The sequence below is a fragment of the Hahella sp. HN01 genome (assembly GCF_018986435.1).
Taxonomy (GTDB): domain Bacteria; phylum Pseudomonadota; class Gammaproteobacteria; order Pseudomonadales; family Oleiphilaceae; genus Hahella.
In genome coordinates this window covers 288,358-337,292 of sequence record NZ_JAHMIN010000002.1, presented here as the reverse complement: position 1 = coordinate 337,292, position 48,935 = coordinate 288,358, and the positions used below count along the sequence as shown (strand labels likewise).

The window sequence follows — 48,935 nt, the reverse complement described above, 5'->3', positions numbered from 1 at the left end:
TTGCAGGTCCAGACCAATTAAGAAAGATGGCTTTAAAAATCCTTCGGAGCATGAAAAGAACGCCATCATTGATTCAAAGTTTATTTGGGCATCCAGAACTTAAATATATTATGGCTTAGTGATCGGATACTTATTTACGGGTTAGTAATTCGCAGGTACACATTGAACAGGGCCTGAATTAGCTTAACGTCTTGTTGAGCATTCTTTCCGTTTTTACCAACGGAGCTTCGTATTCTTAAAGAACTCATAATAACCTGAAAAAAATATTAATTAAAATGTCAGAAGCGTCATTTGACTTAAAAAACCGTCAAAAATAAAAAATAGCATACCCGACTCTTACAAAAAATAATGTATCTAAAATTCAATGACATGCATTAATTCGCACGTTGGTATGCATATTAGCGGAGAAAATATGCACTGCACTTACAGTTTGCCGTGTACGTGCTAATAGCTTAGCCAGACGTAGCAATGGAATCTGTTCGAGTGAGTGGCCCACTGAATATTATGAGGAATGTATGTCAGCTTGAGCGGGAAGAGGCCTTTATATAGTTACTTCGTGTTGTTACTAACAAGGCTATAAAAAATACCATCCACAACCATCGCCATCCGCTCATAGTCCAGCGTATCCCAGGTATCTTGGTCCGTATGGTAGGCGCGATTGCGGTAGAATGCGGTGTCGGTCACCATGACCGCAGGGTAGTCGTGAAACCAGTAGTTTATGTGATCGGAGAAGTCGACGCCGGCCAGGAAAGCGGGCCCGAGCATGGACTCCACGGGCAGAGGCGTGGCTTGCAGCATACCGGTTTTCAATGCGCGAACGTCGCTGTGTCCGCCCAGGTTGGAGACAACGGCGATAAAGTTAGCCTTGTCCGGGTAGAGCGCATTCAATCTGGCTAAAGGGTATCGTTGACTGCCGGCTTGCTCAGAGAAATAGCCGATCATTTCCAGACAGATCATCAATCTGACTTCCGCCCCCTTCTCCCTCAGAGACTGAGCGTGGTGATAGCTCCCCATATCATCAGTGCGAAAGTACGGCGGTTCCTCCAAGGCGTACGCGACTAATTCTACCTGGATAGGAGGCGGTTGAGCGGCGAATAGTCTGGCCAGCTCAAGCAATCCGGCGACGCCGCTGGCGTTGTCGTCTGCGCCGGGCAAGCCTTTGAACGCGTCATAATGAGCGCCAATGACGATGACTGGAGCAATGTCGTCGTCAGGACCGAACTTCGCCGATATATTTTGGTATTCGATTCCCCACACGCCATAGGGTTGCGCTTCAACTCTATCCGTATGCTGTTGAAATTGCGCCTGGATATAACCCGCGGACGCCGCCAGTTCGTCAGCGTCCTCAGAGCGGGAAGGTAACTCCTCAGAAAGCGTTCTTACATGCCGTCGCAGCGTGTCGGCGCTGGCCAGCGACTGGTAGCTCTCGGGCGACGCAACAAAGAAGACGGGAACAGTGATGTAATACCATAATGCAAACAGCGAAGCCGCCAGCGCCAACACGAAACACAACAGACGTTTCATAAACGAAATAACTTCATGCCTTGAAGAGAAACAAAAGAGTGCGAGCCCTACTCCGACTCGCGAAAATCCTGGCGGCTAATGCCATATTTTTTCATCTTGTCGTATAGAGTTTTTCGCGGCAGGCCCAGCGCAACGAGCGTATCCTTGATGCTGCCGTGATGGGCGGCCAGGGCTTCGCGGATGAGAGTCTGTTCATACAGCTCGACCTTCTCTGTCAGCGTGCGGCGACTCTGAATTTCCGGTTCGCCCAGCATATGCTCCATATCGAAGGAGCATTCCTCCCCCATAATCACGTAACGCTCCGCTAGGTTGCGCAGCTCCCGTACATTGCCCGGCCAATTGTGAGTCAGCAGGCGATGTCGTTGTTCAGGTTTTAACGGTACGATTTCCTGCTGGTAGCGAGCGGCGGCGACTAACGCAAAGTGCTCGAATAAAAGCGGCACATCTTCCAGCCGATCCTGCAGAGAGGGAATTTCCACCGCCACTGTGTTCAGCCGATAATATAAATCGCTACGAAATTCGCCCTTGTCCGCCATTTCCTTCAAGCTGATTTTAGTAGCGGCGATTACGCGCAAATCCAGTGGAATCAGCGTATTGGAGCCTAGCCTTTCCACCTTGCGTTCTTCGAGCACCCGCAGAATTTTGACTTGCAGAGACAGCGGCATACTCTCTATTTCATCCAGAAACAGCGTGCCGCCATTAGCGTGCTCAAATTTGCCGATTCGACGCTTATCTGCACCGGTGAAAGCGCCCGCTTCATGACCGAACAACTCGCTTTCAATGAGATTTTCGGGCACCGCGCCACAGTTGATGGCGACGAAGTTGTGCTCGCGCCGGTTGCTGTGCTCGTGCAGATAGCGCGCGACCAGTTCTTTGCCGACGCCGGTTTCACCAAACAACAGAATATCCGCCGGGGTGTTCATCACTTGTTGCAACACGCGGCGCAATCGCTGAATCGCAGGCGTGCGTCCCAGAATGCGCGGCCCGGGCGCGTTCTGTTCCTGCAACTCTCTACGTAAATCACGGTTCTCCAGCGTCAGGCGACGCTTGTCCATGGCGCGCCGGATGGTATCCAGCAGGCGCTCGTTGCTGAAAGGCTTTTCTATAAAGTCATAGGCGCCCTCGCGCATGGCGGAAACGGCTGTTGAGATATCGCCATGTCCGGTCACCAGAATCACCGGTAATTCGGAATCCACTTTCTGCAATGCCTGCATCAGCTGCAACCCGTCCATTCCCGGCATATTGATATCGCTGACCAGCACGCCGGGCCAGTCAGTCTGCAGGTTCCGCAACGCCTCTTCCGCACTGAGAAAAGTTTCCACCTGCAGGCCTTCCAGCTCCAATGTCTGGCCAACGGACTGCAGGATATGGCGGTCATCGTCGATGAAGTACACCATCAGTTCGGCGCCAGTTGCGCCCGCATTCTCTGACTGCAAAGTCTTACTCCTCATTGTCGCCGCCGACCGACTGCAGGACGGCTTGCGAGTCGGGAACGTTGGAGGCGTCCGCCTGAGCCAGCGGCAGCTCGACAATAAACAGCGCGCCCCCTTCCTCATTGTTGGCGGCGCGCAATTCGCCCTTCATCGACTCGATGATTCTGTATGAAATAGAAAGACCCAATCCCAGGCCTTGTCCTCTGTTTTTGGTCGTATAAAACGGCTCAAAGATGTGCTGCATTACATGCTCCGGGATGCCCGAACCGGTATCGCGAACCTGGATGCGCACTTTGCCCTTCTGGTTGACGCACTGAATGCGCAACTGCTTTTCCTGGCTGCCGGACATGGCGTGCAAAGCGTTGGTGATCAGGTTGATCAACACCTGCTCCAGTCGCACCATATCTCCCTGAACATAAATATCGTCCGCCGCAGCGTCTACGCGCCAGTTCACATGCGCCCGACGCAATTCCGGCTCAGTGATTTTCAAGGCCGCGTCGATACAACTGTTCACGTGCACTGGCCCAGACACATTGGCCTCTTTGCGGGCGAAGATTTTCAGTTGCCCGATGATGGAGGCCATGTGATCGGTCAGACCAACAATTTCCCGTAAATTCAGTTGCGCCTTTTCCGACATATGACGCTCAATAAACGCCTGCGCATTCTGCGCATAGGTGCGCAGCGCCGTCAGCGGCTGGTTAAGCTCATGATTGATGCCTGCGGATAACTGCCCCAGCAAAGCTAATTTAGCGGCTTGAATCAGCTCATCCTGAGTCAGCTTAAGCTCTTTCTCCGCCCTTTCCCGCTCTTCTACTTCCTCAAGCAGGCGCGCGTTGGCCTCGGAAAGATCACGGGTACGATGCTGTACCCGCGCCTCCAGCAGATCACGGGCGGCGCGTAGCGCTCGCTCCCGCCGCGCCCGCTCCACCAACAGCAACGCCAGCAGCACGATGATAAAAATCATCGACAGACTGAGCAGCAGAACGTTGCTGATTTCTTTCTTCACGCGCTCCATCGGCAATAAGACCTGCACCCGCCAACCGGCCTGGGGCATATCAGCGGACTTGGTCAAATAGGTTTGCGCGCTTTCGTCATGCAATCCGGCGCGGACAAATTGTGTAGCAGAGTCCAGTAGCTGATCCGACGCCTGCGTTTGCGTCAGCAACATGGGTTTTAACAGTTCCGGATCATAGCGCTGCTCTTTTTCTATCTCACGGGCTTCCGCAGCCCCTAGCGGGCGCGTCAACCGGAAACGCCATTCCGCGCGGGTGGAAATAAACACCACGCCATAATTATCCGTCACCAGCACCTCATAGGCGTTTTTCCCCCAAGGGCTGCCCCAGCGTTGTTCAACGGCGGAGAGGTCAATCTTGACCACAATGACGCCGAGGATGACATCGTCATCCGATACGGGAAAAGAGAAGTAGAAACCACGAACGCCCGAGGTCGTCCCCAGTGCGAAGTATTGCCCGGAACGCCCTTGCATAGCGTCTGAATAATAGGGCCGATAGGAAAAGTTGTGTCCGATAAAGGTTCTCGGAAGACGCCAGTTACTGGCGGCAAGGGTATCCCCACGCGCATTCAGCAAATACACATCCGCCGCGCCGCCAATGAAGTTGATTGATTCCAGATAAGCATTGGTGCGATTGGTCAGTTCAGCGTTTGTCGGGTCCTGCAACAAAGCCAGCAGGCGGGGATCTACGGCGAGGATATGGGGCAGGGATTCATACTTACTCAACAACGCCTGCAGGCTGGAAACGGAGCGCTGTAGCTCATTAGCGGCGTCCTGCTCCAGCTCCCGAACAGCTGAGGTCCGGGCCCAGTCTTCAGTGACATAAATCATGCTGCTGAAAAGCAAACATAAAACCAGAACAAAAATACCGCTACGCAAATAACGCATGCCTCCAGCTCCAGATCCGGGCGTCATCTGCTGCCTGGATGTTTGTCGCTTAATCCCGTTTTTAAATATGACCATTTATTAATAAATCTGATTAAGCATATTTACTCGCACACCCTTAATTATCGTTCGTTTCACGAAAACAGGGGAATATTATGCAGCGATTAAGGGAGCGTCCACTGAAACGCCCTGTTATAGGGCATAAATAAATTGATATTTGAGCAGAACTTACTAATTAATTATTCCGATTAGCATTTATACTTAATGGCTTTAAAACCCGATGCAGTCTAATTAAACTAACCCGGCGCTTTGAACCTTCAGTTCAAAGTCATAACAGATTATCACCACCCATAAAAAAGGGGGAAACCTCAATGAAAAAACTTCTAGTTTCAGGGATCGTTATGTCTTCGTTGCTTGCCGGTGGTTGCGCCAGCTTGACTGAGCAAGACCGTCAAGCCCTCGACGCCGCCACGACTACTGCGAACAACGCAGAGCAAGCTGTTTCCGGTGCGCAAAACACTGCTGACACAGCTCTGTCACGCGCTAACGAAGCTTACGCCAAAGCTGAAGAAGCTTTAGCTGCAGCTCTGGCTGCTCAAAAAGCGGCTAACGAAGCAAACGAACGCGCGCGTCGCATGCTGGAAAGAGCCAGCATGAAGTAATCCGGCTCTTTACGAACCGGATGACATGCTTGCGGCCAGGGACGGCTGCAGCTCTCCAATCGGCGAAGGAAGGCCACTCAATTCCGCCAGCGCCTTCGTCACCTTCTCTTCGTCCACCATCACACTGACGCCAGTCGACTGTAGCTTAAGCAGTTGATAGGTATATTCTTCCCGCAGCTTTTGTTCAGTGACGTCAGCCTCTGCATGCACTTCCATCCAGAGTTTGCCATCGTCCACGGCCAGCTTGACGGACTGATTGATGATCTTGACCGGAGTATTGTCCGGCACCAGCGACATCATCTGCTTGATATCCCAGTTATACAGACGGATACAGCCATGGCTGACGCGCATTCCAATACCCACGCCCTTATTGGTGCCATGAATCAGATAACTGTCCGCATCCAACTTGAACGCATAGGAGCCCAATGGGTTATCCGGCCCGGCGGGGATCGCTTTGGGTAATTGCTCGCCATATTCGTCCATCTGTCTTTGGCGAATGGACTCTGGCGGATACCAGGTTGGATTTTTCATGCGGGTGACGATCTTGGTGTCCATGATCGGCGTAGGGAAATCGACAGTGCCGATACCAATAGGTACGGTGTAAAGGCGCTTCTTATCAGGCTGGAAATAGTAGAGGCGGTATTCCGCCAAGTTTATCAGGATGCCATTGCGCAATCCCGGCGGGAGAATAAAGCGACCGGGAATGACAATTTCATCGCCTTCCGCAGGTAACCAGGCGTCGACGCCGGGGTTAGCGCTCACCAGTTCATTAAACCCAAAATTGTACTGCTCGCCGAGATCGACGAAGGTGTATTCTTTTTTCGCGACCAGCCGATGTTCTCTACCGACGATATCCTGCTTGGGATTCCAGGTCAGCTCCAGCGCCCCGGCCGAACCGCTTAACGCCTGGATGCTCACTGCGCCAACTAATCCAATCAGGGCTGCTTTCAGCTTCATTATTCGAATTCCTGTAACGAGACTAAATATGTTCGTTGTTTTGAGGTTGTCATCTGAGCGGCATTTTAGCACTAACCCCCGACAATCCCAGAGCGGGGAGTACCTATCTCAATCTGGTGATTACTCACGCAAACTTTCTGCTCCATTGCATATCCGCCGCATAACTTATGCGCTATATACAATAATCTATTCATTCACAATTAAAAATCCACCCGCAATTCAACGCTGCGTCAAGTCTTTTCTATTAAAACCCAAATAAATAAAGGTCACCGCCGCACTGAAACTGACGCCCCGAAAAGGTATACTTGCCCGCATTAAATAACGTTTAAATAACTCAAAAGAATAATACTCACCTGCAGTGAGGCCGTCTTTAGAGGTTGTTCACAGGAGGTATTTCCCCCATGAAGATCGTCCAGATAAGTGAATTTGGCGACCCATCCACTTTACGACTGAGCGAAGCGAAAATCCCAACACCCGCCCCCAATCAAGCACTGATCAAAGTGCGCGCCTGCGGCGTCAATCCCATTGATTATAAAACGCGCAGAGGCTTGGGTTTCGTGGCTGAGAAGGTCAAAACCCGTATGCCCTGGACGCCTGGGTACGATATCGCCGGAGAGATTGTTGAAGTGAACGGCGCGGGCCTGTCCTTTGAACCCGGCGACCGGGTTTGCGGCCTGGTAAATTTCCCTCTGCCCGCTGGCGGCTACAGTGAATACATCGCCCTGTCCACCGACAATCTGGTCAAAATTCCTGCGGAGCTTTCCTATGTGCAAGCCGCCGCATTACCTTTGGCTGGCTTAACCGCATGGCAGGGGTTGTTCGAAGTCGGCGCGCTGTGCGCAGGGCAAAAAGTGGTTATTCTGGCTGCGGCGGGCGGCGTTGGGCATCTCGCCGCGCAATTGGCGAAGAGCAAAAGCGCTCATGTCTGGGGCACTGCGTCAAAACCCCATCATGATTTTCTGAACAGCATGGGCGTCACTCCTGTGGATTACCACAATCCGCACGAGCTGGAAAAACTGCGCAATATGGACTTCGTTTTTGACGCTGTAGGCGGAGAAACGGGCTTGGCGGCATTGGATTTCCTCTCCCCCAAAGGCGCATTGGTGACCTTGCCGACCATCAGCGCCACGTCTATTTGCGACGCGGCTAAGGTCCAGGGGAAACAGGCCAGCGGCTATACCGTACATCCCGACCCGCGTCGTCTGCAGGCGTTATTGACCTCAGCCGCCAAGGAAAAGTTGCGCGTGGAAGTGCAAGCGACCTTCCCGCTGGCGCAAGCGGCGGAGGCCCATCGAATGTTGGAAGGCGGACACGTACGCGGCAAAATCGTACTGACGATGGACTAAACGCGCCAATCAGGTGTACGCGCCCAATATGCGCTGCACCTGCCCGGAATAGCCACCACCAAATAAATTGAGATGATTCAGTAAATGGTAAAGGTTGTAGATGTCGACTCTGTCGCGCCAACCTTCTTCCAACGGATAGGCCGCGTCATAGGCGGCGTAGAACTCATCTCCAAACCCGCCGAACAACATGGTCATGCCCAGCTCCGCCTCGCGCCAGCCGTAATAGCAGGCGGGATCAATCAAGACGGGAGCGCCATTTTCATCCTGATGCGCATTACCGGACCATAAATCACCATGCAGCAGCGATGGCGGCTGCTGTGGCACCAGTTCGGGAAGCTTGCGACACAAGGCTTCCAAACGCCACATGGAGCCGCTATCCAGTTTACCGCTGTCATAGGCGAGCTGCCCTTGAAACAGTAAACGCTGCTGTGCGAAGAAAACATATCCGTCGGTGTAATTATCATTGGGCTGCAAGGTGGTTCCGCAGTAGGTGGCGAATCCAAAACCAAATTCCGGCGCAACGGATTGATGTTGCTTCGCCAGCCCCTCGCCAAAGCGAGTCCAGTAGTCCGGCGCTCTTTCGTGAGGCTCCACCCATTCAAGCAGTAGATAATGCTCCGCATTGGCGATCACCACCGGAACGCGCACGCCTTTGGCTTCGCGCAGTATATCCAGTGAACGCGCCTCCACCGAAAACATTCCTACCGGCGGCGAACCATGATATTTCAGGAAGAACCGCTCTTTGTGGCTGGTGTGAATCTCCAGGGTTTGATTAATGCACCCTCCCCCCACGGACTGCGACGACTCAAGCTCGCCATATCCATTCTCCGACAGCCACGCGCTAACCTCCTGAGTGAAGTTCATAATCATTTCCATGTAAGCTGGGCGCCGTCGCCTGCGCCATTTTTTCAATATGGGATTGCATGACAGCGTGGATCTGCCAGGCCTCCTGCCAGAGCTGACGCGTCCTGATCGAGGCGTCGTCGCTGAGATCTTTTTCCAACAGGCGAGGATGATAAAGTCGGAACATCACATTCAGATTACTGAGTTTGCGCGGGAAACGGGGAATGCTGAGCATGCGCGAATCCCGCAGCCGCTGCTCCATGTTTCTGGGCAACAGCCTCCCCACGCCTAATAGCCATGGAGGGATGCGCACCGATCTGGCCCAGGACTCCGCTCCCTGATGCAGACACAGCAACAATGGCGCGCGCGACCGCAAGGAAAGCTCAATAAAGCGTGGGCTCAGGAAAGGCTGCACGTTCAGGCCATCGCCGAAGCTGCAATTCTCGCCTTCCGGCATGATAAGGCAATCCGTGTAGCGGCTGGCCCGCATCAGCCGCAGGACATCATTGAACGACAAGGCGCGATCAACCTGTGTCAGCATCGTAAAAAACTGCTTCAGCACAGGCGCCTGATAGTAACCTCGCCAGGTCAACGCAAAAGGCACACGCTCTTCACCTCCGCTGCGCAAATACGCGTGCATCAGGGCAATCGCCGCCGCCAGAGCGCCAAGCGCCGGGCCATGATTCATCGCCACCACTAATTTAGGGTGCTGTTCGAGAATGGCGGATAAATCCTCAGAGTCAGGGTGCAACGTGAGTTTCTTCACGTACGCCCATTTCATCAATTCATTCGCCAGCGCAAGTTCTTCAATCGTACGCACGGCCGGAATCTCCTCTACGCTTTGGAGCGCCAGCTTAATTATTTATTTTTAATGGGTTTCTCCGATACCTAAGAGCATAGCCAAGCCGCTCCGCTCTGTCACTGCGCCAGTATTTTTTCCGGACCTGGCAGCGGGTTTATTAAGCGGCCGGGTCGTTTTATACTCAAACGAGGTTATGACCCGTCTTTAGTGCGGGAAATAACTCCTAACGCGGAGTCTTAGCTTCATACAGCAAGACACATCCGCCCAAAATAAAAAAGCGCGTTTCCTCTGTTAACGCGAGGTTATCACCTTTCACGGCTCCAGCAAGGCGCGGCGACCACAAGTCTCCTTCCCACTTAGCTGTAACGTGAGTTTTTAAGAGGAGTGCAGTCATGTTTGATCTGCTCGACAAATATCGAGTCAACGAACTGCATGTCAGAGACGATGCAGACAGTGGGCTCAAAGCGATTATCGCTATTCACAATACCCGATTCGGTCCCGCCCTGGGCGGATGCCGTTTTATCTCTTACGATTCCACGGAGGCGGCCCTGCTGGACGCCGTTAGGCTGGCCAGAGGCATGAGCTACAAAGCTGTGCTGGCGGGCGTGGAACAGGGCGGCGGCAAGTCCGTCATCATGAAACCCAAAGGCGCTTACGATGCGGAAAAGCTTTTCCGCACATTTGGCCGCTTTATTGAATCTCTCAACGGACGCTACATCACCGCGATCGATTCCGGCACCAGCGCCCGGGAAATGGATTACATCCGCCGCGAGACCAATCACGTCACCAGCACCAGCGACGAGGACAATCCGTCTCTGTACACCGCCCGCGGAGTATTTGAAGGCATCAAAGCCGCCGTCGCTTACAAGCTCAAGCGCGACCTGGGCGGCGTAAAAGTCGCCGTACAAGGGGTCGGCAATGTCGGCTACCTTCTATGCAAGTTTCTGTATCAGGCCGGCGCCAAACTGGTCGTCACGGATATCGACTCCACCCGCATCCAACGCGTAAAGGAAGAGTTCAATGCGGAAGCGACAAGTCCTGCGGATATCTATCGCACGCCTTGCGACGTCTTTGCCCCCTGTGGCCTTGGCGGCGTCATCAATGATAAAACCTTGGAGCAGCTTCATTGCGCTATTGTTGCCGGTTCAGCGAATAACCAGCTCGGCGAAACCCGCCACGGCGACGCGCTCCACCAGCGCGGCGTTCTGTACGCGCCGGATTACGTCATCAACGCCGGAGGCCTGATTTATGCGTCGCTGCATCACAGCGGCAATAAACAGTTACTCATTGACGACAAAACAGCGCGAATCGCCAACACCTTGACAGAAATCTTTACTCAATCAGAACAACAGCGCGCGCCAACCAGTGAAATTGCTGACCAATTGGCGGAAATGCGGCTTTATCAAGGACTTTCCGAAGCTGCTTAATACGAAATAGAGCTTCGCTAAAACACAAATTCGCATAAAACGGGAAAAATACGGAGTCAATTCCCCGTCCGCCCGCTAATGACGGGGCGAACGGGGAATTTCCCAGATGGTAAATGACCGGGAACGGTCTACACTGGTTTATAAGGACGCCCCCGATTGAGCGTCAGACACTGGCGATTGCTCTCGTTCGTGTGTAGTCGACGTGTATGGGAACGTTCTTTATCTGCTGCGCTTGCGGAGCCGGATGCGGCTCCGCTTTTTTTTGCCTGAGGCTTTATAGAAACGCACAGTCTGCTTCAGAGTTATCGGCGCCGTTCCATATAACTTTAAGTTATTTATTGAGAACGCTTTGTTATCCGTTAAAACCGTAAACCGCCCGCAGGTTGCGGCTTCTGCGGTTTTCTTCAAGCAATTTCTATGCAACCATTAGCGCCCTGTAACCCTATCCCATCTTTCTTTCGCCCGCATCGGGGTAAAAATGACGTTCAAACCCAAGGAGACGCTGACCGAGCAGGTCGCCCAGCATTTGGAAGATCTCATCGTGCTCGGCCAGTTGCAGTCCGGCCAAAGAATCTTCGAGAACGCCATGTCCAAAGAGCTGGAAGTCAGCCACGGCTCCATCCGGGAAGCGCTTTTGCTGCTGGAAAAGCGCTTCCTTGTGACCAACGTGCCTCGCAAAGGCGCTTTCGTCACGGAGTTGAACGAGCACTTTGTCGATAGCCTGTATGAAACCCTGCTGCTGATATTGGGTCACACCGGCGTCAAATTGGTGCGTAGCTGGCGTCCTCATGATATGGAACGGTTGGAATCGCTATATACGCAGATGAAAAACTGCTTCGAAAAAGGCGATCTGCTGAACTTCCATAAGATCGGCGTCGAATATACACAAGCCTCTTTGGTCTATGCGGATAACTATTTCATTATCAACATGGTCAACGATCTTTGGCCGTCCGCCAAGCGCTGCAGCTTTATGGCCTTGCGTCAGGGCCCCAAAATCATAGAAGACAATCTGTCTTACATGCGCAGCTCATTGGACGCCATCCATCAACGTGACGAACACAGCCTGCAATCCATCCTGGCCTCCTATGCGGAAAGCCAGCGTCAGCAAGTTATTGAGTGTGTGAGAGCGCAGACGCGGCGGTGAGAACAGAACAGATGATCGGTCGTTTAGCGCGGCCTTATTCTTCCAGATATGGAAAAGCGTTGCCGCTGATGCTCGGATTGGCGCTACTGGCTGGCTGCGCCGGAAAAACCACGCAACCCGACGCCCCCGAACCACAGCCGGAAATGCCGGCTGTCGAAGAGGCGCAGCCCGCTCCCGAACCGGAAGCGCCAGAGCCCAAACCGCCGGCTCGTCGGAGCAAACCAAAGCAGAAAGAAACCTGCGTCTTCCGTCCGCTAAAAGGCGTCGCGGAAGTATTGGAGGTTTATCCCCGCCAGTGGCTGATGAGCTTTTATCCCGGAGATCTGAAGTTTATCTATCCGACGCCGTCGGGAACGCCGAGGCCGCAGCTAGGAGAGGAATTTCGAGCGATTCGCTATAAAAAATACAGCGGCCCCTGCCCTGAAGAATTCTACGAGCTGATGGGGCCTTTGCATTAAGCCGGGCGTTTAAAGGGCTGAAATCCTATTTGCGGGGTTCTTCCAGCTTGAGGTGACTGGTGTCGGGAGCTGGCGGCGGCGGATCTTTTTTCTTCTGTCCAAGATCGCTGCCGGTAGGAGCCAGTTGCAGGTGCGACAAATCCGGCTCAGGGAGAGGCGGAGTCTCATGATGCTCGGCCATCGCGGTCCCGACCGGGGCGATATCCCAATTCACATCTGACAGAATCTCATCCACCTTCTCACCAGCGACAGGCAGACCGCCTGTTGGCGCAGAAGACTTAACCGGCTTGACGGGCGCAGCCGCCTGCGGCGCGGGTTCGCGAACAACGGGCTGTGCTGGCGCGGATGGAGGCGCAGTTGGCGCTGGCGCAGGCTCTGAGGCCTCCGGCGCGCCCATTTCACGAATCAAACAAACGGCGCCGTTCTTATGCAGTACGGCTTTGTATTTCTGGGCGGTGACGTCATCCAGGCGATTGCGCAGCACCACAGCCTTACCGGAGAACATCTGGTCCACCTGCGCAGGCGACGCCTTAAATAACTTAGCGACATTTTCCTTGACCTGGTCCAGGGAAAAACCGTCCACCAAGCCGCCAGTAAACACCAATTCGTATTGCGCCACTCATATCTCCTTCAGTTTCTTTTTAATGGTAAACTCTACCCGTCAGCCTTGCCAGTCAATACGCTAAATTCCCCCAGGAAAACAAAGAAGGAGACTACAATGGCCCTGACCTCTTCCACCATGCTCGCACTGGGCTCCCGCGCGCCGAACTTTAATCTTAGCGATACTCAGGGACGCCACTGGTCGCTGGCGGATTTCAGCGACGATCCTGCGCTACTGGTGATGTTCATCTGTAATCACTGTCCCTATGTCATCCATCTGAAAACAGCGTTGGCGGATTTCGCCCGCGACTACGCCGCCAAGGGCCTTGGCGTCATCGCCATCAACGCCAACGACGCCAGCGCCTACCCGGCGGATTCCCCGGAAAACATGGCGCTGGAAGTGGCGCGCTACAAATATGTGTTCCCCTACGTATACGACGAGACGCAGGAAGTCGCCAAAGCCTATCACGCCGCCTGCACGCCAGATTTTTTTCTGTTCGACGCCCAACGTCGCCTGGTTTATCGGGGGCAATTCGACGATAGCCGTCCCGGCTCCGACAAGCCCATTACTGGAAAAGATTTACGTCAGGCGGTGGACGCGCTATTAAACGGCGGCGAAATTGCCTCTGATCAACGCCCGAGTATGGGCTGCAATATAAAGTGGCGCGACGCTTAACGGTTGTAACGCCTTACTCTCGACAAATTTGGAAGAAGCGACAGGATAAACAATGTGGCGGGTCATTTTTTYCCACGGCCGGGATAGCGGTCCCTGGGGCGGAAAGATTCAGTATTTGTCGGATATCGCGGGACGCATGGGCTTCTCCATCACCAGCGTGGATTATCGCGGCATGTCTGACCCTGATGAGCGAGCGGAGCATTTGCTGAAACAACTGCCCGGCGACGAACGTTTGATTCTGGTGGGCTCCAGTATGGGCGCTTATGTCTCGCTGAAAGTTTCCCGGGACCATCCCGTCGAAGGCCTGTTTTTATTGGCCCCGGCGATCGGCCTGCCCGGCTATGCAGAACCCTGGCTGGAGCCGTCTGCGCCGCATACGGAAGTTATGCATGGCTGGCGGGACCATCTGATTGAGCCGCAAAATGTGCTCAAATGGGGAAGCCAGCATCGTTGCACTCTGCATTTTGTCGATGACAACCATCGTTTACTGATCAGCCTGCCGCAAATCGGCGGCTGGTTCGAGGATTTCCTGACAGCGCGGCTGCGCGACGTCGGAAATAGGCTGCAAGCGACCTGTTATAGCGCCGCCAAAGCATACGATTAATCAGGCAGACAAATAGCTTCCTTCTATTTGTCTGAAGCGACAGCGCCTGATTATTAACATGCCAATATCATTGCCATATTAATAACCATCGGAACTTGAAGCTATGACCCTTTCCACCCAAGACGTAGCCGGCATTATTCAACACATGAACGACGACCACGCAGAGACCCTCTGTAATTACGTTCGCTACTATGGCGGCGTCCATGACGTGGTGTCCGCAGAGCTGACGGAGATCACCAGCCACGAGCTTTATCTGCAGGTGATCGCTCACAGTCTCTCCTGCAAACTGTCCGTCCCCTTGATTCGCTCGATTCATTCAACGGATGAGGCGCGACAAGTTCTGGTGGAAATGGCTAAACAGGCCAAAGCCGGACTCGCCAGTGAGAAGAGTTACTAGAGGCCGGACTCCATAGAAACGCGCCATCTCAAAACGGCTTTTGCATCTGCTGTCATCAGAGCCCTCTTGTGGACATCCTGATATTGCAGGCAGCCAAAGTTGTCACCACTGTGGCGACGGTAATGGGCTTGGCCTGGGTCGCCGAGAGAGTAAGCACTCGCACCGCCGGACTGCTGTCCGGTTTTCCTCTGGGCACCGCCATCGCATTGGCGTTTATTGGGATAGAACAGGGGCCAGGGTTCGCCGCCGCCAGCGCCTCTCATGCTTTACTTGGTTTCCTGGCGGCGCTGGCGATGACTACCACCTATTTGTTCTGCCTCAAACTCCCCTATTCCGCAGTGTTGGCGCCGCTGGCGGGCATTCTGGCGTTTATTGTGGCGAATGGCGCACTCAGTCTGATCAGTGGGGGGTTGTGGCGTAATCTGGCGGTAGCCGGCGTGGGCGTCACATTGATCGCCGTCGCCTATAGAAATATCCCTTCAGTGAACATCGCCGCCTCAGCGCGCCTGACCTATCCGGTGCTATTTCTGCGCGGCTTTCTGTCATCAGTCCTGGTGCTGGCGATTACCGCCTTAGCCTATCTGGGCGATACCTTATTGGCGGGACTGTTTGCAGCGTTCCCGGTGACCTTTCTTCCTCTTCTGCTCATCGTTCACCTGAGTTATGGGCCAGAGCCAGCTCGCACCCTCATCAAGTTCTACCCCATTGGACTCGGTTCTCTGCTCGCATACACCCTGACGGTGGCTTTGACCTACGCCAGCCTGGGAGTCCTCACGGGCACGCTCGCCGGCTTCGCCGCCGCCACGCTTTACCTTATGTTGCTGGGGCTCATGCGCCAGCGGACGGTGCGGAATGCGTGATAAAGCCGAATGCGCTTGCCTAAGCGCAATTTTTGATCTATCACTTAAATACCTATCTGTATTTGCCCGAGAAAGTAGAAATGTTGCGTTACTGTGAGGTTTCCTGTCCTTATTGCGGAGAAACCCAAACTGTCGCTGTCGACTGCTCCACCGAGATTCAGGATTATTACGAAGATTGCCGTGTCTGCTGCCGCTCCATGTCCATGCACGTAACCTGCAGCTATGAAGGGGAAGTGCTGGATTTGAGCGTCAGAAGCGAGGATGAGGCGTAGCCGACGCTTCCGCGCCGGCTGACGTAAATCAGAGACAATCGAACTGGTCGGCTTCGTCGAAGGCCACCGACACCATTTCGTATCCCATCGAGGACAGGTCCTTCAGCAGTACGGGATTATCAAGCACCCGCCGGCAAATTCGCCGTACCTGGGCGTTGGTATCTTTGTGCGCCAATTGCTCAGCGAACCGAAAGTCCAACACCATGTATTTCTTCACACCGTATTGATCGGGCTGACTGAGCTCCACGCTCTGATAACCAATGAAATACATATCCGAGCTGATTCTCTCCATGTCAGCAAGAGCCAAGTGCAGCTGTCGGGTAGGCGACTCTGCGAAAACGGCTGGGGCGCAACCGATGGAAATCATCAAAACAAAGAACCATTGACGTACCATTGACCTTCTCCCCTGAAGCGTTCAAATGAACACTGCATAATTATTAGCCAAACTTGTTCATCGCATCGCCTCGAACCAACGTGTTTTTCATTGGTTTACAAAGTCGACGCAAACTTGACTGCAAGAGAAGAAAAACTACGTCAATCTCCCGTCAGTTAGGGTGCTTACTACAGGTTATGCGGTATTTTTGACTCCATCATCCGCTTCCGACATCAGCTTTTCCACCTCCTGAGGATAAGCCGCCAACTGCGCCTGCAATCCCTGCAGATCGAACTGAGACGCCAGAGTCGACAGCGAACGGGCGTACTCTTCCAATCCTTCATGGGCATAAGTCTCAGCCATGGCGCTGAGACGACTGGCGAACTCCTGCACACGCTGCAGATCGCCACTGTCTTTCAAGTCTTCCCAATCGGTCCACAACTCCTGCTTCAACTCCGACGCCAATTTCTGCTGCGCCATGGCGTTTACTTGCGCTTCAGTCGTCTGCTTCACTTTGGCTTCTGGTTTCGCTCGCTCACGCACTGGTGGACTTTCCACCTTCGCTTTCTTGGCTTTTACCACCGCCAGATATTGAGTTAACACGTTAAACAACAGCGCGCGTTCAATCGGTTTGCGTAAGGCGTCCGCGAAACCAAGCTGATCGATACGCACAAACTCATCCGCCAGTGTGGAGCCAGTCAAAGCGATGACGGGTATCTTAGCAGTGAGCGGATGCTGCTTGAGCAGGCGAGTCGCCTCATAACCGTCCATGCGCGGCATACGCAGGTCCATGAGAATCAGATCCGGCTTCTCCTGACGCGCCAGCGTCAGCGCCTCGCGTCCGTCACAGGCTTCCGTAATGAGCAGCTCCGTCCCACTGAAGAATTCCTTGATCAACTTGCGGTTCGTCTCCACATCGTCCACCAATAGAATTTTCGCCGGACGGAAGCGCGGAGCCTTGGCGGAGCGCAACTCGTATTTGTTCTCTTCTTTACGCTGGCTGACAGAAACGTGATGCAGGCGAATTTCGAAACGGGAGCCTTTGCCCAGCTCACTTTTAAGGCCAATTTCTCCGTTCATCATCTCCACCAGCTTTTTGCTGATGGCCAAACCAAGTCCTGTGCCGCCATATTGACGATTACTCTGCCCTTCATGCTGCTCGAATGCATTGAATATCCGCGCCTGCTGATCCTGGGCAATGCCAATGCCACTGTCCTCAACCGCAATCTCCAGCTCAATGTGATCATCATCGCCGGGAATGGAAGACGCCTTAGCGCTCAGGGAAATATAACCCTCATGGGTGAACTTGATCGCGTTGCCCACCAGATTGAATATCACCTGCCGCAGACGCACTTCATCCAGCACCAGCGAGTGCGGCAACTGATCATCCAGCACAATGCGCAGATCCAGCTTTTTCTGCGAGATTCGAGCGGAAAATATCTGCGCCACATCCTGCAATAAACGGTGCGGGTCCAGTGGTGCGTATTCGATGCGCAGCTTGCCGGACTCCACCTTTGACAAGTCAAGAATATCGTTGATGATGGTCAGCAGAGCGCGGCTGCCCTTCTTGATAGCGTCCAGGTAAGATTTCTGCTTGGCGTCATGGATCAGTCCTTCCAGCAGCTCGGTATACCCGATAACCGCATTCATCGGTGTACGAATTTCGTGGGACATATTGGCGAGGAACTCGCTTTTCGCCTTGTTGGCGGAATCCGCTGCTTTCGCCAGATGCTCAGCGTGTTTCATCGCCGCCCGCAGACGCTCTTCGCTCTTGCGCAGCGCTTCTTCAGAACGAATCCGCTCCGCTACTTCCCGAGATAGTTTACGGTTCCAATACAGGAAGATAATGATGACCACGACCGCTACGGTAGTGATGCGCCAGACCAGCGCATAATCGATTTTTTCCTCGTAGCTGAAGGTGATCCATTTTTTGTAGATCGCCTCCTGCTCTTCGGTGGTGATAGTGTTCAGCCCCTTGTCCAGAATCCGCGTCAAGATCGGCCAGTCCGACCGCACGCCAATTGCTATGTCATAGGTGTATGGAGTGATGCCTGTCAGCTTGATATTGCTGACGCCAAGATGGTTGACCAGATAACTGATGCTGGGGATATTGCTGATCAGAACATCTATATCTCCATTGGAGACGCCCAGCAGTCCCTCTTCCAGCGTGTCCACAAACACCAGATTTAGATTGGGATGGTTGATCAGCAGAAAGTCCTGGCTGGCGTAATCTTTAACGACAGCGACGCGCTCCCGATCCAGTTCTTCCAGAGAACCGATGAAGCGCATTTCATCACGGACCGCCATCACAATCGGATATGAAAGGTAATGCTCGGAGAACAGCATGCGCCCCTCTCGGCGAGGCGTCACCGCGACGGCTGCGATAACATCCAGCTCCCGAGTCTGCATAGCGCCGAGAGTGGCGGTCCAGTTCTCACGACGGGTGCGCTCAAAACGATAATTCAGGCGCTGCTCAAGCAGCTGAATATAGTCCGCGACGATGCCTTGGTAATTGCCTTCTTCATCGATCATTTCAAAAGGAGGCCAGTGGGGATCGCCCGCAATGCGGATATTGGGGTGCGCTTGCAGCCAGGAACGCTCGAACGGGGTCAGAATATCCGCAGCGCCTTCATCTGCGCTCACCGGCGCCAGACATCCCCATAGCAGAAGCAAAAGCGCCACGCCTAAACGCGTCGACCAAAGCTGTTGACGAACGACGCATCGCTTCGCCCTCATGCCGACAAGCTCGTGCAGAACAATAGATTTGAATTAAAACGGATAGTCACCCGCCCTGTCCCCTTGTGATCTGGCGCCCGGCTCAGAAAATGACGGCGAAGCCCTGCGGCCGGAGCGGGTAACATTATGGCACGATTGAGCATTATTGACAGCCGCCCGCAATTGGCCGCTGTGCTTGAACTTCGCCTATACTTTGAGTGCTGCGGCGGACGGATTGAGATGCTGATCACAAGCTCGACACAAACTTTAAGTGGAGACGTCTGATGGATACATCGACCCATAATATGAATACGCTCTTCGCCCAACTAGGCTTGGAAAACGACCCAGCCCATGTAAAACAATGGATTAGCAGTCACAGCCCACTAAACAGCGCAGTTTCCCTGGCCGAAGCGCCATTCTGGAATGAAGCGCAACGTGAGTTCATCATCCAAGCCTGGGAGGAAGACTCTGACTGGTGCGAGGCTATCGACGAACTCGACGCCCTGCTTCGCCACTAGGTAGACGCTTGCCAGGAAAGAACTTTTTATCACTTTACATGGCGCCAGTTTGGTAGGACGTTTTATTTTCAAAACAGCCGCCTAGGCCGCGCCAGACGGGCCTAGTCCAAACGGGTTGGGAGATTAATTCTTGCCGACAGACGTAGTATCATGCGCAATTCGCCGGCTTTGTTTGTAATCGGCCGCGGTTATCCCGCACACATCTTCAACGCCCTGACCGACTGTCACGGCGAGCGTTTCGGGGCTGAGCCTCCATAATTATTTTGCGCTATAAGAAGTTGACCGGATTACACAATGCCACTCCCAATTCACAGCTCAGCGCGGCGTCACGATGAATCTCAATAATCAGCAATACATTTCGCATCGGCTAAGGCGCAGAACCCTGTTGGCCTACCTGTTGTTCGGCATGTTACTGGCCTGTGTCATGCTGGCGTTGAGCTGGCTGACGCTGGAACAGAAGTGGCGTAGCGCCATGAACAACAGCGTCTCTATCATCCAGGACGATCTAGCCACAGCGCTAGCGGCTAAAAACGAGTCGCAAGCCATCGCCACTCTACAGACTCTCAATAAGCTGCTGCCGTTGCGTGAAGCCATTCTGCGGGAAAAGCAGGGCGCAGTATTGCTGCGCTACGAAATCGAGCGAAAGGAAGGCAGGCCCTGGCACGCCATATTCGGCTTCTTACCCGTAATCGGCTCTCAACTCTTTGAATTGCCGACCGCCACGACAACGCCTCAAAACGCAACAAAAGGCGAGCTTTGGGTAGAGCTGCAGTCCGCTGTATTGATGGAAGAACTCGCTCAGCAAACGCTGCCTCTTTGGAGCACCGGACTGGCCTGTCTCATCATCCTTTACTTGTTCCACAGCATTCAACTGAGCCAGGCCATTGAACGCCCTCTACACGGCATCCTGCAGCGCTTGGCGCAGATTAACTACAATCGCCCCGCCAGACATTTGCTCCCCTTACGTGGAGCCCTGCGCATTCAGGACGAGCTGGACGTACTGGCCTCGCATATTAACCAGATGTTGCTGGGCATTGATTCACAGCTACGACGCCGTAAAGAAATCGAAGACGAAATAAAAACTCACCGCCGTCATCTGGAAAAGCTGGTGCATGAACGCACATCCGAGCTGGTGGAATTGAACAAAAAGTTCGTGCAACAACAGTTCGACGCCAAAGCTTCCGCTCTGGCGGCCAAGCAGGCGCGTTGGGAGGCGGAGAAAGCCAACCAGGATAAAACCCGCTTTTTGGCGGCAGCCAGCCACGACTTGCGTCAGCCGCTGCACGCCATGAGCTTGTTTATCGAAGCCCTGCAGCCGCAACTGACCACCAGACAGGCGCAAGATATACATCGCAATCTGGCGCGCTCCCTGGAAACCATGAAAGAGCTGTTCAACTCACTTCTGGATATCTCCAAGCTGGAAGCCGGCGTACTCAAGCCGAAGAAGGAACACTTCCCGCTACAGCGTATTTATGACCGCCTGGAAGTGGTCTTCCGCCAGCAGGCGATGGACAAAGGTTTGGACTTGCGGATTGTTCCCAGCCGCTCATTCATCTATTCCGACCCGCATTTGCTTGAGCAGGTGTTGGTGAATCTGGTTTCCAACGCCATTAAATACACAGAAAGCGGATTTATCTTCATTGGTTGCAAGCGTGAAGGCAAACGAGCCCGTCTGCTGGTCTGGGATAGCGGTCCCGGCATTCCGCCGGACGATCAAGGCTCCGTATTTAAAGAGTTCGTGCAGTTGAGCAATCCTGAACGGGATCGCAGTAAAGGCCTGGGACTTGGCTTATCCATCGTCAAACGCACCTGTCAGTTGCTGAATCATCCAATTCGCTTCTCTTCGCAGCTGGAGCAAGGCACCCGCTTTGAGATCATCGCGCCGCTTGGACTGAACAAGTCACAGCGCCCCGCGCCACCCAAGGCGACTGTTGCGCCACTGCGCTATGAAAGAGTGCTGGTGATCGATGACGACGCCTCTATCCTGCTGGGAATGAAAGCGCTATTGGAGTCATGGCAACTGCAACCGATACTCGCGAAGTCCATCGAAGAAGCGCTGGATCTTTGTAAGTCCTATAAGCAAAAGCCGGATCTGATTATCAGCGATCTGCGTCTACAGGCTGGCGTCACCGGTCTTGACGCGATTCAACGCATGCATCAGCACTTCCGCTCTAATATTCCTTCCCTTTTGATAACAGGGGATACAGCGCCGGACAGGGTGAAACTGGCTTACGACTCGCCCTACCCTCTACTGCACAAGCCGATCAAACCCGCGCAATTACGCTCGGTTTGCATGTCCGTATTGAAAATGGGCGCGCCTCAGACTTCGTAATAACTTCTGGATCAGGAAGCTCTTTTGAGCTTCCTGAGAACCAACCATCCTCCACAATAGGTTTACCTTTCTAACGAGTAAGCCCACTGAGCTGGGTCATGGCTGTGGCTGTGGCTGTGGCTGTGGCTGTGGCTGTGGCTGTGGCTGTGGCTGTGGCTGTGGCTGTGGAAGACGATTATGGATTGGGGGGAGTAGAGTATAAACAGGAGCTACCCGCAGCTCTGCGAGGACGCAAAGGCTACGGGAAGCGTATGGCGCAGAGAAGTTATTAGAGTAACTTCAATTCTCTGGCGCGATGAACCGCCTGGGTGCGGTTAGCGGCATTCAGTTCTCTGAAAATAGCAGCAATGTGCGCCTTGATAGTACCTGGCGCGATGCTTAGCTTAGTGCCGATTTGCTTATTGGACATCCCTTCCGCCAACAGACCCAAAACTTCATGTTGACGCGGAGTCAAACAGATGTCGCCTGTGGGCATGCCTTCGTCGTGTCCGGTGCGCAGCAATTCGTGTGGAATATAAACGCCGCCGGAAAGCATCAGCTGAATTGCGCTGGCGATAACCGCATTCGATGAGGATTTGGGGACATAACCCAGCGCGCCTAATTGAATTGCGCCCTGAATCAAAGCCGCTTCCTCGCTGGCGGAAATAACAGCGAAGGGGGTCATGACAAACTCTTGCTTGAGTTTGCGTAACAACTCAAGCCCCTGGCTATCCGGCATGCTGAGATCCAGCAACACCAAATCCACGTCAGTGTTGGCGTTCAGCAACCGAAACACTTCCGATCCCGAGGCGGCTTCCAGGATTTCTGCATCAGGATACAGACCACTAATGATCAGTTTTAAACCACTGCGAAAAATGCCGTGGTCGTCAGTAATTACGAATCTGTTGTTCATGGTTACTTGGCGTTGAATTAAGGGTTCAGACAAACAGCAGTATGCTTGCTTATGCGAGTATTGCCTATGCGTATCGGACACATACCTAAACTATAGCAAACTCCTGTTTGTGACTAATAATTAATCTATCGTTTTTTTGACCTGTTCGATGTCTTAAGCGGCATCCAGTTCATCCTTGGCCGCCACTCTGGACAACTTGTCCAGCAGTCTCGACTCCCAGTTCCCACGCTCCTTGCCGGTCTGAGAACTGTCGGGCGCCATTTCCAGTCCCACTAGCACTGGCGCATCATAGAGCGAGTCGAATTCGCTAACGACCTCGATACATTTATCCTCGTCCTGTATCTGTACGAGCCAACTGGTTACTTCCTTGGAGCCATTTAATAACAGACAGCACTCCCTGGCGTCCGGCGAGCAACTTACTGGTACATGATAGCCTTTGCGACTAAGAAAGCGTCGTAACACCAAACGCTGCTCATCGTCATCGACTACCAACCCCAGTACGCCACGCACCGCCGGTTTAGCGACATTCGCCGAAAGCCGACAGTATTTACTTAACATATCCTGCAAGCCATATAAGTTGAACGGCTTGAGCAGAAAGTCGTTGATCTCCAGCCAGGGATGAGACACATGCTCTAACTCCCTATCGTCCTCCGCCATCAACACGATGGGGGATTCAGTAAGCTGTTCGTTACGGCGAATCCAAGTCGCCAAACGCGCCCATTCCATATCCGGGAGAGCGGCGTCCACCAAAATCAAAGCGGGCTTGATCGTATTTATAAGGCGCTGCGCTTCAGCGCCGCTGCGTGCGGAAACTAACCGCACGCCCATGTGTTCGAATAACTTCTCGAGTGTCGCATGCAGGTTGTCGGAAGCATCCACCACCATGACAGACTGCGCATCTGGCCTCACGGCTTGTTTGGCTGGCGACATTACCGGTTGCGACGTCGGCATATCGGAATGAGCGGCCGGTTTCAGCGTCTCGCTTTGCGAAGACACCAGTTTACTTGTGGCTGCTGGTGAAGCGTAGCCGAGCGTACTCACCCGCAACGCCTCCATGGCGCTCATTTCCCAATTGAGTTCATAATTGATTTGGGCTCCATCCCGGCCGCCAGAACGACCACTCGCTAATCCAAGCTTTGACAAGAGTCTTTTAAACAGACCTGCGTCTTGATGTTTGGAGGACTCGCGTGACATGGGGAAACCCTATAAGCAACATTAGATTAATGCTAACTATCCACTTAGCTAATCACAAAATGTTACATAAGTTTACGACCCAAACAATAAGCCCGAAGGATGATTCATCCCGTTTAACCTAACCCGAAAGGACTATCCCATTAGCAGAACCGTGACGGAGTGCACACTAAAAACTAACGCCTATAACTAACCGGCTATTGCAAAAGGCAAAATGCTTACGCTTCATACCCCCGCAATTTGCACCTGATTACGGCCGCCACGCTTGGCTTTGTAAAGCGCCTGATCCGCTTTCTCAAACACCCCCTGCACCGTTGCGTCGCCGTGAAACTCGCAGACGCCAAAGGACATGGTAATGCGAACTTTTTCATTACGAAAATGAAAGGGTAGCCGGGAGATCATCTCACGGGTCTTATCCATCACTTCCGCAGCGATACTGGCTGGCGTCTCTGGCAACAGGACGACAAACTCCTCACCGCCATAGCGGGCGATAAAATCCGTTTTGCGTATTCGCCGTGAGATCTCCTTGCCTATCAGTTGAATGACTTTATCTCCCGCAAGATGTCCGAACTTGTCATTCACCTCTTTGAAACGGTCGATGTCCGCCACCACCAGCGTCAGAGGATTACCATAACGCCGCCAGCGCTCAAATTCATCGCGCACGCGATTCTCATAGGCTTCCCTGTTCGGAAGCGCTGTGAGGGCGTCTGTAAGCGCCCTGGCGCGCTCTATCTCCAAACGTTCGCGTACTTCGCCGGACTCGCTCTCCAATTCCCGCAGACGATGGTGCAGCAGTTCAACTTCTTCGCTGAGACGCGCCTCTCGATCAGCCTCTTTGTGCATGAAACGATCGATGGAAGAAATCAGCGTATCCAGGTTGTGCTGCACAGAGCATTTCAACGAGTCTATGTCTGTCGCTCCCCGCACGTTTTCCTGCATGGAAGTCACTTGCTCCCGCACGCTTTTTTCCAGCTCCGCATTGTTGTCTCGCGACTCCTGAACATTAGCCTGGCTTCCCTGGAGAAAATTCTGAATGCTGGCCAAGCGTTCATCCAGCGCCTTCAGGAAACTCTCAAACTCCCGTTGTCCCCGACCGACCGCCGCAATCGCCAGCGCAGCCACATCGTCCAGTGTTGGGGCCAGCTCATACCAGTTCAGGCCCGCGCTGATTTTGTTCTTTAGTTTCTCTGAATCTCCCAGCATGTTTGGCGGCAACACCAACTGATCAATGAGATGATTCAAAGACGTGCACACATGATCGGCGATTGCGGAAAAGCCAGGTTCGAAGTTTTCCCCGCCTAAAGTGGTCGCCGCTGCGTCCTGCCCTACTTCCAGTGCATAGCGACTCTCTTCTGGATCCTGAGGTGGCGTTTGCTGCGGCGGAGCTGCAGTTTCGTCTTCCAGCTCTTCTTGTGCAACGCTCTCTCCGCCGCCTTCACGATTAGCGAATAGCCGGCTTAAAAAGCCTTCTTTCTTGTCCTTACGTCCATCTGAGTCGGTAAACAGCTCCTGCAGCGCCGCCGCCTGCAGCTGCGAAAACTCCTTCAATAACTGCGGATAATGTCGCAGATCCTCCACTCGATCCCTGAGTTGTTTGCCATATTTTTTTAGCTGCTTGCGCGCCTCACGCGAAACATTCTGCTGCAATAGCTGCTCTATTAATTCCCCCAAGGCCTCCAACACGCCACTGGAGATCGCCTGCTTGTGCTGATCCAGCGCCAACACGCGTTTCTCTATGGTTTCCAGCTGTTGATTCAGCTCACGAGAGCTTCCGTTTTCTCTTCTCAGAATATTGCGCAGCGCTTCCAGTTCCCGGTCCAGATCTTTGTCCACGCCTTCCGCCGCCAAGCTGACGCGGACAACTATACGCTCCAGTACATGAATGCGTTCTTTAAGCCCGGACTCCAACTGCTCGAACTCATCCAGCTTATCGAAATACTTTTTTTTCCAACGATCGTTTTCAGAAGCCATGAAGAAAGGATTTATTTTTCATGATGTTAGCAGTGCATTCAGTAATCCTCGGACACCTGGACACTGAACGTAAAGTAAAGCCGGCGTCGGGTAGGCCGTCATCAATGCTTACCCGGTTCACTATGAGTATAGGCGGTTTCTAAAACATTGAACGCTAACCAAGAGACGGTCGCAAATGCGGACGTTAGGGCCGTTTTTTTAGGGAGAACGATCTCGGCGTAAAGACTAATCGGACTTACGCTTGCGGGCGCGAGGGTGGGCTTTGTCGTAGACTTCCGCCAGATGCTGGAAATTCAAATGGGTATAGATCTGCGTAGTAGAGATATCAGCGTGCCCAAGCAATTCCTGTACGGCTCGCAGGTCGCCACTGGATTCCAACAGGTGACTGGCGCAAGAGTGGCGAAATAAGTGAGGATACAAGCGACCGCTGAAGCCTTTCTTTTGCGCCCATTGGCGCAGCCGGGCTTGTATGCTGCGGCGGGACAAACGGGTTCCTCGCAGACTGACAAAGACCGCCGGCTCTCCCGCTCCCGCCAGCGACGCACGCGCCTGCAGCCAATCCTGTAGCGCCTTGCGGGCTTGGCCGCCAACAGGCACCAGACGCTCTTTGCCGCCTTTACCCAGCACTCTGGCCAAGCCCTCACTCAAGTCTAAATGCGTCAAGTCCAGCCCCGCCAACTCGCTCAAGCGCATGCCGGATGTATAGAATAATTCGGCGATCGCCTGATCGCGTATTTCCAGTTCTTCGTCTTCTACTGGCGAATCCAACAGCTGCTTGGCCTGGTCGACGTCCATAGTCGCCGGCAAGCGTTTAGTCATTTTCGGAGCGCGTACGCCATTGGCGGGGTTTTCGTATACGACACGCTCTCGCAAGAGGTATTCGTAAAAACGTCTGACTGTAGACAGCAGACGGTGCAGGGAGCGGCTGCCGAGTCCACGTCGGTGAAACTCGCTGAGAGCCTGACGTAGCTGTGGCGTATGCAGGTCTTTCCAGTTAGCGACGCCACTGCCTTCACAATACGCGACGACGCGCCGTAGATCTCGATTGTAGTTGCTGACGGTATGCACGGAATAGCGGCGTTCGCTATGCAGATAGGCAATAAACGCCTCTACTTGTGTGGACAAGCTCATTGAGGGCTCTCCGACCGCAAGACTCGCAACCAGTGACTAATCCGGGAAATGCTCGTCTCCCCGCCCCTCTTTCGCCAATAAAGGCGGTAGCATCCGGCTAAGAGACTCACTGATATATGACAGGAACAACGATCCCATGCTGGTATTGAAATAACGCTCATTGCGACTGCCGATACTCAGCATTCCCAGCAAATCGCCGTACCTAAGGGGAATAACCGCGCAGGACGCAATCTCAGCATGATTGTGAGGAAATAAAACCTGCAGCTGCTTGGGCTCCATATTGCCGCAAACCGCCTTGACGCTGTTTAACAGCTCTTCACCCAGCGCATCAGAGCATTCCGTCAGCGAAGCGGTGGAAACATTGCTGATCGGGAAGTCTTTATGCTCGGCGAACAGCACCAAGCTACAGAAATCCACCTGGAAGTCGCCGGTGAAGCTGTCTTCCAGAACAATAACCACTTCGTCCAGAGAACGCGCTTCCAGCAAGTTCATCAGCAAACGTTTGCTCTTTTCAAAGAAACGGTCGTTCTGACGCGCCGTATCAATCAAATCGTACAGTTGCCGCTCGTAATGATCGCGTTGTTCCCGAAACAGGCTGATTTGTCGCTCAACCAGGGAAATCGCCGCGCCGGACCGGTGCGGCAGCCTTATTTCATTGAGCAGATCTTCATGCTCAACAAAAAAGTTGGGGTGCTCACGCAGGTAAGCCACCACAGCTTCTGCTGTCAGCGCCGGATTTTCGTCACTGCGCTTTGCCTGATTATTCATTCACCACTCCACTGCCGGAACTCTGTTTAGCGCCCATCAGGGCTAGCGAGTTCCGGTTGTATGCCTGACGTTTGATTAATAGTCCGTCTATTTTATTCCTGTCAGTGTCCCTGCCGAGCTATATCCTTACCTGACCATCAAAAACGCGCACCGCCGGCCCGGTCATCATGACCGGATGGCCCTCGCCTTCCCAGCTTATCTTGAGGTTGCCGCCTGGCAGCTTGATCTCCACCTTGCGATCCAACAGGCCGCGCAGCCTGCCCGCCACCGCCGCCGCGCAGGCGCCAGTTCCGCAGGCCAGCGTTTCACCAGCGCCTCTCTCGAACACTCTAAGCTTAGCAAAGCGGCGGTGAACCACCTGTAAAAATCCGATATTGGCGCGTTCTGGAAAGCGCGGATGATTTTCCAACGCTTTGCCCAATTTGTGCACCGGGGCTTTATTTACATCATCCACCACCAGTACGCCGTGCGGATTGCCCATGGATACCGCACTGATCTCATACATCACGCCGTTGACTTCGATCGGGTAAATCGACTCCTGTGAATCGGCGATAAAAGGAATATCCGCCGGAGTCAGTCTGGGCGCGCCCATATCCACAGTCACCAAGCCATCCTTGTTAACGACCAGCTCGATGACTCCTTTTTTGGTCTCCACACGGATGCTTTTCTTGTTGGTCAGGCGGTTTTCTTTAACAAAGCGCGCAAAACAACGAGCGCCATTGCCGCATTGCTCCACTTCAGAGCCATCGGCATTGAAAATACGGTATCTGAAGTCCACATCGGGACGTCCCGGCGGCTCTACGATCAGCAGCTGGTCGAAGCCTATGCCAAAGTTGCGATCGGCCAGTCTACGCACTTGCTCCGGACGGAAGTGCGCATGCTGGGAAATCAGATCGACAACCATAAAGTCGTTGCCCAAACCATGCATTTTGGTGAACTTTATTAACATTTCAGCTCACTTTTATGCAGGTTTTACCGAAGCGCTCTCCGGCAGCGCGCACTCTCCCGCGAACAACTCCTCGATAGTTTCGCGACGACGCACAAGGTAATGCTTGTCGCCATCCACCATCACCTCTGCAGCGCGACCGCGAGAGTTGTAGTTGGAACTCATCACGAAACCATAAGCCCCTGCGGAACGCACCGCCAACAGGTCTCCTGGTTTCAGGTTTAAGAGACGCTCTTTGCCGATAAAGTCCCCTGTTTCGCATACCGGACCGACAATATCATAACGCGCTTCTTTGCCTTCGCTGTGCTGCCGTACCGGCACGATATTCTGCCAGGCGCCGTACAGAGACGGGCGAATCAGATCGTTCATCGCCGCATCGACGATAGCGAAATCTTTGTGGCCGTTATGCTTCAGGTACTCTACGCGGGTGACCATCAGGCCAGCGTTAGCGGCGATGGAACGCCCCGGCTCCAGCACCAGCGTCAGGCCGCTGCCTTTCAGGCGCTCCATGACGGCGCGGGCGTACTCGTTGGGATGCGGAGGCGTTTCCTGGTTGTAGGTGACCCCCAGGCCGCCGCCCAAATCCAGATGCTTGAGGCGAATGCCTTCGTTGCGCAATGTCTCAATGATATTCAGCACGCGCTCCAGCGCATCCAGGAACGGACTGATCTGAGTAAGTTGCGAACCGATATGGCAGTCAATACCAATGACGTCCAGGTGCGGCGACACAGCCGCTGAGCGATAAAGCTCCAGCGCTTCATCAATGCTGACGCCAAACTTGTTTTCTTTAAGTCCAGTGGAGATGTAAGGATGCGTTTGCGGGTCCACATCTGGATTGACGCGAATGGAGATTGGCGCTTTTTTGCCCATATCCGCGGCGACCTGTTGCAATCTTTCCAGCTCAGGCTCGGACTCCACATTGAAGCAATGCACGCCCACTTCCAGCGCGCGGCGCATTTCATGCTCCAGCTTACCGACGCCGGAGAAGACAATTCGCTCTGGCTTGCCGCCCGCCGCCAGCACCCGCTCCATTTCGCCTATGGAAACGATGTCGAAACCCGCGCCCAATCGCGCCAGTACATTCAATACTGCGAGATTGGAGTTCGCTTTGACGGCGTAGCAAATCATATGGGGATAGCCGTCCATCGCAGTCTGATAGGCTTTCAGATGCCTTTCCAGCGTGGCCCGGGAGTAGATATAGCAAGGCGTGCCGTAATGTTCGGCGATTTCCTGAACGGAAAGGTCCTCAGCGAAGAGCTGATGATTGCGATATTCAAAGTGGTCCATAGGTCAACTCAAGCTGCGGAACGGGTGTCGCTCTGGCCCCTGACGACTCAGTGGCCGGGCCTGATCCTGGCCGAGGTCAAAACCCCGACGGCGCTTTCAACTCAATGCGGACGTCCCCGCTCCGCCATGTCTGCTGATCAGGTAGTTGCAAAGGACCTTTCTGACCGCAGGACATTAACCAAGTAGAAGCGTATACCAACAAGATCACGCCGATTGCGCGCATAACCCATCCCGGAATTAATCAAATTCCGCCAGTATAACGGCGCAGTAACACAATAGAAACAGTCCTGAACACAATAGAACCGCCGCCGGGCGACGGCGTTGTGAGGAAAGTAAACGATACGGTGGTAAATCCCGCTGGCGCCGCTTATCTGGCTGCGGCGGGATTCATGTTCGGCGCCGCCACCGCGCCGCCGTCAGTGCGAGCTGTGCGGATCTCGCGCTCAAGCACCACTTTATATTGCAGATACTGAGTGGTCTGTAGATGGCTCTGGTATTCCTCGCGCTCCAGATCGTGGGGCAAACTGAGGTCGATGATATAGCCGGGTAATGCAGCGCTGTTACGGAAGCGGCTGCTTAAATAATGCGCCAGCGCCGCCGCTACCCGGCCGCCATGTTCCAGCACCGTGAATTCCTTGTGCTCACAGTAGAGATTGAAATCCAGCTCGCGGCCGTTCTCGTAGGCCCCAATCGCCTGTATCTCCACATAATCGCCAAAGCCTTTATGCAGGCTGATATCCCGTTTTTCAGTACGGTACTCCGGTTTCCCCGGCTGTAACTGATAGAACTCCACTTCAAGGAATCCAGCGCCGTCATCCACCAGAGAGTCATGCATCTGCTTGCGTTCCTGCACCCCCAGCAAAAATTGCTTCAACGACCCCAACAGCACATTGATGTCGGAGCCCGTCTCCCGATACACCAACAGCGAGCCTTTCTCGTCAATCACATAAATATCGGTAATACGTCCCTGACTCAAGTAAAACACCTGCACGGCATGTGGACGCATACGGGCGAATACGGCGCGCAGCACATCTTCGCTCAATGCATAGTCATCCACGACAATCGAGCTGTAATGCTTTTGCGGCTGCGCCAGAAACTCACACAGCCCGACGTAGTCGTCCAATGCAGTGAACCGGGGCTGGTCGTCGACAAATTGCAGCACGAAGTAACGGTCTTCCATCTGCAGAATATAGCGACTGCGCGCACGCTCCTTGGCGCTGAAATAACAGGCCACCACTTGCTGAAACAGCTGGCTGACCCGCTGCGCGATCGCCCCCGCCCGGGTTGGGCAATAACAGAGCACGGACAGCTGCGGCAATCCTGCGCCAAACTGTTCGCTCTCCGCCAGCGCGGCAAGGTAGTTTTTCAGGCATTGCACCAAGGTGTCGCCGGACTCATAACGCTGCACCATCACCTCGTTCCAGCTATTGATGATGACCTGATCCAGCGTCACCACTAGGTTGGCTCGCTCGGAGGCGTAGCCCAGCGCATCGTTGCGGTTGCTGAGCTTGTGCAGACCACGGCGACTCAGGTCCGCCATAGGATCGACGCCGACATTTACATACACCAGAGTTGCGCGCAGTTTGGCTTTGGCGCGATAGTCCTGTTGCGTCACCTCCGGCAGCGGCAGGCTGATCAGTGAGCGCAAACTGGAGATGATCTGCTGCAATTCGTACTGGCTGGCGTGGCTCTCTCCTGACGCCAGACTAACGCTGGTGCTGCGGTCCAGCAGGCCATTGCAATACGCCCAGACCAGCAACTCAATGAGGCTGTTTGAACGTTTGACGGCAGGATTGAATGCCGCGTCCATGGGGTTGGACAGATTGCGATACAACAGCCAACCATTGCCTGCTGCGCCAATGGCCTGGCTGCTGAGATGATGAAACGCCAGATTGTCTTCTGACAGATTTGGAGCGATACCCGGATTGATCATCTCGACTTTGCCGGCCTTACGCTGGAAAGCCGCATAGAGTTTGCGGCCAAGCAAGTTAATATCGCGTGCGCTGATCGCCGCCGCCAATCCCTTCTCCCGCGCATAGGAGGACAGAAATCGATAACAGCCGGTGAGTTCATTGACTACTGCGCGCTTTTCCTGAATCACCTGATCCACTTTCCATGCGCTGCGGCCGTCCAGATAACGTAATTCCCGCTCTGACCACTCCCATTCATGAGTCAGCTTTTCCATGACTTTGCGACGCCATGACTTTTCTCTTTCTGGAACGAAAACCGACAGGCGCTCGCCTATCTTCAAATAAAAGCTGCGCCGCACCAGATCCAGACGTCCTTGCTCACGCTGGGATTGCAACGATTGCTCCAGGCGCCGATAGACCATGACGTAGGGGTCCAGCTCATCGGGGTCAAGCGTATCCGCGAAGATAGCCTGTTTGTACGCCAAGCTGAGGTTAGGCAGAGTGTCCTCGTCTTTGGCGTAAGATTCCACCAGCATCAGTTTGAGCACCGACTTATACGGAGAGTCGATGCCTTTATAAAGCTGCCACATGCCGGCGCCGACAAACTCGTTGGGAGGAATCCGGGCGCAGCCGCCAAAGTCGATGTAATCCTTGGGCTTGATGAAACGCTTCTCCAGCAACAGCTCCGCCAACTCAGCGTAGTTCGCCTCCTGATCTGGGGGAATCAGCCACCATAAAGGATAAGCGCCGCCCAGCCAGATGCCGGTGCGGTAAAATTCATCCAATAACAAATAATGCTGGGCGGTGCCGCAATCTTCAGAGTCGGCGGCGGCCTCATGACGGCCGCTGCGAAACGCCTCCGCGTCCATCAGAAAAATGTGCATCTCCGAGCCCATCTCCATCGCCCATTGACATACTAAATCTGCTTTGCGTTGCAGCTCCATAAGAGCCGTGGCGTCCAAATCAGAGCGATGACAAAGCCAGACATCAAAATCGCTCCCGCCGGAATGGGCGATCGAACCGGTGCTGCCCATTAGATAGAGGCTGGTGATATCTCCATGATGGCGCGCCGGCTCACGATAATTGAAGGACCGACTGAGACGCTGCGCCTGGGCGACAATGTTCTTATCTGGTTCATAGTTAACCAGTCGATGGGGGGTGGTGCGGGAAACGTAGCCCGGCAGCAAGGGGTGATTGACATGAAAAAGCAACGGCAATAGCTCCAACACAACCTGCTGTCTTGGCGTCAGCGCCAGACGGGTGCGTTGTAAACGATGCTCCACCAAAGTGATGAAACGCTGACATAGCGTTTTCAGGACTTTGCGGTCCACGCCTTCGGTGTAATCGGGATTTAGGCTGCGCCGGTAACTCATGCATAGAGTATAGCGGGGGCGGCGCGTTGCGTTTGCGACGGTCGGTATTTATTAGGCAAAGGAATGTAAAGGCCCGGGTCGGTTAAACCACCCGGGCGAAACCGCGATTAAACGCGGGAGATTTACATCTCAGTGTTGCGTTTGAGCCATTCCCGCGTGCGGACCACAGCCGCGCGCACCTGTTCCGGCGCCGTACCGCCAATGTGATTACGGGCGTTGACGGAGCCTTCTAACGTCAGTACCTCGAACACATCCGCATCAATATCCATGCTGAACTGGCGTAGCTCCTCCAGGCTCATTTCGCTCAGGTCTCTACCGCTGGAAACGCCCAGCGCCACCGCCTTGCCGACGACTTCATGAGCATCGCGGAAGGGCAAACCTTTACGCACAAGATAATCCGCCAGATCCGTTGCGGTGGAAAAGCCACGACGCGCCGATTCCGCCATGGAGTCACGATTGACCGACACCGCCGGCATCATATCGCCATAGGCTTTCAGACAGCCTTTGACCGTATCGATGGCGTCGAACAGCGGCTCTTTGTCTTCCTGATTGTCTTTGTTGTAAGCCAGCGGCTGGCTTTTCATCAACATCAACAGGCTGATGAGGTGCCCGCTCACGCGACCGCTCTTGCCGCGAATCAGTTCAGGCACGTCCGGATTTTTCTTCTGCGGCATGATGGAAGAGCCTGTGCAGAAGCGATCAGGCAGGTTGATGAAGTTGAATTGAGCGGAAGTCCACAGCACCAGCTCTTCAGAGAAACGAGACAGGTGCATCATCAGCAAGCTGGCGAAGCTGCAGAACTCAATGGCGAAATCCCGGTCACTGACCGCATCCAGAGAGTTCTCCGCCGGTCCGTTGAAGCCCAACAGCTCACTGGTATACTGACGATCAATAGGATAAGTAGTGCCCGCCAGCGCAGCCGCGCCCAACGGCGAGACGTTGAAACGCTCCCGGCAGTCCAGCAAACGACTGAAATCGCGTTTCAGCATCTCCGCCCAGGCCAGCATGTGGTGTCCAAAGGTTACCGGCTGTGCAGTCTGCAAATGAGTGAACCCAGGCATGATGGCGTCCGCTTCGCGCTCCGCCAGATCCGCCAGGGCGGCGATCAAACGCAGAAGGTCAGCGGCGATGACATCGACCTCATCGCGCAAATACAGACGAATATCCGTCGCCACCTGATCATTACGTGAGCGACCGGTATGCAGTTTTTTACCGGTAATGCCGATTTTCTGGGTCAGGCGCGCCTCGATGTTCATGTGCACGTCTTCCAGTTTGACCGACCATTCAAATGCGCCGGCTTCGATTTCCGCTTCAATCTCACGTAACCCATTGATGATCTGGTCACGTTCTTCTTCAGTCAGCACCCCGACTTTGGCCAGCATGGTGGCGTGAGCGATGGAGCCGCGGATGTCGTGATGATACATGCGCCTGTCGAAATCCACGGAGGCCGTGAAACGTTCTACGAAGGCGTCGGTGGCTTCTGTGAAGCGGCCGCCCCAGAGCTTATCGGTAGTGTCCTGCTTTGTCATGATGGTCAAGTTGCCTCATACTTGGAAATGAATCGAAGCGCACGGAACCCATGCCCAACCTGTGGCATGATAGGTAAAGGCCCGCGATTATAACAGTTTCCCGCGCTCTGTAGACATGCAAGGCGACGGGTCGGGGCGTTTGTATTCGCCAACCAGCTTTGACGGCACAAAAATGGAGCAGTCCCCCAAGTCTTCGCACCCGCCAGGGGTGTTTCTACCAGAGCTTTGCAATGTTCAAGCGGTCCTCTTGATGGTGATCGCCACGGGGCTTTGCGCGCTGTTGTTTACGCTGATCTACGCCGGTCCCGGTCATTTCGACTGGGACTATTTCGCGCTCACCTCGTTATTCATGTTGTGGGTGGTGCTGACCAGCGCGCTGATTCTGTGTCGTCTGCGCATACTCGGCGCAAGCTGGAGCATGTCGCGACAGGCCCTGGTCGCTTACCTGATAGCCCCGTCCATTACGCTCGTCTACGCCATACTCGCTAACGCCCTGTTCCGCAAAGGCGCATTGGAAGAGCCTGGATCAGGCTTTTGGTTTGTGGTGCAGGCGGTGGCGATCAGCGCGATCCTAACCGGGATTATCCTGCGTTATTTCTATCTCCAGCACCTCTGGCACCTGCAGCAGAAATCAGAGCTGGAGTCCCGGGTGCAGGCGTTGCAGGCGCGGATACGCCCGCACTTCCTGTTCAACAGCATGAACTCCATCGCCGGGCTGATACCGATCAATCCGAACGAGGCGGAAGAGGCGGTGCTGGATTTGGCTGAGCTGTTTCGGGCGGCGCTGAAAGAGTCCTCGTCCCTGGCGCCGTTGAAAGAAGAGCTGGCTCTTTGCGAACGCTATCTGCGCATTGAACAACTCCGTCTCGGCGAGCGACTGACAGTTAAATGGGATATGCGCAATTTATCCGACGCCGCCCGAGTGCCGCCATTGAGCATTCAGCCGTTAGTGGAAAATGCGGTTTATCATGGCGTACAGCCCTCGGCGGAAGGCGGACTCATCACCATCACCGCCTACGAGCAAGGGTCCTGGCTGTATGTCTTGATCAGCAACCCTGTGCATAACGGCGATCCAAGCCAGGGACACAAAGGCAACCGCATCGCCATGCAAAATATACGCAGCCGTCTGCAGGCGTTTTTCGGCGATCAGGCGGTGCTGAAAACCAGTCAGATGGACGGCCGCTTTACCGCCACCATGCGCGCGCCTTTACATAAAAGAAGCTGAGCGGCTATAACATGCAACTCCTTGAACTCATGAATGCGATATGACGAAAGTGATCATCGTCGACGACGAGCCCCTGGCCAGAGAGCGCCTTAAGCGATTACTGCTGGACACTCATTATGAGGTCTGTGCAGAAGCCGCCGGGGGGGATGAAGCCCTGGAGCGCATCCGCCTCCACACTCCGGATATTGTCCTGCTTGATATTCGCATGCCTGGAAAAGACGGCCTGGAAGTGGCGGCGGAGCTGGCGCAACACCCTCAACCMCCCGCCGTCATCTTCACCACCGCCTATGACGAATACGCCATCCAGGCGTTCCGGGTGCGCGCGCAGGACTATCTGCTCAAACCTATCCGCCGCGAGGACCTGATGCGCGCCCTGCAAAACGCCACGCAAGTGAATCGCGCTCAGTTGCAAAGCCTGAAGCAAGAGATTAACGGGCAGGACGAGGAGCCAGCAGTGGTGTGCCGCAGCAGTCGCGGCATAGAGCGCATTAAAATCAGCGACATCCTTTATCTGCAAGCAGAACACAAGTATGTGACGGTGTTTCATACACAAGGGGAAACGCTCAGCGACCAGCCGCTGAAAGAGCTGGAGCAAGCCCTGAATCCCCATTTTCTGCGCATCCACCGCAATACACTGATCAACCGCCACTACATAGAAATACTGCAACGCCGCCACGACGGCCATTACGAGGTGCGCCTGCGGGGCGTGAGAGAAGCGCTTCCCGTCAGCCGACGCCTGGTGACCGAGGTCAAACAATTCCTGGCGCAGCCGACCTGATCGACCTCCAGCAAAGACAAGCGGCGGGAAAATGAGTATGCTAGCGCCTGCGGTTGGATTTACGTGTAATTTCAACTGACTTTTTCGCCGGATACGACACAATTAGCGCAATTTTAAACTATGCCGAAACAGCACCTTGTGATCGCCACACGTCAAAGCGCGCTCGCGCTATGGCAGGCGGAGCACGTCAAACAACGCCTTGAGGCGTTACACCCCGGATTGACCGTCGAATTGCTCGGACTAACCACCAAAGGCGACATTATTCTGGATACGCCGCTCGCCAAGGTCGGCGGTAAAGGGCTCTTCGTCAAGGAGCTGGAGACAGCCATGCTGGAGGGGCGCGCCGATATCGCCGTCCACTCCATGAAAGACGTTCCCATGGAGTTCCCACCCGGTCTGGGCCTGGGGGCGATCCTGGAGCGTGAAACTCCGACCGACGCGTTTGTCAGTAATCAGTACGCCAGCCTGGATGAATTGCCTGAGGGCGCCGTCGTGGGCACCTCCAGCCTGCGCCGCCAGTGCCAGCTTTCCGAGCGGCGACCGGATCTGAAAATCGTTTCCCTGCGCGGTAACGTCAATACCCGTCTGGCCAAGCTCGACGCCGGCGACTTTGACGCCATTATTCTTGCCGCGTCAGGACTGAAGCGATTGGGCTTCGCCGATCGCATCCGTGAAGAGCTGACGCCGGAAGTCAGTTTGCCCGCTGTCGGACAGGGCGCGCTTGGCATTGAATGCCGTCTCGACGATCCTGAAGCCATGGCGCTTATCGCACCATTGCAGGATGCGGAAACCAGCGCGCGGGTGTCGGCGGAAAGAGCCATGAATCACCGCCTGCAAGGAGGGTGTCAGGTTCCCATCGCCGGCTATGCTGAAATTACCGGCGACCAAATGAGATTACGCGGCTTAGTAGGCAGCCCGGACGGAGTGCAAGTGCTCCGTGACGAAGTGAAAGGGCCTGTCGCCGCAGCGGAAACCCTCGGCACGGAGCTGGCCGAGCGTCTATTGCAACAAGGAGCAGGAAAAATTCTGGAAGCCGTGTATGGAAACCACTCTTAGTCAGGAGCTGAGCGGCCTCAGAGTGCTGTTGACCCGCCCTCAGGGAGAAAACGATTCCTTACGCGCGCTGTTGGAGCAAAGCAGCGCGGAAGTTCGGGTGTTGCCGGCCATCGCCATTGAGCCGCTGCCCGAAACACAAGCCATAAAAGACTGCATCCTCGATCTGGATCGCTATACTCATGTGATCTGCGTGAGTAAACATGCATCGCGTCTACTGCTGGAATTGATAGACGCTTACTGGCCGCAAGCGCCACAGGGCGTGCGCTGGTTCGCCATCGGCGAGAGCAGCGCCGCGCCGCTACGCAGCTATGGACTGACGGTCAACACGCCTGAGCAAGGCTGCGCTTCAGAGCAACTACTGGAACATCCCGGTTTGCAGGCGCGCAACGAAGACGAGCCCCCCATGCGAGTGTTGATTGTGAAGGGCTGCGGCGGACGCGAGTTGTTAGCGGAAACCATGCAGGAGCGTGGCGCGCATGTCGCCACCTTGGAATTATATGAGCGTAAAGCGCTGGAATATGATCCGAATGATTTAAACGAAGCCCTCAAGCAATGGCGCCCGGAGGTCATCGTCACGTTATCCGGCGAGACTCTGCTGCACCTTTGCCAACTGGGCCAGAATATCGGTTACGCCTGGGGCGACACGCTGTTCGTCATCCCCAGCGCCAGAGTCGCCACCCTGGCGCAGGAGAACCGTCTGAATTACAAAATCGCGCCGGAGTTATCCGACGAGGCCTTACTGGCCCTCCTCAAAACGGCATGTTAACCCTTCTCTATTGAAGGAGGGTCCCGTTGCCTGCAGGCGCGTTGATTACTTAGATTACTGGGTAGGAACGAGTGTGACGGAAGAAGCAAAACCAAACAAATCAGAACAGCCGGAGCAGGAAAAGTCCGCTCTGGAACAGGAGCCCTCGACTTCTCCTGAACCCGGAATGGACCCCGCCAGCGCCAGGGAAAGCGCCACAGAGACCGAGCCCGACGCAGGCTTGTCCGCGTCATTTACTTTGTCTCGGCCGGAAGCCAGCGCAGAAAAAGATAGTGTGGAAGCGCCTACAACCGAATCCACCGCACCAGAACCAGAACAGCCATCCATCAAGGCGGAAGACACGGTCAAAGAGCCTGTGTCCAAACCAACGCCGCCGCCATTATCTCCCCCGCCGCCCGCAACACCGCCTGTAGCGGCTAAGGCGCCTAAGACCTGGCCTTTATGGCTGGCGATTCTTGTCCTCCTAGCAGTTATGGGCGTTGGCGCCGGCTGGTTTTGGACCTATATGCAGACCTGGCAAGCCAAGCTCGACCGCGCCATGGACCAGAGCCAGGCTGGAAAACAGCTTGCGGACGAAGTGGGGCGGCGTTATCAGGATCGTCTGGACAAACTGGACGCCGCCGTCGCCAAACAGCGTGAGAGTCAGACCCAGTTGCAGCAGATGATGGACCAGACCGCGAGAAATCTGCTGAGCAAAGGCGAAACCGGCCGCATCGACTGGCTGTTCGCCGAAGCCGAATATCTGCTGCGTCTCGCTAACCAACGTCTGCACATGGAGAAAGACTACGTCGGCTCCCTCGCTATTTTACAGGCTGCAGACCAAGTGCTGGCGGAGACCAAAGAAGTCGCCGCCTATCCTGTGCGCAAGGCTTTGGCGGAAGAAATCGTCAGCCTGCAGGCTATTGCGGATATTGATCGACAAGGTATCTACCTGCGTCTGGAAGCCCTGATCAATCAGGTGGAAAACCTGGATCAGCGCCTGTTCCTGAAAGATACCGTCATGCTCAGCGACAACCCGGTTCCCGAGGAAGCGCCAACGCCAAGCGGCGAAAGCCATTGGTACGACAGTGCGCTGGCTTCCATGGGTAAACTGGAGAAGTACTTCTCTATTCGTCGCCTGGATGCTCCCGTTGAGCCGCTGCTGGCGCCAGAGCAAATTTACTATCTGCGCCAGAATCTCCGCATGATGCTGGAGCAGGCGGAACTCTCGCTGCTGGAGAAAAACCAGGACGTTTACGTGCACAGTCTGGAAAAAGCGGAGAAGTGGGTGGCGGATTATTTCGTCATCAACAACGCCTCCGCCAAGGCCCTGCTGGAAAACCTGCAACAGCTAAAGAAAGAGCCCATCGACCCAGAGTTACCGGATATCTCCACGTCCTTGCGTATGTTGAAAAACCTGATGGAGTCCTTGTACAAGCGTGGCGGTAAACCCGCCACCGGCGCGCTCACTCTGGACCACAAGGAGCTGGCCTCATGAATTTCTATGCGCTGGTGCTGCTGATATCCCTCGCCATCGGCGTGGCGCTGGGCTTTTTAGTGCAATTGGACGCAGGTTATGTGCGCGTCTCCTGGCTGAACTGGCTGGTGGAGACCAACGTCTGGATCGCTTTCGCCCTATTGATCGGGTTTTACTTCGCCCTGCACTATTTGTTCAGAACCCTGTCGACCACTCTTGCAGTCAGAGCCGGCTGGCGGCAATGGCGCAAGAAGCGTAAATACAGCCGGGCGCAGCAGAATACCATTCGCGGATTGCTGCACTATGCAGAGGGCAACTGGAAGCAGGCGCAGAAATTTTTGTCCGGCAGTGCGGAGCAATCCGACACGCCTCTGATCAACTACCTCGCCTCCGCGCAGGCCGCTAACGAACTGGGCAATGAAAAAGAAAGCGACTTATTTCTAAAGAAAGCGTTCGACAACACGCCTGGCGGCGACGTCGCCATCGGCGTGACTCAAGCGCAACTGCAACTGGCCCGCGGGCAGTTGGAACAGTGCCTGTCCACCTTGTTGAACCTGAGAAAGAAAACGCCCCACCACCCTTTCGTGCTGAAGTTATTGCAGCAGGTTTACACCCGCCTGAACGACTGGCAGAAGATGAGCGAGATCTTGCCGGAGCTGCGCAAATACAAAGTGCTGAAAGACGACGAGGTGGAAAAGCTGGAGTTGGAAACCTGGCTCAATCTACTGCGACAAGCCTGTGACGAAGCGTTGCGGACCCGCAAAGGCGAGTTCAACAGCGAGCCATTGAACGCCATCTGGGATCGCATGCCCGCTAACCTGCGCAAGAATCCCCACGTCATCTACGCCTATGCGTCACAACTGATGCGGCTTGGCGCTGGCGGACAGGCGGAAACGCTTCTGCGCAAGGCGTTGAAACAGCACTGGAGCGACATCCTGATTGATCTGTATGGGCAGATCGCCGGCGGCAATGTAGCGGAGCAATTACTGGCGGCGGAACACTGGCTCAAAGAGCGCCCCAATGACGCCAGCCTGTTGCTCGCGCTGGGACGTCTGAGCTTGAGGAATGAACGCTGGAGCAAAGCCAAAGAGTATTTTGAAGCGAGCCTGAAACTGAAACGTCGCCGGGAAACTTACTATGAACTGGCGCGTTTGTTGGCGGCCATGGACCAGCCCCAAGCCAGCAATGAATACTTTATTCAGGCGCTACAGGACAGCGGCAAACTGCCTGATCTGCCATCGCCGAAGTCGCAACGACGCAGCGCCTGATCCACACTCATCCAGGGGCGTCAGCCCCTGGGCGCATACTCCAGCACATCCGAAAAGAACTGCTCATGGGGTAGCCCCAATGGAGCCAGCGCATCCATCGCGGTATACACCATCGTCGGCGAGCCGCTCACATAAACCAGACTGTTATCCCAATTCCGCCGTTCGGCCAGCACCGCACGCACCAGTTCCGCATGATGGCCCTGCCATTCGTTATCGCGGTTATCCGCCATCACTGGCGTGAAAGAGATATTCTCATAGCGTTCGGCCCAGGCTTCGGGCAGATCGCGGGCATACATCTCCTGCGACTGCCTTACGCCCCAATATATAGACAGCTTACGGTCAAACCCTTGCGCCAGCAGATACTCAACGATGGACTTGATTTGCGCAAACCCGGTGCCTGCGGCGATCAGAGTGACATCCATATCGGGAACGCCGGAGATAAAACACTTCCCCAATGGCAAACGAGCGCGCACCACGGACTCAGAGGTCAGGTATTGATAGATCGACAGAGCGCTGCGGCTCTCCTGGTGAACCTGGATATGCAGTTCAACTTCCCTGGTTCCTGGCGCATTCGCAATGGAAAAGAAAGCCGCCTCGACGTCTGGAACCAACAGCTCCAGGTATTGTCCGGCGAAGAACTCCGGCAATGCGCCGGCAGGGGCCAGCAATTGCACTTGATACACATCGTCGGACAGCGCAGTGACCGCCTTGATTTGAAACGCCAATGTTTTTGTTTCCAATTCGTTTGGTCCCCAAATCCGTCTTAATTCAAACTCACAATCGCCCGCAGGCGTCGCTTTGCATAATAGAACTTCATCCGCGCCCAAGCGCCGACGCCCTGATTCTCCAGCGCCGCCCGCAACCTCTCCTTTTAGAAGTCTGGCCGCGCAGATATGACAAACGCCATTATCACACGCATGAGGAATCTTGTATCCCTGTCGCAACGCCGCCGCCAATATCGTCTCGCCTTCACCCGCATCAAACTCATGGTTGGAAGGTTGAAAGCGCAGGCGATGACGCATCAGCAGATCCTTAGTCAATACCCAGCTGCGACCAGAGGTCATCGACGCGCGCTTTAACGTCCGCGTCCATCTGGATAGTGCGGCCCCATTCCCGCTGCGTCTCGCCGGGCCATTTGTTAGTGGCGTCCAAGCCCATTTTGGAACCCAACCCTGATACTGGCGAAGCAAAGTCCAGGTAATCGATAGGCGTATTCTCCACCATGACGGTGTCTCGCGCAGGGTCCATGCGCGTCGTAATGGCCCAGATGACGTCCTTCCAGTCACGGGCGTTGACGTCATCGTCCGTGACGATCACAAACTTGGTGTACATGAATTGACGCAGAAACGACCAGACGCCCATCATCACCCGTTTGGCGTGACCGGGATACTGCTTCTTCATAGTCACTACCGCCATGCGATAAGAGCAGCCCTCCGGCGGCAGATAGAAATCGACGATTTCCGGAAACTGCTTCTGCAAGATTGGCACGAACACCTCGTTCAGAGCGACGCCCAACACCGCAGGCTCATCTGGAGGTCGTCCAGTATAGGTACTGTGATAAATCGGCTTCTTTCGCTGCGTAATACGCTCGACGGTGAACACTGGGAAACGATCTACTTCGTTGTAGTAACCTGTGTGGTCGCCAAAGGGACCTTCCGGGGCCATTTCTCCAGGATGAATGACTCCCTCCAGCACGATCTCCGCGCTGGCTGGCGCCTGCAGATCGCTACCGATACAACGCACCACCTCTGTCTTGTTGCCTCGCAATAAGCCCGCGAAGGCGTACTCTGACAATGTATCCGGCACCGGCGTCACCGCGCCCAGAATTGTGGCCGGATCGGCGCCCAAAGCCACTGCAACCGGGAACGGCTCCATGGGATGCGCTTCCCGCCACTCGCGGTAGTCGAGAGCGCCGCCCCGGTGCGACAACCAGCGCATGATCAGTTTGTTGCGGCCAATCAGTTGCTGACGATAGATCCCCAGGTTCTGGCGCGTCTTGTTGGGACCTCGCGTGATCACCAACGGCCAGGTCACCAGCGGGCCGGCGTCTCCCGGCCAGCAGGTTTGAATCGGATATTGATAGAGGTCGACGTCATCTCCTTCAATAATTACTTCCTGACAAGGGGCGGAGCTGACTTCTTTCGGCCCCATATTCATTACTTGTTTGAATATTGGCAGCTTGCTCCAGGCATCCCGCAGTCCCTTGGGCGGCTCCGGCTCTTTCAGAAAGGCCAATAGTTTGCCAATTTCCCGCAAACTCTCGACGCTTTCCGCGCCCATGCCCAACGCCACGCGCTCAGGCGTACCAAACAGGTTTCCAAGAACAGGAATTGAGTAGCCGCGGGGATTTTCAAACAACAATGCAGGACCTTCACGCCGCAGCGTACGGTCGCAGATTTCGGTCATTTCCAAATGGGGGTCGACTTCCGCAGTGATGCGTTTCAGCTCGCCGCGTTGTTCCAATATACGGATGAAGTCTCGCAGATCTCGGTATTGCAGACTCATAAGATTCGATATAGACAGGCTGGGATCGATGGATTCATAGGCGCACAATATAGGCGCAGCGGATAAAAGAAAACCCCTGCGCCGGTGGGCGACAGGGGCTTAAACTCATCTCAGGTCAGCCATGCGCTTAGCGCTTTTTCATGGCCTGGAAGAATTCGTCGTTGGTCTTGGTGTCCTTCAGCTTATCAAGCAGGAACTCCACCGCGGCGATATCGTCTTCCATAGAGTGCAGCAGCTTGCGCAGAATCCACACTCTTTGCAGCTCTTCCTCAGACATCAGCAGCTCTTCACGGCGAGTGCCGGAACGACGGATGTTAATCGCAGGGAAGACGCGCTTTTCAGAAATTCTGCGGTCCAAGTGCACTTCCAGGTTACCGGTACCCTTGAACTCTTCGTAAATCACTTCGTCCATTTTGGAGCCGGTGTCGATCAACGCCGTAGCGACGATGGTAAGGCTGCCGCCTTCCTCGACATTCCGCGCAGCGCCGAAAAAGCGCTTGGGACGTTCCAGCGCATGGGCGTCCACACCACCGGTCAGAACTTTGCCGGAGGACGGGATAATGGTGTTGTATGCGCGCGCCAAACGAGTGATGGAGTCCAACAGGATCACTACGTCTTTTTTGTGCTCAACCAGACGCTTGGCTTTTTCGATAACCATCTCAGCAACCTGAACGTGACGGGCCGGCGGCTCGTCGAAGGTGCTCGCAACCACTTCACCACGTACGGTGCGCTGCATCTCGGTCACCTCTTCAGGGCGTTCGTCGATCAGCAGAACCATTAAGTGAGTTTCGGGATTGTTGCGGGTGATGGACTGGGCGATATTCTGCATGAGGAGGGTCTTACCGGCTTTCGGCGGCGATACGATCAAACCGCGTTGCCCTTTGCCGATAGGCGCGACCAAATCCAGAATACGCGCTGATAAATCTTCCGTACTGCCGTTGCCGGCTTCCAGACGCAGTCTTTCCTGCGGGAACAGAGGCGTCAGGTTTTCAAACAGGATTTTGTTGCGGGCGTTTTCAGGTTTGTCGAAGTTGATTTCATTGACTTTCAACAGCGCGAAATAACGCTCGCCGTCTTTCGGCGGTCGAATCTTACCGGCGATTGTATCGCCCGTTCTGAGGTTGAAACGGCGGATTTGACTGGGTGAGACGTAGATGTCGTCAGGGCCGGCCAAGTAGGAACTGTCCGCGGAACGCAAGAAGCCGAAGCCATCCTGCAGGATTTCCAGAACGCCATCGCCGTAGATGTCTTCTCCGCTTTTGGCGTGCTTTTTCAAAATACTGAAAATCACATCCTGCTTGCGGGAGCGAGCCATATTTTCCAGGCCCATTTCTTCGGCGATGGTCAATAGCTCAGGAACGGGTTTCTTTTTTAATTCAGTAAGATTCATAGGATCGAAAAACAGTTGACCTGATTGGAGAGGGTTAGGTTATAGATGGAAGAGTTTATCGTTTTACTTATTAATCCAGCGAAAGGAGGACTATCGCCAAAAAGTTGAAAGCAAAATCAGTATAGGTTGAATTATAGCCTTCGTCCAGAAAATTACGCGCATTTTGAGCAGGGGTCAGACCCCCGCTCAGAGAGGGCGTATATTAAAGGTTGCTGTCCAGGAAAGCCGTCAGCTGGGACTTGGATAACGCGCCTACTTTGGTCGCATCTACAGCGCCATTTTTGAACAACATCAACGTTGGAATACCACGGATGCTGAACTTAGGCGGAGTCTTTTCATTTTCGTCGATATTCAGTTTGCAGATTTTCAGACGATCGCCATATTCTTCCGCGATCTCTTCCAATACTGGCGCAATCATCTTACAGGGACCGCACCACTCAGCCCAGTAATCCACCAGCACGGGGCCATCGGCCTTCAAGACTTCACTTTCAAAAGAGTCATCAGTTACGTTAACAATTCGGCTGCTCATTATTTAATCCTGGCTAAGAGGTGAATGCTTTTACCGACTACTATATAAGGTGGGCCTGGTAAAAATAACCTTAAAATCCGGTTAGGAAAATGACTTTGACGTCCTGTGAAAGAAGTGGTTCCATTCTCCGCCGGCTTATTTCGGTCGGCTGACCTTAATATTGGAGCAATCAGTACAACTGAAAATTGACCGTTTAGGTCGACTAATTCAGCAAGCAAGTTGACAATCTAAAACGAGATTTCCTAAATATAAGGTTTAGCGCAAGGATTTCAAGAGAGTTCATGACAATATCATCCACCACCCCGGCGGACGCCGTCTCTCCGGCGCCTACTTCTCCGGAGCTGATCGCCGCCATCGATATGGGCTCGAACAGTTTCCATATGGTCGTCGCCCAGCTGGTTCACAATGAAATCCGGCCGCTGGAGAAACTAGGCGAAAAAGTCCAGCTCGCAGCAGGTCTGGACGCACGCAACTTCCTCGACGAAGCCTCCCAGCATCGGGCGTTAGCCTGCCTGGAGCGTTTCGCGCAGCGCATCAGCGGCATGCCCCGCGGCGCAGTGCAGATCGTAGGCACTAATGCATTACGGGTAGCGAAAAACGCCCGCGCCTTTATACGCAGGGCGGAAAAACTTATCGGCCACCCCATTTCAGTGATAAGCGGACGGGAAGAAGCGCGACTCATTTACCTTGGCGTCGCCCATTCACTTTCCGACGACGCCGACAACCGGCTGGTCATTGATATCGGCGGCGGCAGCACCGAATTCATCATCGGCCAACGCTTTGAAACCAAAGAGCTGGAAAGTTTGCACATGGGATGCGTGTCCTACCGGGACCGCTTTTTCGGCGACGGTAAGATCACTCAGCTGCAATTCGCCCGCGCCTTTGTAGAAGCCTCCCGAGAGCTGCTCAACATACGCAATCGCTACCGCAACGTCGGCTGGCACCATTGCGTCGGCTCCTCAGGCTCCATCAAGGCTATTGAGCAGGTGCTCACCCACAACCAGTGGGGAATGCACAAAATTACTCCAGATGGACTGGTTAAACTCAAAGACGAAGTCGTACGTCTGGGTAAAATCAGTCAGCTTACCAAGCTTGGCGTACGCAAAGACCGGCTGTCGATTTTCCCAGCGGGACTGGCGATATTGATGGCGGCGTTCGATGTGCTGCAAATCGAAGAAATGGAGTTCTGCGACGGAGCCCTGCGTGAAGGTTTGCTGTACGACATGATCGGCCGCATCCATCATGAGGACGTGCGCGAGCGCACCATCAACAGCCTGCAGGAGCGTTATCATATCGACCGCGAGCATGCCGCCGCCGTCGAGGGAACCGCCGTAGCGCTATGGAAGCAGCTCGCGGAGCAGTGGAAACTGCCAAACGAAGAGCTGACTGAACTACTACGTTGGGCGTCGCGTCTGCATGAAGTCGGTCTGGCTATCTCCCATACTCAATTCCACAAACACGGCGCTTACCTGATTCGCTATTCCGACTTGGCGGGATTTTCCCGACAGACCCAGCAATCGCTGGCGATGCTGATTCGCGTTCACCGCCGGAAAATTCTGGATACCGTTTTCGACGAATACGCGCTGGAAGATGCTGATCCATTGAAGCAATTAGCCGTGGCGTTGCGACTTGCGGTGGTCCTGCAACACTCACGTAACTGCGAAGTGCTGGACTCCGTCAAAGTGAAAGCGAACAAAAGATCGTTAACGCTGATTTTTCCGAAAGACTGGCTGCAATCCCGCCCGCTGACCAGCGCTGATCTGGAAGCGGAGAAAGGCCTGCTCACCAAGTTCGGTATTGATATGGAGTTCAAGGAAGAGGACAGCTGAGCCTGAGGCTGTTCAGTCAGCAAGGTACTCGGTGTTTATAAAGAAAACACTTGCTGATGGGTTAGAAAAGTAAGAAATCGAGAGTGGGAAAAGGGGCGCAAGATGGCGCCCCTTTTGTTTAATACATTACAGCGGTGTAGAAGTGCCGTCCTGATGCCAGGTAAACAAGCCGAACTCGAAACCTTCGAGGTCGCCTTTGTCGTCCCAGGTCAGAGGGCCCATCGACGTATTGATGGTGTTTTCGCGCAGGTAATCCGCGACTTTCTCAGTATCGCCATCGCCCACTTTGTTCATCGCTTCAACCAGTGACTGCACGGCTGCAACGCTGGTCCACACGAAAGGTCCAGTAGGATCCTGCCCTTTTGACTTCATCAGCGCTACGACATCCGCGTTATTCGCGTTCAGGTCGTATCTGGCGGGTAAAGTTACGATCAGGCCTTCGGAGGCAGGTCCTGCAATGGAGGAAATCTCTTTGTTGCCAACCGCTTCCGGTCCCATGAATTGAGGCTTGAAGCCCGCGTCGTTGCTTTGTCTCAGAATCAGACCCAGTTCTGGGTGATAACCACCGTAGTAAACCAGATCGACGTTCTCTTTTTTCAGCTTCGCAATCAGGGAGGAGAAGTCTTTATCGCCGGCGGTAACGCCTTCAAACGCGACAACATTAACGCCCATGCTTTCCAGGGTGCTTTTTACAGAGCTGGCGATGCCCTCGCCGTACTGTTGTTTGTCGTGAATTACCGCCACACGCTTGGGCTTGAGGTGTTCCGCGATATATTTACCAGCGGTTGGCCCTTGCGCAGAGTCCAGGCCGATGGTGCGGAAAATGTAGCGGAAGCCGCGCTCGGTGATTGAAGGGTTGGTGGAGCAAGTCACCGCCAGAATGCCTTCGTCTTCGTAGACGTCGGTGGCGGGCTGGGTGGAACCGGAACACAAATGTCCGACCACATACTGCACGCCATCGTTGACGACTTTGTTGGCGACCGCCACAGCCTGCTTGGGTTCGCAAGCGTCGTCATATTCAACTGCTTCCAGCATTTTGCCCTTGACGCCTCCTGCTTTGTTGATCAGGTCAATGGCTGCGTGCACGCCGTTAAACTGCATCTCGCCGTACTGGGCGACTGACCCGGATTGGGGTCCTGCGATGGCGATTTTGATGGTTTCAGCGGCTTGAAGAGCGGAGGAGAGACACAGGCCGACTGCCAGCCCGGTCAGGGTGCGTTTCCACAGTTTCATGGGAATACTCCTTGCGAATATATTGTGATTATCGTGGTTGCAAGGACTCTAACTAAACTCCG

Annotated in this window: 43 protein-coding genes; 19 read left to right on the top strand and 24 right to left on the bottom strand. The window is 54.3% G+C overall.

The features are described 5' to 3' along the window. Positions 1–549 precede the first annotated feature (549 nt). Genes KP814_RS03820 through KP814_RS03810 form a run of 3 tightly spaced genes read right to left on the bottom strand, consistent with a single transcriptional unit; the run spans position 550 to position 4,857 of the window. On the bottom strand, positions 550–1,524 hold the full coding sequence (locus KP814_RS03820; protein WP_216735505.1) for a M28 family peptidase: 975 nt from the start codon (positions 1,522–1,524) through the stop codon (positions 550–552). 47 nt (positions 1,525–1,571) lie between these two features. Next, positions 1,572–2,960 (bottom strand): sigma-54 dependent transcriptional regulator, encoded by a 1,389-nt coding sequence (locus KP814_RS03815; RefSeq protein ID WP_279500202.1) that lies wholly within the window; start codon positions 2,958–2,960, stop codon positions 1,572–1,574. 4 nt (positions 2,961–2,964) lie between these two features. Continuing rightward, positions 2,965–4,857 carry an ATP-binding protein gene (locus KP814_RS03810; protein WP_253938128.1) on the bottom strand — a complete coding sequence of 631 codons (1,893 nt, stop codon included), beginning with the start codon at positions 4,855–4,857 and terminating at the stop codon, positions 2,965–2,967. Positions 4,858–5,225: 368 nt separating this feature from the next. Here KP814_RS03810 and KP814_RS03805 point away from each other — a divergent pair, with 368 nt between their 5' ends. Beyond that, complete coding sequence (locus KP814_RS03805; RefSeq protein WP_011394313.1) at positions 5,226–5,516, top strand: Lpp/OprI family alanine-zipper lipoprotein; 291 nt, start codon at positions 5,226–5,228, stop codon at positions 5,514–5,516. Between the two features lie 9 nt (positions 5,517–5,525). On the opposite strand, the gene KP814_RS03800 is transcribed toward KP814_RS03805, so the two are convergent. Next, complete coding sequence (locus KP814_RS03800) at positions 5,526–6,473, bottom strand: L,D-transpeptidase family protein (RefSeq protein ID WP_216735503.1); 948 nt, start codon at positions 6,471–6,473, stop codon at positions 5,526–5,528. Positions 6,474–6,874: 401 nt separating this feature from the next. Here KP814_RS03800 and KP814_RS03795 point away from each other — a divergent pair, with 401 nt between their 5' ends. Then, positions 6,875–7,819, top strand: a complete 945-nt coding sequence (locus KP814_RS03795) for an NADP-dependent oxidoreductase (RefSeq protein ID WP_216735502.1) — start codon at positions 6,875–6,877, stop codon at positions 7,817–7,819. A 9-nt stretch (positions 7,820–7,828) separates the two neighbouring features. Here the strand turns inward: KP814_RS03795 and KP814_RS03790 are convergent, their stop codons facing one another. Continuing rightward, the gene (locus tag KP814_RS03790; RefSeq protein WP_216735501.1) at positions 7,829–8,683 is read right to left on the bottom strand and encodes a fructosamine kinase family protein; all 855 of its coding nucleotides are present in this window, start codon (positions 8,681–8,683) and stop codon (positions 7,829–7,831) included. Continuing rightward, positions 8,661–9,482, bottom strand: a complete 822-nt coding sequence (locus KP814_RS03785; RefSeq protein WP_216735500.1) for a hypothetical protein — start codon at positions 9,480–9,482, stop codon at positions 8,661–8,663. Before KP814_RS03785 ends, KP814_RS03790 begins: the two co-directional genes overlap by 23 nt. 374 nt (positions 9,483–9,856) lie before the next feature. Between KP814_RS03785 and KP814_RS03780 the strand changes: the two genes are divergently transcribed. The 3 genes from KP814_RS03780 to KP814_RS03770 all read left to right on the top strand — a co-directional run bounded on the left by KP814_RS03780 (position 9,857) and on the right by KP814_RS03770 (position 12,493). Further along, positions 9,857–10,891 carry a Glu/Leu/Phe/Val dehydrogenase dimerization domain-containing protein gene (locus tag KP814_RS03780; RefSeq protein ID WP_216735499.1) on the top strand — a complete coding sequence of 345 codons (1,035 nt, stop codon included), beginning with the start codon at positions 9,857–9,859 and terminating at the stop codon, positions 10,889–10,891. A 478-nt stretch (positions 10,892–11,369) separates the two neighbouring features. After that, entirely contained in the window at positions 11,370–12,035 is a 666-nt protein-coding gene (locus tag KP814_RS03775; RefSeq protein ID WP_216735498.1) for a GntR family transcriptional regulator, read from the top strand. An 11-nt stretch (positions 12,036–12,046) separates the two neighbouring features. Continuing rightward, entirely contained in the window at positions 12,047–12,493 is a 447-nt protein-coding gene (locus KP814_RS03770; RefSeq protein WP_216735497.1) for a hypothetical protein, read from the top strand. Positions 12,494–12,518: 25 nt separating this feature from the next. Here KP814_RS03770 and KP814_RS03765 read toward each other — a convergent pair whose 3' ends face one another. Further along, complete coding sequence (locus KP814_RS03765; RefSeq protein ID WP_216735496.1) at positions 12,519–13,112, bottom strand: hypothetical protein; 594 nt, start codon at positions 13,110–13,112, stop codon at positions 12,519–12,521. Positions 13,113–13,211: 99 nt separating this feature from the next. Between KP814_RS03765 and KP814_RS03760 the strand changes: the two genes are divergently transcribed. The 5 genes from KP814_RS03760 to KP814_RS03740 all read left to right on the top strand — a co-directional run bounded on the left by KP814_RS03760 (position 13,212) and on the right by KP814_RS03740 (position 15,902). Beyond that, positions 13,212–13,769 (top strand): thioredoxin family protein, encoded by a 558-nt coding sequence (locus KP814_RS03760; protein WP_216735495.1) that lies wholly within the window; start codon positions 13,212–13,214, stop codon positions 13,767–13,769. Between the two features lie 52 nt (positions 13,770–13,821). Further along, the gene (locus KP814_RS03755; protein ID WP_216735494.1) at positions 13,822–14,373 is read left to right on the top strand and encodes an alpha/beta hydrolase; all 552 of its coding nucleotides are present in this window, start codon (positions 13,822–13,824) and stop codon (positions 14,371–14,373) included. 103 nt (positions 14,374–14,476) lie between these two features. Then, positions 14,477–14,770, top strand: a complete 294-nt coding sequence (locus KP814_RS03750; protein WP_127968028.1) for a DUF2470 domain-containing protein — start codon at positions 14,477–14,479, stop codon at positions 14,768–14,770. 68 nt (positions 14,771–14,838) lie between these two features. Next, entirely contained in the window at positions 14,839–15,630 is a 792-nt protein-coding gene (locus KP814_RS03745) for a hypothetical protein (RefSeq protein ID WP_216735493.1), read from the top strand. Positions 15,631–15,662: 32 nt separating this feature from the next. Then, on the top strand, positions 15,663–15,902 hold the full coding sequence (locus KP814_RS03740; protein ID WP_216735492.1) for a CPXCG motif-containing cysteine-rich protein: 240 nt from the start codon (positions 15,663–15,665) through the stop codon (positions 15,900–15,902). Between the two features lie 28 nt (positions 15,903–15,930). Here the strand turns inward: KP814_RS03740 and KP814_RS03735 are convergent, their stop codons facing one another. Together KP814_RS03735 and KP814_RS03730 are read right to left on the bottom strand one after the other, a co-directional pair. Further along, a complete protein-coding gene (locus KP814_RS03735) occupies positions 15,931–16,296 on the bottom strand; it encodes a hypothetical protein (RefSeq protein ID WP_216735491.1) in 366 nt (121 codons plus the stop codon). A gap of 174 nt (positions 16,297–16,470) precedes the next feature. Next, the gene (locus KP814_RS03730) at positions 16,471–18,957 is read right to left on the bottom strand and encodes an ATP-binding protein (protein ID WP_371824026.1); all 2,487 of its coding nucleotides are present in this window, start codon (positions 18,955–18,957) and stop codon (positions 16,471–16,473) included. Between the two features lie 317 nt (positions 18,958–19,274). Here KP814_RS03730 and KP814_RS03725 point away from each other — a divergent pair, with 317 nt between their 5' ends. Together KP814_RS03725 and KP814_RS03720 are read left to right on the top strand one after the other, a co-directional pair. Then, entirely contained in the window at positions 19,275–19,508 is a 234-nt protein-coding gene (locus tag KP814_RS03725) for a DUF2789 domain-containing protein (protein WP_216735489.1), read from the top strand. Positions 19,509–19,839: 331 nt separating this feature from the next. Further along, the gene (locus tag KP814_RS03720; protein WP_216735488.1) at positions 19,840–21,840 is read left to right on the top strand and encodes a hybrid sensor histidine kinase/response regulator; all 2,001 of its coding nucleotides are present in this window, start codon (positions 19,840–19,842) and stop codon (positions 21,838–21,840) included. Positions 21,841–22,108: 268 nt separating this feature from the next. Here KP814_RS03720 and KP814_RS03715 read toward each other — a convergent pair whose 3' ends face one another. The 10 genes from KP814_RS03715 to argH form a co-directional block, all read right to left on the bottom strand. Then, a complete protein-coding gene (locus tag KP814_RS03715) occupies positions 22,109–22,732 on the bottom strand; it encodes a response regulator transcription factor (protein ID WP_011394293.1) in 624 nt (207 codons plus the stop codon). Positions 22,733–22,885: 153 nt separating this feature from the next. After that, the gene (locus KP814_RS03710) at positions 22,886–23,926 is read right to left on the bottom strand and encodes a PleD family two-component system response regulator (RefSeq protein WP_216735487.1); all 1,041 of its coding nucleotides are present in this window, start codon (positions 23,924–23,926) and stop codon (positions 22,886–22,888) included. Between the two features lie 222 nt (positions 23,927–24,148). Continuing rightward, positions 24,149–25,894: a GGDEF domain-containing protein gene (locus KP814_RS03705; protein ID WP_216735486.1), complete on the bottom strand. Its 1,746-nt coding sequence runs from the start codon at positions 25,892–25,894 to the stop codon at positions 24,149–24,151. A gap of 225 nt (positions 25,895–26,119) precedes the next feature. Next, entirely contained in the window at positions 26,120–27,019 is a 900-nt protein-coding gene (gene xerC, locus KP814_RS03700; protein WP_305858120.1) for a tyrosine recombinase XerC, read from the bottom strand. 42 nt (positions 27,020–27,061) lie between these two features. Then, entirely contained in the window at positions 27,062–27,793 is a 732-nt protein-coding gene (locus tag KP814_RS03695) for a DUF484 family protein (protein ID WP_216735484.1), read from the bottom strand. 118 nt (positions 27,794–27,911) lie between these two features. Then, on the bottom strand, positions 27,912–28,742 hold the full coding sequence (gene dapF / locus KP814_RS03690; RefSeq protein WP_216735483.1) for a diaminopimelate epimerase: 831 nt from the start codon (positions 28,740–28,742) through the stop codon (positions 27,912–27,914). Positions 28,743–28,754: 12 nt separating this feature from the next. Beyond that, positions 28,755–30,026 (bottom strand): diaminopimelate decarboxylase, encoded by a 1,272-nt coding sequence (lysA, locus tag KP814_RS03685; protein ID WP_216735482.1) that lies wholly within the window; start codon positions 30,024–30,026, stop codon positions 28,755–28,757. Positions 30,027–30,102: 76 nt separating this feature from the next. Further along, the gene (locus tag KP814_RS33315) at positions 30,103–30,249 is read right to left on the bottom strand and encodes a lipoprotein (RefSeq protein ID WP_370454906.1); all 147 of its coding nucleotides are present in this window, start codon (positions 30,247–30,249) and stop codon (positions 30,103–30,105) included. A gap of 144 nt (positions 30,250–30,393) precedes the next feature. Continuing rightward, complete coding sequence (locus KP814_RS03680; RefSeq protein WP_216735481.1) at positions 30,394–33,309, bottom strand: class I adenylate cyclase; 2,916 nt, start codon at positions 33,307–33,309, stop codon at positions 30,394–30,396. Positions 33,310–33,431: 122 nt separating this feature from the next. Beyond that, positions 33,432–34,838: an argininosuccinate lyase gene (argH, locus tag KP814_RS03675; protein WP_216735480.1), complete on the bottom strand. Its 1,407-nt coding sequence runs from the start codon at positions 34,836–34,838 to the stop codon at positions 33,432–33,434. Positions 34,839–35,010: 172 nt separating this feature from the next. On the opposite strand from argH, the gene KP814_RS03670 reads away from it, so the two are divergent. From KP814_RS03670 to KP814_RS03645, 6 genes are all read left to right on the top strand, one after another. Then, the gene (locus KP814_RS03670; RefSeq protein WP_253938127.1) at positions 35,011–36,063 is read left to right on the top strand and encodes a sensor histidine kinase; all 1,053 of its coding nucleotides are present in this window, start codon (positions 35,011–35,013) and stop codon (positions 36,061–36,063) included. Positions 36,064–36,103: 40 nt separating this feature from the next. Then, positions 36,104–36,841, top strand: coding sequence for a LytTR family DNA-binding domain-containing protein (locus KP814_RS03665; RefSeq protein WP_216735478.1), 738 nt, complete (start codon positions 36,104–36,106; stop codon positions 36,839–36,841). 120 nt (positions 36,842–36,961) lie between these two features. Further along, the gene (hemC, locus tag KP814_RS03660) at positions 36,962–37,897 is read left to right on the top strand and encodes a hydroxymethylbilane synthase (RefSeq protein ID WP_216735477.1); all 936 of its coding nucleotides are present in this window, start codon (positions 36,962–36,964) and stop codon (positions 37,895–37,897) included. Beyond that, the gene (locus tag KP814_RS03655; protein WP_216735476.1) at positions 37,881–38,663 is read left to right on the top strand and encodes a uroporphyrinogen-III synthase; all 783 of its coding nucleotides are present in this window, start codon (positions 37,881–37,883) and stop codon (positions 38,661–38,663) included. Before hemC ends, KP814_RS03655 begins: the two co-directional genes overlap by 17 nt. A gap of 73 nt (positions 38,664–38,736) precedes the next feature. Beyond that, on the top strand, positions 38,737–40,140 hold the full coding sequence (locus tag KP814_RS03650) for a uroporphyrinogen-III C-methyltransferase (RefSeq protein ID WP_216735475.1): 1,404 nt from the start codon (positions 38,737–38,739) through the stop codon (positions 40,138–40,140). Next, positions 40,137–41,387: a heme biosynthesis HemY N-terminal domain-containing protein gene (locus KP814_RS03645; RefSeq protein ID WP_216735474.1), complete on the top strand. Its 1,251-nt coding sequence runs from the start codon at positions 40,137–40,139 to the stop codon at positions 41,385–41,387. The genes KP814_RS03650 and KP814_RS03645 overlap by 4 nt, the downstream gene beginning before the upstream one ends. Positions 41,388–41,407: 20 nt before the next feature. On the opposite strand, the gene KP814_RS03640 is transcribed toward KP814_RS03645, so the two are convergent. The 4 genes from KP814_RS03640 to trxA all read right to left on the bottom strand — a co-directional run bounded on the left by KP814_RS03640 (position 41,408) and on the right by trxA (position 45,811). Further along, a complete protein-coding gene (locus tag KP814_RS03640) occupies positions 41,408–42,451 on the bottom strand; it encodes a CDP-6-deoxy-delta-3,4-glucoseen reductase (protein ID WP_253938126.1) in 1,044 nt (347 codons plus the stop codon). Further along, the gene (ubiD, locus tag KP814_RS03635) at positions 42,420–43,886 is read right to left on the bottom strand and encodes a 4-hydroxy-3-polyprenylbenzoate decarboxylase (RefSeq protein WP_305858119.1); all 1,467 of its coding nucleotides are present in this window, start codon (positions 43,884–43,886) and stop codon (positions 42,420–42,422) included. Before ubiD ends, KP814_RS03640 begins: the two co-directional genes overlap by 32 nt. 133 nt (positions 43,887–44,019) lie before the next feature. Continuing rightward, entirely contained in the window at positions 44,020–45,282 is a 1,263-nt protein-coding gene (rho, locus tag KP814_RS03630) for a transcription termination factor Rho (RefSeq protein ID WP_011394275.1), read from the bottom strand. A gap of 202 nt (positions 45,283–45,484) precedes the next feature. Then, positions 45,485–45,811, bottom strand: coding sequence for a thioredoxin TrxA (trxA, locus tag KP814_RS03625; protein ID WP_011394274.1), 327 nt, complete (start codon positions 45,809–45,811; stop codon positions 45,485–45,487). Positions 45,812–46,092: 281 nt separating this feature from the next. Here trxA and ppx point away from each other — a divergent pair, with 281 nt between their 5' ends. Continuing rightward, complete coding sequence (gene ppx, locus KP814_RS03620) at positions 46,093–47,640, top strand: exopolyphosphatase (protein WP_216735472.1); 1,548 nt, start codon at positions 46,093–46,095, stop codon at positions 47,638–47,640. A 126-nt stretch (positions 47,641–47,766) separates the two neighbouring features. Here ppx and KP814_RS03615 read toward each other — a convergent pair whose 3' ends face one another. Continuing rightward, complete coding sequence (locus KP814_RS03615) at positions 47,767–48,873, bottom strand: branched-chain amino acid ABC transporter substrate-binding protein (protein ID WP_216735471.1); 1,107 nt, start codon at positions 48,871–48,873, stop codon at positions 47,767–47,769. Positions 48,874–48,935 lie beyond the last annotated feature (62 nt).

Excerpts from the sequence above, each read along its gene's own strand:
- KP814_RS03725 (WP_216735489.1), top strand. The coding sequence starts at position 19,275 with ATGGATACATCGACCCATAATATGAATACGCTCTTCGCCCAACTAGGC.
- KP814_RS03770 (WP_216735497.1), top strand. The coding sequence starts at position 12,047 with ATGATCGGTCGTTTAGCGCGGCCTTATTCTTCCAGATATGGAAAAGCG.
- KP814_RS03695 (WP_216735484.1), bottom strand. The coding sequence starts at position 27,793 with ATGAATAATCAGGCAAAGCGCAGTGACGAAAATCCGGCGCTGACAGCA.
- argH (WP_216735480.1), bottom strand. The coding sequence starts at position 34,838 with ATGACAAAGCAGGACACTACCGATAAGCTCTGGGGCGGCCGCTTCACA.
- KP814_RS03655 (WP_216735476.1), top strand. The coding sequence starts at position 37,881 with ATGGAAACCACTCTTAGTCAGGAGCTGAGCGGCCTCAGAGTGCTGTTG.
- KP814_RS03790 (WP_216735501.1), bottom strand. The coding sequence starts at position 8,683 with ATGAACTTCACTCAGGAGGTTAGCGCGTGGCTGTCGGAGAATGGATAT.
- lysA (WP_216735482.1), bottom strand. The coding sequence starts at position 30,026 with ATGGACCACTTTGAATATCGCAATCATCAGCTCTTCGCTGAGGACCTT.
- KP814_RS03720 (WP_216735488.1), top strand. The coding sequence starts at position 19,840 with ATGAATCTCAATAATCAGCAATACATTTCGCATCGGCTAAGGCGCAGA.
- ppx (WP_216735472.1), top strand. The coding sequence starts at position 46,093 with ATGACAATATCATCCACCACCCCGGCGGACGCCGTCTCTCCGGCGCCT.
- hemC (WP_216735477.1), top strand. The coding sequence starts at position 36,962 with ATGCCGAAACAGCACCTTGTGATCGCCACACGTCAAAGCGCGCTCGCG.
- KP814_RS03735 (WP_216735491.1), bottom strand. The coding sequence starts at position 16,296 with ATGGTACGTCAATGGTTCTTTGTTTTGATGATTTCCATCGGTTGCGCC.
- KP814_RS03820 (WP_216735505.1), bottom strand. The coding sequence starts at position 1,524 with ATGAAACGTCTGTTGTGTTTCGTGTTGGCGCTGGCGGCTTCGCTGTTT.
- KP814_RS03810 (WP_253938128.1), bottom strand. The coding sequence starts at position 4,857 with ATGCGTTATTTGCGTAGCGGTATTTTTGTTCTGGTTTTATGTTTGCTT.
- KP814_RS03645 (WP_216735474.1), top strand. The coding sequence starts at position 40,137 with ATGAATTTCTATGCGCTGGTGCTGCTGATATCCCTCGCCATCGGCGTG.
- trxA (WP_011394274.1), bottom strand. The coding sequence starts at position 45,811 with ATGAGCAGCCGAATTGTTAACGTAACTGATGACTCTTTTGAAAGTGAA.
- KP814_RS03640 (WP_253938126.1), bottom strand. The coding sequence starts at position 42,451 with ATGACCTCTGGTCGCAGCTGGGTATTGACTAAGGATCTGCTGATGCGT.
- KP814_RS03705 (WP_216735486.1), bottom strand. The coding sequence starts at position 25,894 with ATGGCTTCTGAAAACGATCGTTGGAAAAAAAAGTATTTCGATAAGCTG.
- KP814_RS03800 (WP_216735503.1), bottom strand. The coding sequence starts at position 6,473 with ATGAAGCTGAAAGCAGCCCTGATTGGATTAGTTGGCGCAGTGAGCATC.
- KP814_RS03615 (WP_216735471.1), bottom strand. The coding sequence starts at position 48,873 with ATGAAACTGTGGAAACGCACCCTGACCGGGCTGGCAGTCGGCCTGTGT.
- KP814_RS03795 (WP_216735502.1), top strand. The coding sequence starts at position 6,875 with ATGAAGATCGTCCAGATAAGTGAATTTGGCGACCCATCCACTTTACGA.
- KP814_RS03715 (WP_011394293.1), bottom strand. The coding sequence starts at position 22,732 with ATGAACAACAGATTCGTAATTACTGACGACCACGGCATTTTTCGCAGT.
- KP814_RS03750 (WP_127968028.1), top strand. The coding sequence starts at position 14,477 with ATGACCCTTTCCACCCAAGACGTAGCCGGCATTATTCAACACATGAAC.
- KP814_RS03780 (WP_216735499.1), top strand. The coding sequence starts at position 9,857 with ATGTTTGATCTGCTCGACAAATATCGAGTCAACGAACTGCATGTCAGA.
- dapF (WP_216735483.1), bottom strand. The coding sequence starts at position 28,742 with ATGTTAATAAAGTTCACCAAAATGCATGGTTTGGGCAACGACTTTATG.
- KP814_RS03805 (WP_011394313.1), top strand. The coding sequence starts at position 5,226 with ATGAAAAAACTTCTAGTTTCAGGGATCGTTATGTCTTCGTTGCTTGCC.
- KP814_RS03670 (WP_253938127.1), top strand. The coding sequence starts at position 35,011 with ATGGAGCAGTCCCCCAAGTCTTCGCACCCGCCAGGGGTGTTTCTACCA.
- KP814_RS33315 (WP_370454906.1), bottom strand. The coding sequence starts at position 30,249 with ATGCGCGCAATCGGCGTGATCTTGTTGGTATACGCTTCTACTTGGTTA.
- KP814_RS03680 (WP_216735481.1), bottom strand. The coding sequence starts at position 33,309 with ATGAGTTACCGGCGCAGCCTAAATCCCGATTACACCGAAGGCGTGGAC.
- KP814_RS03710 (WP_216735487.1), bottom strand. The coding sequence starts at position 23,926 with ATGTCACGCGAGTCCTCCAAACATCAAGACGCAGGTCTGTTTAAAAGA.
- rho (WP_011394275.1), bottom strand. The coding sequence starts at position 45,282 with ATGAATCTTACTGAATTAAAAAAGAAACCCGTTCCTGAGCTATTGACC.
- KP814_RS03775 (WP_216735498.1), top strand. The coding sequence starts at position 11,370 with ATGACGTTCAAACCCAAGGAGACGCTGACCGAGCAGGTCGCCCAGCAT.
- KP814_RS03760 (WP_216735495.1), top strand. The coding sequence starts at position 13,212 with ATGGCCCTGACCTCTTCCACCATGCTCGCACTGGGCTCCCGCGCGCCG.